The organism is Pedobacter borealis DSM 19626, assembly GCF_000708285.2.
GTDB lineage: Bacteria > Bacteroidota > Bacteroidia > Sphingobacteriales > Sphingobacteriaceae > Pedobacter > Pedobacter borealis.
In genome coordinates this window covers 1-43,105 of sequence record NZ_JAUG01000035.1, presented here as the reverse complement: position 1 = coordinate 43,105, position 43,105 = coordinate 1, and the positions used below count along the sequence as shown (strand labels likewise).

Below are 43,105 nucleotides of genomic sequence, written 5' to 3'. Positions count from 1 at the left end.
GCGCAGGCCCAGTGAATTGTACCTTGAAATCATCAGGTCAACCGCATCACTATACACCTGTGGTAAATTTGTAACCGAAATGGTAATCACACGTGGTAGTGCATTAACAAGATTTGTTGTACGGTACTGCTCGGTTTCAGCAATATTTAAATTAGGACTTAATGACTTTTCATTTAAGTTGGCATCTGTTAGCACGATGTCGCCCTCAACCAGGTAACCGTTATCTACTTTACGTGCATTCTCTACGCTAAATCCTAAGCTTTTTATTTGTTGTAAAGTACTTGCTGATATTTCGGCTTTGTTGTCAGTTTGTTCAGAAGTTTTGTTTTTCTTACAAGAAGATATGCAGAAAAATAAAGCGCATACCATGGTTAGTGATAAAAATTTTGTGTTTTTCATGTTTAAGTTAGTTTAGGTTAATTGTATTGATCAGATGAATCTAATATATAAACAAATTCTATGTAATCAAATAGTTGCAATATTTTTTTCTGAGTATTTATGTTTTACTACTACAAAGCGGGTTGCATTAAACCTTAAGTCTTCACTTAACATCCAATACTATTTGTACCGTCACTTATTTAAAAACTAACACCCACCTGTAAACCCGTGGATAGTGATGCTGGTAAATTGTTGCCGAATCTCACAGGGAAAGGCAATGCAAGATACAGGCTCACATCTTTTCCTTTTTTTACAACCTGGTTCAAAACCGGTGTAAAGCCATAACGGCCATTGGTTTCAAATGCTGCACGACCTATAAAAGTAAAGCCATGTTTGAACCTGAACATTGCCCCCGGATGAAATAATACTGAACTTACCTTAGAAATATTATGTTCGGTACGGAAACTCGGGGCAATCTCGAAACTGACCCCGAATTTATCACGCTTTAAAATGTTTATTCCAAATGGAAATATAAGCGTATATACATCCGAAAAGTTATCGTGAAATCCATTTTTATCCCAGGAACCGATGGGGTGAAGCAAGCTGAAATAACCGGTTATCTTTGGATAAGCCTGGTTTTGACCTGTTTGTTGCGCTTTTGTTGATAAATTTAGTAACGTAGTGAAAACAAGTAGAAATATACTGTGCTTAATTGGCGGTTTTGTAGGAATTTTATGCATAATGAGAAGTTAGAAGAATTTAATGAGTAGTCCTATCGCAGCCGCTACACCAATGATGTAGGGCTCTTGTAATTTTTTGATGTAGATAAGTGAAAGTATAGCTGCTACTGCGATTAATGCTGCTGGAATGTCTTTTATAGAACGCATACCGATCACAATTACTGAACCAACGAGCGCACCAATCACAGCGGCAGTAATTCCTTCAACGAATGTTTTAACGCTATTATTTTTTGCAACCTTTTTGAAAGAGGGTGCTAAAGCTACCGTGAAAATGTAGCAGGGCAGAAAAGTAGCTAACGCCGCAACACAGGCCCCTGGAAACCCTGCGACAAGATAACCGATAAATCCTACTGTAATTACTACGGGCCCAGGAGTGATCATGGCAACTGCCACCGAATCTACGAACTGAGCCTCCGTTAACCAACCAAATTCCTTTACTACGCCTCCATGCAGGAAAGGTACAATGGCCAGTCCGCTACCAAATACAAATGCTCCTGCCTTCACGAAAAACCAGCCAATATCTTGTAAGGTCTTGCTGTCATAGTGCCAAAAACCAGTACTGAACAATATTCCTGCGTGGAGAGTTGAAGGCTTTTTAATCCATTGAGGTGGGGCCTTAATGAGCATATACAGGATGCCGCAAGCAAGAAAAAGTAAAATTTCCTCTTTTTCGGTAACAACGGTGATCACGATTCCAATGATATAGAACACCCATAAAAGCCATTTGGATTTGATGGCAGCAAGTTCCAATTTGCTGATTGATTTAATGGTAAGTTTATAAGCACTCATGGTAATGATACCGATTACGGCAGCACCTACACCATAAAATACTGCTTGCATCCATGCCAGCCCACCATATTGCTGGTAGGCCATACCAAGCAAAACCACCATGATGAAGGATGGCAGTACAAAGGCTAAACCTGTTAAAGTAGCGCCAATTAAGCCATAGTGTACAAAGCCGATATAGATACCTAACTGCGCAGCAAGGGGCCCGGGCGCCAGTTGCGCAAGCGCTAGCCCTTCTTTATATTCTTCCTCGCTCAGCCAGCCTTTCTGCTCAACCAGATCACGCTGCATATAACCTACCAGCGCAACAGGACCGCCAAAGCCCCAAGTACCCAATTTTAGGAAATACGTTGCGATTTCGGCAAGTGAGTATAGCGGTTTGGCTTTATCTGTTTGTTCTTTCATCAGCAAATTGTATTTTATTACAATAATGCTTATTCGTAAGGCACTATAATTGTACGGATTTAACTATTTGTATCCGTTTTACCTTTTTGGTGTTTTTTTCTGTAAAACGACGGGTTTTCTCCGGTCTGTTTCTTAAAGATTCTATTAAAGTGGCTCTGGTCTGAAAATCCGGTAAGATAGGCAATCTCGGTTAATGAGTATGTTGTTGTTTCTATCAATAGCATAGCCTTTTCAATCCTCATCTTCCGTATATAATCTCCAAAAGACAGATTATCAAAATACTTGGAAAACTCGCGGGATAAATAGGCTGGATTAATTTCCAATTCATCTGAGGCCTGCTGGAGACTCAAAGACATATTCGTATCCATCTGATCCTGTATCATTTCCCGTAATTCATTCGCCCAGGCCGGTGCTTTCTTTCCTTTATTTTCCCGAAGGTACCTGGTGTATATGTCCAGTAACATTTGTTCAACTGGTCCGGCCTGTGTATGTGTTTTGTGGTAAAGGTGTTTTGCCCAACTATACAGGCCATCATAAATCTGCATACCTAAAGCCAGTAACTCCTGATCATTTGGACTGTGGTAAGCTAAACCCGAAAATACAGCTTCTAGCCCTGCTGCCTGTGGTGCGAAGTCATGGCGATCAGTATCTGCTCCGCGAACGATAGCCGCAATGCGGTCAAGAGCGGTATCCTTTAACTGGTGTTTTTTGATGAAATAATCAAAAGTGCATTGATCATTGTAATGCGTATATTCTACATCTGGCATGTCGAATGGTATGGCCCCTAATTCCCTGGCTTTAATCATCACCTGATCTGAGGGGACATAAATAATTTCTGCATCGGGATCGATAAAACGCCTGATTAGCCAAGGGCAGGCAATCCGGTCAATTTTTGGATGTTCACGGGTAATCCATTTTGTCATTTTTAATAGGGGAGTAGTATGCAAAGTTAACTATCGTACCTGATTTTAATAACAATAATTCGGGGAAGTGAAACTTTTGTTTATTACATCAAAAAAATGGTTAGTTCACCTGGAATAAACAGCTAAGTTTTTAAGTGACCATATAGTGTGGTGCAGGATAAGTTAGGCCGTAAAGCCCCTTCAATATTGTCGCATATCACCACTGGGAAACTCGAATTTACATGCCATCTTTGTATAGTCAGGAATTAATATTAAAAAAAGACAAATTAATGGAGCAGCTACCATTCCAAAAACGGGCGAAACCGAAAAGCCTTAAGAGTAGGAAATTAAAAAATGATTTTATGTCGAACAACACCGTTTCATTGCACAGAGTTTTAAAAGCATCGCCAGAAAAAGTATATCGTGCATTCACCGAACCTTTGGCAATCGCTTCATGGTTACCTCCATACGGCTTTCTTTGTACTGTTCACGAAATGACAGTAGCCTTAGGAGGCTCTTTTAAAATGTCGTTTCATAATTTTTCTACCTCCAATGGTCATTCATTCGGCGGAAAATACCTTGAAGTAACACCAAATGAGTTTTTAAAGTATACCGATCAGTTTGATGATCCAAACCTGCCTGGTGAAATGATTACTTCAGTTTGGTTGAAAAAGACTTTAGTGGGTACCGAAATTAAAATTACTCAGGAAGGAATTCCCTCAGCTATCCCTGTAGAGATGTGCTACCTGGGTTGGCAGGAATCGCTCGAAAAGTTAGCTAAGCTGGTCGAACCAGAAATACCAGATGCTTAATTAAAGGAATTATATTTTTTTTGAAAGACATAACTCCAACTAATCTCATGGCTTAAACCCCTCTAAAGTAATTTGGAGGGGTTTTTATTGTCTGGTAGTATAAGATAATTAAATTCGTATTCTTTTAAACAAATTTAGAATAAGATTTGTTTTATATAAATAAACATCTGACTGGGCTCCCTTAAATGATTTTCGATCACTAAAATAAGGAGATAGGATCATGAAAGAATTTTCTGTCAAATTCAGAACAGATATTTTGGATTTGAATGCCAGGGTTATCCCAAACCATAGGCATGGCCAATTTAAAGTTGAACTGGCAGGACAAGATACTGAACCGGTCATATTAACACAACTCGTAAACGGAGATTGGGAAATAACTGAACGTGGTACAAATGATTTATCCGATCAGGAGTTAAAGGGCCTCGGGCATGCCATCGACCTTAAGATTAAAGAAATCTATCAGATAAAAAATATTCTTGTGACAACAGATTTTTCTGATGCCTCCATCAACGCGGCCAAGTATGCAGCTGCTTTATCCAATCAGCTAAGGATTAATAACCTGGCATTATATCATTCATATGCAGCACTTGATATACCCTCTACACCATATGCACCGGTACCATGGCAATATGATGAGCATCCTGAAGAAAGTTTAGAAAAAACCAGAAAAATTAAAAAAGAGCTCGAAAATATTATATCAACGCACACCATAATAGAAATCTACAACGATGAAAGTCCACTAATAGCTGCGGTAGACGAAATGGGCGTTAAGCTTAATATCGGTTTGGTTATAACCAGTACTACAGGAAAAAATAATCTGGAACGAATTTTAGTGGGTAGCAATACACTTAGTTTAGCGAAACATTGTAAGGTACCATTGCTTATGGTTCCTCCACAAATTACTTTTAAGCCTATCAAACAGATTGTTTTCGCTTGCGACCTGAAAAATATCTCAGAATCCACCCCGATTTATGCCATAAGAACCTTTGTTAACGCCATCGGTGCAAAATTACTCATTTTAAATGTCGATCAGGATGAGACGCATTTCAATCCCGATAGAATTAAAGAAATGACGGCACTGCATCAGCTTTGGGACAGAGAAGAACCTGAATATCACTATATAGATGATGAAAATACCGCACATGGTATTGTGATGTTTGCAGAAAAATATCAAGCCGATCTGATTGTTACCGTTCCAAAAGTATATGGTTTTTTTGAAAGTATATTTCACTCCAGCATTACGAAGAAGCTCACTTATACTACCCATTTACCTTTATTACTGTTTAAAGACGATTAGTAAAGCCAACAAGGCCCTGGATAATTTATGCGCTTTACTATACAGGTCTACGTTCCATCTAAATATTTAAAATATGTTATGTGACAGGTTATTTGGAACGCTACGTGATAAAACACATTTATTGTAAACCTTAAACAAAAATTTTATGAAAACGACAGAACAAACCAATATAGATATGAAAGGGGCAGCAACTATAGATTCGGAGATGAAAACTATACTTGTGCTAACCGACTTCTCAGCAGCCGCATCAGATGCCGCTGATTATGCGCTAGGATTGGCCGGACAAATCAATGCCTTACGCATTATCTTATGTTATTCTGATTATATTCCTGCAGCAGCAGATATTCCAATGGAAAGTGCAATACAGGCAGCGCATGAAGAGCAGGAACATGCAAGAAAGCTGGCATTACTTAAAGAACAGTTCAGTGCCGAGGTTTCTCAGGCACTTGTTGAGATTTTTGTAGACAAGCGTTCGTTAGCTACCATAGTTAATGATTTTGATGAAGAACATGCGGTTGATCTGGTTGTAATGGGGATGACCGGTAAAAGCAGATTAGAACAGGCCTTAATAGGTAGCAATACCGTTAATGTAGCCAAAGCAATAAAAGTTCCTTTATTGATTGTTCCGGAAGGAGCAAGATTCCATAAAATTGAAAGGATTCTTTTGGCCTGTGATTTAAAAGAAACAACAAGTGCTTTACCTATTGGTGCAATTAAAAGCTTTGCAGGTACAATCCAGCCCAGGTTGTTTGTCTTAAATGTAGAAAGAGATGATGAACACAGCACTGAACTCAATATCGAGGAAAATAGTCTAAGAGCCCACCTTGGAACAGAAAATATAACCTATCATCGAATTCGGCATCACAATATAGCAGATGGTATTGCTTTGTTCGCAGCCGAAAACAGATTACAACTGATAATTGCCGTTCCGAAGCATCATAGTTTTTTTGAAAGCCTGTTTCACCAAAGCCTCACTAAAAGACTGGCCTATCATACACATATTCCCTTGTTATTGTTTAAAGAAACACATTGATAACTGCATAGCTGATAATGTAGTGTATAGCAATAATGTAGCTTTATAAGCTGTTCAAGGTAAGAAGCTATTTTTTGCCTAACCTTTTTCGTAAGCTTTCTTCTGCCTCTTTTAGCTCATCTTTTTCAGCAAGTGGTTCCTGCGTCTTTGGGTTTTTAAAATTTACGCTAGCTACCTTGGCCAATGCCTTATCGATATCGCTATTGTGCGGTTTCTTAACTTTCTTTTCCATGGTGACTGAGATTTTATTTAATTTTCTTAAAACCTATGTATCCTCATTTTTGGCGAAATTATTTATTTAAAGTTGTTTTCAATTGATTTTTAAAACAGTTCGGTTTTCTATTTTGTTTTATTAAAATCATACATCTCCGCCTAACCAGAATATCTTGGTTATCCAATTACGCTTTCAGAATATATGGTCTTTATAGGCGTAATACCTCATCTCAGGCCTTAAATTATTTGAAAGGAATAAAACTTATCTAAAAAATGTAATCGTTTAAAAATAAAAACAGTGCCATGGAAACGAATAATATAAAACAACTGCGTGAATTTGGCCAAAGTATCTGGCTGGATTTTCTAGACCGTAAGCTTATCACTTCAGGTGGTTTAGCAAAACTGATTGAGCAAGATGGTCTTCAGGGGATGACTTCCAATCCCGCCATTTTCGAAAAAGCAATCAGCAGCAGTTCAGACTATGATGAGCAGATTAAAACACTTGCCTATAATTACCCAGATAACGAAGCAATCTTCTATTGGTTAGCCATTAGCGATATCCAAAATGCAGCAGATCTGTTTAAACCTTTGTTTGACAGGGGCGAAGATGGATATGTTAGCCTTGAAGTTTCGCCCCGCCTGGCCCACGATACCAATGGAACGATTAAGCAGGCGGTAGAATTGTGGAGAAGAGTAGATAGGAAAAATGTAATGATCAAAATACCGGCAACAGTTGAAGGCCTACTCGCAATCCGCAGAGCTATTAGTGAAGGATTAAACATTAATATTACATTGCTTTTTGCATTAGATAGGTATGAACAGGTGGCAGAAGCTTACCTTTCTGGTTTGGAAGACCGCGTAGCAGCAGGTCAGCCCATTGATCATATTGCCTCTGTAGCCAGCTTTTTTCTCAGTAGGATAGATGTACTCGTTGATCCAATATTGGAGACCAAAGGCCTAACGCAAATGAAGGGTAAGGTTGCTATTGCCTGTGCCAAAAAAGCCTACCAGATTTATAAACGTATTTTCGCTGGAGAACGCTTTCAGAAACTTCAGGCTATGGGCGCAAAACCACAACGGCTTTTATGGGCAAGTACAGCAACGAAAGATCCTTCATTTCCAGATACCAAATATATAGAGGCACTGATTGGAAAGGATACGATCAATACCGTTCCAACAGAAACATTGGAGGCCTATCGTGATCATGGTCGACCTGAAAACCGTTTGGAACGTGATATAGACAAAGCAGAGCAGGTTCTGGAACAGCTTAAAGAGATTGGAATAGATTTAAACAGCTTAGCTAATCAATTAGAAAAGGAAGGCATCGAGAAATTTAATAAACCTTATGATCAATTACTTCTGGCCATAGAAGAGAAAAAACAGCAGATTAACTAAAAAAAAGCGGCCTGTATTATCGCAGGCCGTTTGTATGCTCACTTCCATTTCAATATATTAAACTTATGCCCATCTGGGTCGGCAAATGCGCAGCCATACATGCCTTGAAACTCTTCTGGTGGTGAGAATACAGAACCGCCCGCATCTTTTACTTTTACCGCCCACTCATCTACTTCCGCTTTTGTTTCAGCCGAAATGGTAAATATAACTTCATTGCCCTTGCTCAAATCGGCTAACTCGCCTTTCATGCCCTTTTTTAAACTATCTTCTTTGAAAAAGTGTATCACAAAATTATCTTCTCCAAATAAAAAGCTGGCCAGTTCATCGCTCTCGCGTCCTGCATTTTTTTCGAAACCGAGTTTGGTGTAAAATGCTCTGCTTTTCTCTACATTTTCAACGCCTAAATTGGCCCAGATTTTTGTTTTCATCATTATAGTATTTAGGTATTGATTCTTAATTATAGGCCTCATAACTCAATAATACGGTGCCACTTTTAAAGCTTCGGGTATCAGTTAATTTCAAATTTAACTGTCTTTGCATACCGCTAAAAACGGAAGTTCCCTTGCCAATGGCTACAGGATCGATCATTAATTGATAGGTGTCAATTAAACCTGCTTCGGCCAGTTGTGTACTCAGATTTCCGCTGCCTAAAATGGTAATGTCTTTTGGCAATGTTTTCTTCAGCTCAGTTATTTGAGTCAATATATCTCCGCTCATTATCCGAGTATTTTGCCAGGTGGTATGCTGCAAAGTATTGCTACACACAATCTTTTCAGCCTGGTTCATGCCCTTTGCTACTTCGGGCATTGCTTCAATAGCATTTTGCGATGGCCACCACGATGCCATCATTTCATAAGTTATCCGGCCGAAGAGCAGAATGCTATCGTGCTCCAGGTTTTTTGCGCTGAACTCGCCCTCTTCCTGGCCATGTTGATGCCAGTCGATACCATTGTTGGCATCTTTATAATAGCCATCCAGACTGATAAAATTGAATACATTTAATTTGCCCATTGTTTCTGTTACTTTAGCTGTTTACAAATCTCTGTAGATTATCGATATCATTTAGGTGGCATAAATGACAACTTAAGGGTATGAAAGTGACAAATAAAATACCTAATTTAGTTATATTAAAATAACTATTAAGCATGTTAAATGTTTGCCTTTATATTTTCGACGAGGCTGTTCCTTCCTCGGTTACCGGAGTAGTAGATTTATTGAGTGGCGCCAACCGTTATATGGAGCGTGCTGGTAAAAAGCCTGTATTTGCGCTAAGTTTGGTTGCAGAGAAAGATCACGAAATTCCCTTTCACTTTAACAACGCCAATATTCAGCAGTTAAATTATAAAGATGTACAACAAACTGATCTGATTATTATTCCATCATTTAGTGTTGGTAACGAGGGCGTGTTGGGCCGAAACCAAGCGGCTATCAAATGGATTAAAGAAATGTACGCCAGTCGGACAGAAGTGGCCAGTTTGTGCGTAGGTAGCTATTTTTTGGCTGAGGCGGGTTTGCTTGATGGTAAAGAAGTAACCTCACACTGGGCTGTAGCAGCCGATATGCAAAAACGTTACCCTAAAATAAGAATGAAAAGCGATTTGGTAACCACCGATCAGGACGGGGTTTATACCAGTGGCGGAGCATTCTCTTCTCTTAAACTAATTCTGTACCTGATCGAGAAATTTTGCGGTCGAGAAGCTGCTTTATGGATCAGTAAAATGTTTGCCATTGAAATGGACAGAACCAGCCAGGCGCATTTTAAGGTATTTACAGGCCAGCATCAGCATGATGATAAAGACATTTTGAAAGCCCAGCAGTATATTGAAGAAAACTACCAGAACGAAATCACGATGGACGAGGTATCCAGTCTGGTTAATATGAGTAAGCGTAATTTTATCCGTCGGTTTAAGGCCGCTACCCATAATAGACCATTCGAATATCTGCAAAGGGTACGAATAGAATCAGCAAAAAAAGCCATCGAAATGAACCATAAAGATCTGCCATTTATTATGGAAGATACAGGCTATAACGATTTGAAAGCATTCAGGAAAATCTTTAAACGCATTACGGGGCTATCGCCTATGGAATACAAACGAAAATATGCGAGGGCTTAAATCATCAATTAGCGAGGAATGTAGGGGAGAACAATAAAAACAATAAAACCATAATCAACAATAAGAGTCCATTAACCCAATAACGGTTTTTCCAGGGCTTTAAATCAACAACCTGTTTGTTCTGGGCTACATAGGCAGTTTCTAATGGGTATAATCTTCCAATAATGAGCATAATGGCGGTGGTAACAACAAAAAGAATAGCCAGTACATGCAGGAAGTGGATGCCGGTATCAAATACCATTTGCGTAAGTATGTAGGCTACAAAGCAAAATCCCAAGCCTATTTTTGCCGCAATTGGCGGAGCTTTTTTGGTTGCAAAGCCAACAAACATAATGGTAAAGATGGGGATACTGAATGCTGCATTTATCTTTTGCATGAAGGTATAAAAGCTATCATTAGAAAATATAAATAAGGGCGCAATGAACATGGCCAATAAAGAAGCAAACATTTCAAATCTTTTCGAGCTTTTTAACATCTTGGCCTCGGTAACCACAATACCTTTCTTTTCTTTGGCTGGCTTATAAATATTGAGGATAAACAAGGTGCTTGCGCTGTTCAGTCCAGGAGAAAATGAGGTAATAGCCGCACCAAAAATAACAGCAGCAATAAAACCGCTGAGTACGGGAGGTGATACATCGCTTACCACCCTCGAAAAAACTTCAGTGGTATTCTGCATATTGCTGTACATATGAACAGCAATAATCCCTGGTAACATAAATAATAAGGGCCCAAGAAGTTTGCCCGCACAGGCCAGTGCAATTCCCTTCTGGCTGGTTTTAAGATCAGAAGAAGCCAATGCCTGTTGCACAATTACCTGTTCCGTACCCCAATAAAAGAGGTTCATTAAAATCATACCGGTAAAAATGGTCGAAAATGGAATGGCATCACCTGTTTTTCCTATTGAATTAAAGTGTTCGGTTTTTGAGGTAAGAATAGTATGCATACCCTGTTGCAGATCTCCATTTCCTACATGCCTCACCCCAAAATAAGCAAGTAACAATGCACCGGTAAACATACAGGCACCCAATACAAGATCAGAAATAACAATGGCTTTTAAGCCGCCCAATATAGAATATAAACTGCCCACAAGCCCGATGCACCAAACCAAAATCCAGATGCTGCTGCCATAACTGATGTTCCAGCTATCAGAAAAATGAAACAGGCCATTTAGCGCAACTGCACCACTATACAATACAATTGGCAAGAGGTTAACGAGGTAGCTGATCAGAAAAAGTAAGGATACGAGTTTTTTGGTTTGCGGATCGTACCGGCTTTCCAGAAAATCGGGGGTGGTAGACATGGCGCCCTTTAAATAAACCGGGATTACAAATTCTGAAACCAACAACATGGCAAATACAGAACTTACGCCCCAGGCCATTACCGTCATATTGTTGATGTATACCGATTCGCTGCTGCCTACAAATTCGGCGGCGCTGATGTTGGTAAAAAATAATGCACTGCCCACAGCAGTAAAACTTAAGGTGCGATTGGCCAGAAAAAGCCCGGCCGAAGTCGTGATTTTATGCTTTCGGGTTTTGATCCAGGAAATCAATGCAACCAGAAAGGTTACCACTATAAAAGTAATGATAGCCGTAGTATTCATGTGCTTTAGCTTATAAAGAATTTCTTCTGATGAGTACCGTTGGAATAATTTCCTGGATTTTTTCTTTTTTCAGCACCGCCTGTGCAACTTTTTTGCCCATTAACGAAAAATCGGCCGAATAAGTGGTAATGCCTCCACCTATAAGTTCTTTTACAACCTCATCGTTATGCGAAAGGATTCCGATATCTTTTCCTACCTGAAGTTGCTTTGCTTCGCAGTCCTTCAGGATTTTCCAGATTTCGGAATTGTTGAGTGTAAAGTAAACCTTGCCTTTTTCTACACTTCCAGGCTCATATTCATTTATTATACGGGTATTTACGGCAAAATCTTTTGTAAACTTTTTAAAGGCCCTGATAATTTCGACAGGATCTAACGAACCGGGAACATGAAAGAAAATCATTTCATCGAACTTTTTTATGGTATCGGCAAGTTCGGCCAAAACCTGGTAGGTAGATTGCTCAAATTCCTGCGTTACATAATTAAATTCACCTTTTAAGGCTTCGTATCGGTCGAACATGATGAGTTTGTTGCTCGGCAGGCTATCTAACAGGTGTTTAGTTTTAGGGTGTGGAATTGGCGAAATTACATAAACCCCATACTTTCCTTTGATCATATCCAGCATCGTTTCGAAGATGGTGATATTGCCGTGATGAAAAAAAACATCGATATGCACATTTGGGCCAAGCTCATTCCTGAAATTACGGTAAAACTGCTCCTGGAAAGAGTCGATCAAATACATGAGCAATGCCACTTTTAAGGTTTGTTCGGTATCGTCGTTAGCCACAAAATACCCTAAACGCTTTTTCGATTCCACTATGCCACGGCTAATCAACTCACGATAACCTTTCATTACCGTTTCGCGGGCAAAACCAAGTTCTTTAATCAACACATTGATAGAAGGAAGCGCTTCTCCTTTAGAAATAATCCTTTGATCAATAGCATTAATAAAGCCCTGAACAAACTGCTCATGTTTTGAATAGGAGGGTATTTCTTCTAGTTCCCGTATTTTTTCGAAAATAGTTATCATAAAGTAGATTGGGCTACACTAGTCTATAGGTTTGGAATTCTTGTTCGCCTTTCGATTACAAGGTAATAAAATTCAGTTAATCAACAATCGAAAAAAATATTCCGTATCTCATTTTGGCTCCTGTTGAATTGTAAAGACAGGTTATGTAACAATAAAGGCACAAAATTGCTTGTTTTTTGTTAGGGCAGCCAAGTGCTGAACATGTTTTTTTACAAAAGACGAAAATAAGTTTTGCAATTCTAATAAAAGATCGTTTATATTTACATCAATAATAGAACAGAATAGACTAGATTAACTAATTTATCTTTTTATTTCCAACCAAAATAAACCAAATATGAACTTAAAACTTACTTTTCAAAAGTTAGGCTATCCCGATCTGCTCTGGAAAAAGCTTATTTTATTACTGCTCTTTTTTGCAGTTTGTGTCCCCTCGTTTGCTCAGCAAATGGTTTCGGGTAGGGTAACAGACAATGGACTGGGATTGCCGGGGGCTTCGGTTAGGGTAAAAGGGACCCAGCAAGGCACAAAAACAGATACCGATGGACGATTTAAATTAAGCGTTCCATCTCATGCCATTTTAATATTTAGTTATGTGGGTTATACCGATCAGGAAATTACTGTAGGTGATAAAACCAACATTGAGGTACAGCTGGCAGAAACAGCAGGTTCTGGCTTAAATGACGTAGTGGTGGTAGGTTATGGTACCAAGAAGCGGGCAAATTTAACAGGTGCAGTTGCCACAATCAGTGGCGCTGAACTGGCAAAATCTCCTTCAACCAATCTTACCAATTCTATTGCCGGCCAGGTTCCTGGCCTTATTGTAAATACCAGAAGCGGTGAGCCAGGCAATGATAATGCCGATGTATTTGTTCGTGGAAAAAGTACTTTAGGGAGTACGGGCGCCCTGGTCGTAATTGATGGGATTCCAGACAGATCAGGCGGTTTTGCCAGGTTAAATCCAGCTGATATCGAATCTTTTACGGTGATCAAAGATGCAAGTGCTGCAATTTATGGTGCACGATCGGCAAATGGTGTTATCCTCATTACCACAAAAAGAGGTAAATCTGGTCAGCCAGTATTTTCGCTTGGAACCAACTGGGCTACAACCCAGTCTACGCGTGTACCAGAAATGTTGAATTCTTATCAGTATGCACAGGCTACAAATGAATACGATGATTTAGTTGGTCAGCAATTAACATGGAAAGCAGAAGATATTGAAAAATTCCGAAACGGATCTGACCCGCTCGGGTATCCAAGCAGCAACTGGTGGGATGCGATAATGAAAAAACGTGCATTACAGCAAAACCACATTCTTTCGCTTAGCGGCGGAACGGATAAAGTGAGTTATTTCTTCTCAGGTCAGCACCAGAAACAAGATGGTATCTATAAACGCGATGCCGCTTATTATACACAAGACCAGGCGAGGGCAAATGTAGATGTGAATGTGACCGATAATTTTAAAATGGGTGTAGATGTGAGTTATCGCAACGAATTTCGCAATGCAGCCAAACGTGGCTATGATGCTGGTGGAATTTTTAGAGAGTTGTGGCTAGCTTATCCTTACCTTACCCCAATATACGACAATGATCTTGTTGGTGTGGGTATTGGAGGCGGTCCGGATAACAGTATGGTTTATATTACTTCCGGAGAGGCTGGGTACCAAAAATTCACCACTGATTATCTGCAAACTAAGGCATCTTTTAGCTGGAAGCTGGATAAGGTGACCAAAGGACTTTTCGTGGATGGATATTACGCGTTTGACAAAACTATATCGAAAACAAAATCGTTTACCAAGACTCCACCTCCAGCATACCGTTATAATCCTGCAACAAAGGGATACACCCAGGTGGTTTCTTCGATTACGCCTTCATTATTTGAGCAACGCGGCGATATTAATCAAGGTTTATTAAACCTAAAACTAGGGTACTCAAAAACAATCAGCGATCATACTTTTGATACCTTTGTTGCTTTCGAAAGCTTTAAAGGAAATACTGATATCATTAATGCGAACAGGTCAAATTTCCTGAGCAATAGTTTAGATCAGCTTTTTGCAGGTAGCCTCATCGGTCAGCAGAACAATTCGAGTGCTGCAAAGGCCGCACGTGTGAATTACATCAGCCGTTTTTCTTACAATTATAAAGGTAAGTACCTGTTAGATTATACCATGCGTTATGATGGCTCTCAGAATTTTCCACAAGGAAAACGTTATGGTTTTTTCCCGGGAGTATCTGCAGGATGGCGTATTTCGCAGGAAGATTTCTTCAAATCGGATGTGATCAACGAGTTGAAATTGAGGGTATCATGGGGTAAGACTGGTAATGATGCTGTTTCTGCATTCAATTACCTGCAAACTTATTTGCTTGGTAGCGGCTATGGCTATTCTTTGGGTTCTGGCGCCTCGCAGGTTTCTTCGCTGGTATTAGGGCCAACCCCAAATCCAAACATTACCTGGGAGCTGGCCAATACTACCGATATTGGTTTGGAAACGCAGTTTTTTAAAGGAAAGTTAGGTGTTAATATCGATGTATTCAGATCGCTGCGCTCTAATATTCTAATCACCAGAAGTGAATCTGTTCCCGGATATACTGGCTTAACGCTGCCAAACGAAAACCTTGGGAAAGTATTAAACCGTGGTATAGAAATGGAGGTTTTATACCACAACACTATTGGCGATTCTTTTAAATACAACGTTAGGGGCAATATCACTTTCGCAAGGAACAAGGTAATCTTTATGGATGAAGCCGCGAATATTCCAGATTATCAACGCAAAACCAATATCCCGATTGATTCGTGGTTCCTGTACCAGAGTGATGGTATTTATCAAAATCAACAGGAAATTAACAATACGCCGCATCCGGCCGGTACGGGTATTGGCGATATCAGGTATAAGGATATAAACAATGATGGTGCAATTAATGATTTGGATAAAGTGAGAACACCACTTACCCGTACACCAGAAATTATGTTTGGTACTTCTCTTGGCGCAAGCTGGAAAAACATAGATTTTACGGTTTTCTTTCAGGGACAGGCAAGGGCCAAATCTTACCTGGCGCCAGCGGGTTTAAATATGGTTCAGGAATTTTTTGAAGAAAGATGGCAAAACCCAGGCGATAATAAATACCCAAGAAACTTTAGCGGACCAACAGGCAGAACATTCGGCGTAAATACCCTTGAATCGGATCTGTGGTTGCGGAATGCGGCTTTTGTAAGGTTAAAGAACATGGAGCTGGGTTATACCTTTTCAAAAACATGGATTGAAAAGATAAAAATGCAAAATGTAAGACTTTATATCAGCGGAACAAACCTATTTTCTATCGATCGCTTCGGGCCATCCTTTGATCCAGAAACCCCAAGTAATTCAGGACAGTATTATCCACAACAGCGTGTGATCAATGTTGGCGCAAACATTACCTTCTAAAAAAGTATATCATGAAATTGAACATAAATAATTTAAAAATAAACAGCACGGTTTTACTCATCTGTACACTGCTGTTAATCGGGGGATGTAAAAAGGCACTCGAGCTGCAGCCTTTAAATGCTTACTCAGAAAAGGATGTATGGACCGATCCAAAACTGGTTCAGGTTTTTGTAAACAGTATTTACGATCAAACTGTACTGGCTTACCAGGATAGTGGGCTAGGCTGGGGCGCGCAAACCGATGAGCTTTATGGAAACTTTAACTGGACAAATGAAAACCTGTATGTACGGGGCGAGGCCACACCTGATAACCAAAGTTCAGGATCGTTGAACCATTGGAACAAAATGTATGCTTCTATCCGCTACAGCAATATATTCTTCGCAAATATTGACCAGGTAACAGGAGGAGGCGATGCGGTTAAAACGATGAAAGGTGAGGTACATTTTTTACGCGCTTTGGCTTATTTCGAACTGCTAAAAAGGTTTGGTGGCGTACCGCTTATTGTTAAGGTTTACGATGTGAACGACAAAAGCTTTAACGAGAAAAGAGCCACATGGACCGAAACAAAAGATTTTATACTTGCCGAGATCACAGAGGCTTTAAAAACCCTGCCAACAGTTTATGCAAATGCTAATGATAAAGGCCGCGCCACCACAGGTGCAGCTTTAGCCTTAAAATCGAGACTTTTACTATATGCAGCGAGTCCTTATTTTAACAAAAGCAACGATAAGAAGCTTTGGGAAGATGCAAAATTAGCAGCCAAGGCCGTAATTGACTTTGCTACGCCTAAATATGCTTTATATGGCAATGCGGCTAACGGTACTTATAACAAAACTTACCTCGATTTTTTCAATTCAGAAATTATTTTTTCGAGGGTATACAGCGGCTTGGTAAGAGCAGATCGTTATAATACCGTGAGCAGAGATTTAAGCCCAAATGGTTATAATGGTTATAGCGCTTACAATGTTGTTCAACAAATGGTTGATGATTTTGAAATGGCCGATGGTACTAAATTTAGCTGGAGCAATCCTGTACAGGCAAAAGATCCGTATCTGAACAGAGAACCAAGATTTTATGCGACAATTTTGGCCAATAACCAGCAGTTTAAAGGACGTTTAACCAGCTTTTACGAAGGTGGAGACGACTCTCCGCAAAGTCCTTATTCTCCGTGGAATGCTTCGAAAACCAGATACTGTGTGAAAAAAATGGTAAATGAGGCTTTCGATTGGAATGTTCAGGACTACGATGCTACGCAGTGGGTGGTTTTCAGGTTATCAGAAATCTATCTAAATTATGCCGAAGCCTGTGCTGCACTTGGTGAAGACGGCGAAGCCTTAAATTACCTGAATAAAATAAGGATCGAAAAAGCAGGTATGCCAGCGGTAAGTGGCTCTGGATCAGTATTAATGGATAAGATAAGACATGAGCGAAGAATCGAACTTTGCTTTGAAGGACACCGTTATTTTGATATCAGGAGATGGGGGATAGGGGAAACAGGTTCGGAAGATGCAAAAGGGGTAACGATTACCAAACAGGCAAACGGTACTTTTACCTATGCATTAATGACCGTTCAGGAGCGTACTTGGGTACCAGGTTTTTATTTTTACCCAATCCCGAGAAGCGAAATACAAAAGAACCCTGCCATTGTGCAAAACCCAAATTATTAATTAAATGCTATTTTTAATGAAGATTGTCTCATAAATATAAAATTTGTCATCCTGTCCAAAGGACTCCTTCGGAGAGCTTGTCGAAGGACCTTGTCGAAAGATTTTAAGGCGTTTCGACAGGCTCAACGTGATAGATTTGAAGAAAAATCGTATTTATGAGCAAGCCTATTCATTTTTCCCTTTTTGATATGAAATCTTTACCAATAAAATGTATACCGTTCATCTTAATTTTGCTGCATTGTTTTGATGTAAACGCTCAGAATTTACGCTGGCACCTGCAGAAGAACGGGGGCATCGAATGGACCGTTAAAAAAAATGCCAAACATACCGATCAGATAGAAATGAGCGGGAAACAAATTTCCGCAATAATTACCTATGGGGTAAACGATAAAAATAACCTGATCTTAAAAAGAAAACTCGTGTTCCCGATGCTGCGGACAATCCCAAACGATACCCGGGGTAGTCTGATTAGGGATTTTGACCAGTTAATACCTCCGGTTTTGATCGACGGAACAGCTTTGGACGAACAGCCAGTGGCTTTTTCAATCAATGGTTCGGTGAAGGTCAGGTCTGAAATAGGAAATGTGAGCATATTGCGCGAGTTATTCCCATCAACCGATAAACCAGCATTTATTGAACACACGATATTTAAAAATAATGGATTGAAACCAGTCGAAATTGTTGTTCCGGAGTTTGATCAAACAGATAGTACCGCACGCAGTAAAGGCGTTTATGGTACTTACCTGCTCAATACAAAAATATATGGGACCGGTAAGTTTATTTTAAAAGCAGGAGAAGAGCAAACCTATGCAATTGTTTATTCGGCACGGAAAACAGCCGACCAGCCTTATACTTTTTCTTCAGTATACGAATCGTTAAAACGACGGAATTTCGTAAGCGAAATTACACAGCAACTGGTACTGAAAACACCAAATGATACCCTGAACCAGATGTTTGCTTTTGCCAAAATCAGAGCTTCTGAAAGTATTTTTGATACAAAAAATGGTTTGATGCATGGTCCGGGTGGTGGATCTTATTACGCTGCGATCTGGGCAAACGATCAGGCAGAATACATGGACCCGTTTTTTCCTTTTTTGGGCAATGCTGCAGGGAATGAAAGTGCTAAAAACAGTTTCCGCCTGTTTGCCAAATACATGAATCCCGAATACAAACCGATTCCTAGTTCGATTATAGCAGAAGGAACTGATAAATGGAATGGAGCGGGCGACCGTGGCGATATGGCTATGATTGCTTATGGTGCATCGAGGTTTGCTCTGGCTTATGCAGATACAGCCGAGGCCCGACAATTGTGGCCACTGATAACATGGTGCCTGGAATTTTCAAGAAGGAAAAAAAGTGCAGATGGGGTAATTGCTTCCGATTCGGATGAGCTGGAAGGCAGGTTTCCGGCTGGTAAAATTAACCTATCAACCAACGCGCTGGTTTACGGTGCATTGATCAGTGCTGCAGATCTGTCAGCAAGTCTTGGCGATAAAACAACTTCAACAAATTTGCTTAAAGAAGCATCTGTACTAAAAATAGCAATAGAGAAATATTTTGGGGCAAAGGTGCAGGGATTCGATACTTACCGTTACTACGATGGAAACGATAAGCTTAGATCATGGATTGGAATGCCTTTGGTGATGGGGATTTACGACAGAAAGGAGCAGACCGCCAAGGCGCTTTTGTCTGATTACCTGTGGACAAAGGACGGGATGTTGAGCGAATCAGGATCAAAAGTATTCTGGGACCGTTCACTTTTGTACGCTGTGCGTGGCTTGTTCAATGCAGGTATGACCGATACCACCATGAAATATCTGAAATATTATACCGCCAAACGTTTGCTGGGCGAACATGTGCCTTATGCTGTTGAAGCCTGGCCAGAAGGAGATCAGCGCCATCTTTCGGCTGAGAGTGGATTATATTGTCGTGCCATAACCGAAGGATTGTTTGGGATACAACCTACTGGTTTTAAATCATTCCGGTTGTGCCCTTATCTTCCTGCAGGCTGGAAACAAATGTCGCTTAAACACATAAGGGCATTTAATAGCGATTTTGATATTACGGTTTTCAAGATTGGAGGAAAGATCAAAATTTTGGTAGAACAGGAAAGTGGCAAAAAACAAGAAATCAACTGGAACGGAAAACAGGCTGTAGAAATTAACTTATATTAAACACATGAAAAGAATCCTTTTTGTATACATTTTTCTTTGCCTATGCTACGGCGTTTATGCCCAGGGCGGAGTAACTTTCAAATCAACCGATGCCGCTTTGCAAACCGCATTTGTTAGGGCCAAAGAAATGGCATTAAGTTATAAAGGCAAGCCTTCTGATCCGGTTGGCCCTTGGTACGAATCTGCTTTACCGCCAAGATCGGCATTCTGTATGCGCGATGTAGCCCACCAGAGCATTGGTGGCGAGATATTAGGCTTGAATAAGGAAAATAAAAATATGTTCAGGCTATTTGTTAACAATATATCCGAATCTAAAGACTGGTGTTCTTATTGGGAAATTAACCATTTAGGTAAACCTGCTAAAGAAGATTATCGCAATGATACAGCATTTTGGTATAACCTGAATGCGAATTTTGATGTGCTTAATGCCAGTTGGAAATTATATTTATGGACCGGCGACCTTGAATATATCAACGGCGCAGGTTTTAAAAACTTTCACGAAAAATCGGTAACTGAATATATTAACCGCTGGGTATTGCAGGCCGATTCTTTGCTGAAAAGACCAACGCATCCAAATGCGCCAGTGCCATTCAATGATAACGATTCTTTTCATAGGTGCCGTGGTTTACCTTCTTATTCGGAGGGAGTGCCCAATATTAAAATGGGGGTCGATCTTGTGGGCGCAATCTACAGGGGACTAATGTCGTATGCAGCTATGCTCGACCTAAAAGGACAGCACAATAAAGCAAAACAGTTTAAAGAAAAGGCTGTAGCTTATCAGAAAAGTATCGATGCTTTGTGGTGGAACGACAGCGCTTCGCAATACCATACTTTTTATTCGAACGACCATAAATTTGGTATGGATGAAGGGGAAACTTTTTTACTCTGGTTCGATGCTTTAAAAGCTGGTGAACGCAAAGAAAAAACCATTCAACATCTATTATCGAAAAACTGGAATGTAGAAAACCTGTCGTATTTTCCTTTAATTATGTACCAAAACGGGCAGACAGAAAAAGCCTACGGTTATTTGTTGCATTTAACCGATCCTGCAACAGCCAGGAGGGAGTACCCTGAAGTTTCTTTCGGTGTTATTAAAGGTTTTACAGAAGGATTAATGGGAATAGAAGCCGATGCACGGTTTGATCAGATCACAACATTGTACCGTGGTAAAAAAACAACAAGTTCCGAATTAAAAGATTTACCTGTATTAATGACTTCCGTTACAGTAAAACATAATGGTAATGTTGCTACAACACTAACCAATAATGGCCAAAAGAAAATTCTCTGGCAGCCCAAATTTTTAGATGATAAAGGGAAAACCATTGTGAAGAAAGCAGTTTGGGTAAAACCAGGAAGCTCAGTTAAATTTAAAAGAGCCTAACTACATCTAGCTTTTTTCACCGTAAGTTTAATTTATTTTTTTAATGGCATAGGGCAATGTGATTAAGTTAAGTACTATGCCGTTGTCAGTCTGAGCTTGTCGAAGACCTTTCTATGGTCGAAAATGAAAAAACATTTGTCCTTCGACAGGCTCTCCGTAGGAGTCCTTTGGACAGGATGACAATGTTTTTTGTTTTGTCCTTAAAAAATAAATGACATTGGGCGTAGGGGTAAATCCAAATGTTGTTGTCATACTTTCAAAAACACAATAAATATTTAATTATTTAAAAAACAAAAAGTATGAAAATGAACAAGTTTTATTTATTAGTTGCTGTTATGGTTATTACAGCGGGAGTGGCAAAAGCACAAGACGCTGATCTTGTATTTGGTGTAAAAGCTGGTGTAAACTATGGAACATTGCCAACAAGTTTAAAGACCATAACGGATAAAAAAGGAAAGGTAGGTTATAATTTTGGGGTATTCGCCCGGGTTGGTAAATCATTATACTTTCAACCAGAATTGAACTATGTTAGTTTTAAGAGTTCATATGTTTATGCAGCTAACACTTATACACCAAAATTTAACCAACTTAATTTACCACTTATGGTTGGATATAAGCTTATCGATACCGAAGCCTTAAATTTCAGGGTTTCTGCGGGGCCTGATGTTAATTATACTCTTAACGAAGCAAAAGGACCAGCTGGCTTTGATTATAAAAAGCTTAATTTCGGTGGAGTGATCAATGCCGGGGTAGATGTTGGCAACATCAGTATCGACGCGAGATACAGTAGAGGCCTTACAAAAATTAACAAGGGCCTGAATGAAAAAAGTGGTTTGTTTAATCTATCTGTAGGATTTAAATTGTTTTAGGCACATCTAAACTTATTATTTTAACTTAATAAGTTTGAATATTTGAAGAACATAAGAGGTTGATCATTTTTATTAATGATGCAACCTCTTTTTGTGTTTAACAGTGCTTTGTTTTTTCGATTATTTTATAAATGAAACCACCTTTTGATATAAACTAAATTCTTTAAAAACTAAAAATGTGTAACTTGAATCCGTAATATATATATCAAATGAAATATAACCGACGCAATTTTATAGGCGGTAGCATGGCACTCACATCAGCTTTATTTTTAACACCAATGGAAACATTTAGTGCACCTTCTTTAGGATCTGAAAAATGGACAAATGGTTTCGCCCTAAAAATCATGGCACCTTATTGGGGCTTTAATGGCTCGGTAACCGATTTTTGCAAAAAGGCAAAAGATTCAGGCTATGATGGAATAGAAATCCTCTGGATGCCGGAAATTGCAGAAGAGTTATTCAAAGCGTTAAAAAAATATCAATTAGAAGTTGGTTTTCTTTGTCGTGGAGACGAAGCCCTACCGGTACCACACTTTGCAACTTTTAAAAAAGTACTTAAAGAAGCCATTGAACATCGATATCAAAAACCGTTGTATATAAATGTTCACTCGGGAAAAGATTTTTTTCAATACCAGGACAACAAAAAATTCATTGATTTTACTGTTCAGTATGCCAAAGAAACAGGAGTTCCAATTTATCATGAAACCCATCGGTCGCGTATGCTTTATTCAGCCCCGGCATCACTACAATATTTAGAGAAAAACCCTGATTTAAGGCTAACCCTCGATATTTCTCATTGGTGCAATGTGAGCGAAAGTTTACTCGAAGATCAACCAGAAACCGTGGCACTTGCCATTTCACGTACCGATCATGTTCACTCCAGGGTAGGCCATGCAGAAGGACCACAGGTAAGCGATCCAAGAGCTCCGGAATGGAAGCAAGCAGTTGAAGCTCATTTTGCCTGGTGGGACAAAGTTGTTGCCATAAAAAAACAACAAGGTAAAGTCCTGACCATGTTAACCGAATTTGGGCCGCCCAGTTATATGCCAACCATTCCGTTTACCAACCTTCCAGTTGCCGATCAATGGGAAATAAATGTATATATGATGCAGGTTTGGAGAAAAAGATATTTGTAGTTTTTCTAAAAAAGGAGACTGCTATATAGCTAGCTTTTTGGGTTGTTTTTTTAAGCAAAATAGGTAATACAGTAGGTGGAAAACTGCTTAGTGATGAAGATTTAGTAGCCGCGTGCCCCAAACTGCATAAGGGTCGAGCTATTCACTGCATTCCTCATGCTTAAAAGCATTAAGTTTATGGCTGTGTTGCCTAAAATGATTACTGTTAAGTGTTTATTTCTCTTTTTAATCAATATTTAAAGGCTTTGGACTGAAATCTAACGGGTAGAGCTTATCGAATTCTATTTTTAGCCTATATTAGATTCGAATAATAAAATGTTATTGAAAAACATGTCCAATAAAGCAATGCAAATGAGATTTAAAGTAGGTTCGGTATATGATTACTTTAAATAATTTCAACATGGAACAATCGTATGCCATCGGAATTGATGTGGGTGGATCTTCACTCAAATGTGGAGTAGTAAATCAAAATGGCGAAATTTTATATTCCATTATTGTATCGCTAAAAAATGCGAAAACACAAGGTGCAATTATTGCGCTCATTGTAGAAGCGATCAATACCTGTGCTAAAAAAATTAAAAACCCTATTCTTGGCGTGGGCATTGGTTTTCCGGGGATTATTTACAACAATAAGATTATTGCGGGTGCTGATAATTTACCCGGCTTTAAACAATTGGCTTTAGGTGAAATCCTGCAAGAAGTAACACGTTATAATATTGTAATGGATAATGATGCCAATTTAATGGGACTTGGAGAAATGACTTATGGGGCGGCCAAAGATTGTAGTGATGTGGTTTTCCTTACCGTAGGTACGGGAATAGGTGGTGCTGTGATGATTGATAATAAGCTTTATGGAGGATTTAGAAATAGAGGTACAGAATTAGGGCATATTGTTGTACAACACTGTGGGGTTGCCTGTGCCTGCGGAGGTCGCGGTTGTTTAGAAGCTTATGCGTCAGTATCTGCCCTGCTTAACCATTATCAGTCTATCCACCCCAATTCACCAGAAGAGATTGATGGTAAATATATGGTAGAGAAATATCTGGCTAGAGAAGAATATGCCGTTGAAGCTATGGAATCGCATTTCGATTATCTGGCTACTGGCATTATTAGTTTTATAAATGTATTTAGTCCGCAAAAAATTGTAATTGGTGGAGGCATAAGCGAATCTGGTGCCTTCTATGTTCGCGAGATAGAAAGAAGAATTAAAACTTTAGCAGTGCCTATTGTACCCGGTAATGAATTGGTAGTTGCTGCTAAGTTGGGCAATAAAGCAGGTTTACTGGGCTGTGCAGCAAATGTTTTTCAAAAGTTTAAGGCTTTTGATTATGCAGTAAAATAGTTCGTCAGAAAAAGAATAGTACTGATTTGAATCTGAATCCCTTGCGGCAAATAAGCAAGAACAAAAAGTATTTAATTTTAAAAAAGAGGTTGTATCATAAATATAGATTTGTCATCCTGTCCAAAGGACTCCTGTGGAGAGCCTGTCGAAGGACTCGTTTAAATACTCTTGAAGGTGTTTCGACAGGCTCAACATGACAGCATGTGAGTTGAAATCGATTTTTAATCAAAAAAAGGGAGGCGATAAGCCACCCTTAATATCTAGAGCTTATGTTTTTAAACAGTTTATATCGCCTGTATCTTTAAAACCACGCTGGTTCTATAAGCATTGGCTTCCGGATTAAAGCCTACCTTCATTAAAAAGTCGCCAGAGTAAACTTTAGTACTGTCAATTGGCGATTTAGCACCTGGGTATAGATTAATTTCTTCTATTTTATATCTTTTAACGGGGTCTAACCCTTTAAGTTTAATTGGTAATATCACACCATTAGTAAAAAGGGTGGCCACATGATAGTTAAAAACAATAGCCTGGTCTTTTGCTTCGTTTACGTAAGCAATTGAAGCTATTTTGTTTTCGTAAGGATCCTGTAAGCGGTATTGCTGACCATGCCAGATAATATCTTTAAAGCCATTATAGGTTTTAACGGCATTCTGACTAAAAAGCAAATCATTTTTACTGAGCTCATTTACACGTACATCATAACCAAGTTTTCCCATCATGGCCACATCTGTTTTAAATTTAATAGGCTGTTTACCCATATCGGTAATGTGGTTATCTACAGCAATAGAAGGGAAATAATACGAATATTCCCATTGAATAAAGATGCGGTCGTATGGATTGGTATTGTCGCTGGGCCAAAATTCGGTGAAATGCTGTAATGCAGCATAATCTACCCTCGAACCGCCTCCAGCACACAGCATCATTGGTGTTTTAGGGTATTTTTTTCTAATCCTATCCAATACGCTGTTTAATCCCCTGATATATTCAAGATAAAAATGATCCTGGTTTTTTAAGGTAGGAGAGTTGGCGTTGTATATTAAGGAGTTACAATCCCATTTAATGAAGGCTATTTCTGGCACTTCCTTAAAAAGATCATCTACTGTTTTATATACAAAATCTTGAACCTTAGGGTTGGTTAAATCCAACACCAACTGGTTGCGCATGTAATATTCTTTTCTTTCAGGCTGTCTGATAATCCAATCGGGATGGTTCTCATAAAGTTCGCTTTTAGGGTTAACCATTTCGGGTTCTATCCAGATACCAAATTTTACACCACTTGCTGTGGCTTCTTTACCCAAAGCGCTGATGCCATTTTTTAATTTTTGTTTGTTATACTGCCAATCTCCCAGGCCAGAAGTAGATCCATTGCGTGGGTATTTATTTCCAAACCAGCCATCGTCTAATAAAAAAACATCAACCCCTAACTTTTTGGTATCTTTTGTTAATTCGTTTAATTTCTCGTCATTAAAATCGAAATAAGTGGTTTCCCAGTTGTTTAAGATGGTAGATCTTTCGCCCTTTCCATCTAATATTTGATAATTTCTGGCCCAATCATGCAAATTTCTGCTGGCTAAACCTTTTCCTGCCGATGAATAGGTATAAATAAAGCGGGGAGTAATGAAGTTTTCGCCAGCCTTTAAAGTATAGTTCGACGAAAAATTATTAATCCCGGCAGTTACGCGGAGGTAATATTCATCGAAAGTTTCAAAATCCAGCTTAAAGTTTCCTGTCCATGCTAATGATCCGGCAATTACTTCGCCCGTATCCTCAGTCGCAGGCTGATCTATCGAAACCATAAACGAAGAAGAATGAAGCAGGTTTGTTCTGGTTCCTAGTTTCGAATCGATGGTTTTTATGCCATGCAGCAATTGCTGTTCTTCCGATCGCATTTCGCGTGTAGCACCACTATACTGGTTTTTAAGGAAGAATTTTTTTCCACTCAGAGTAATATTTGCCGAAGCATACTTGTTTAGTACTATTGTGCCTTTTTCTTTATGTTCAATTTCGGCCCATTGCTCAATTACGTTTTCATTAAAATAGGCCAGGTATTTTAAAGTAACCTGAAAGTTGTATTTTAAATCTTTAAGGATTATGCTGGTTAATTTTCTGTTCTGATCCAGTTGTTCGGTTTTTACATCCGAAAATGTTAATACAGTAGATTTGTTCCCATCAGCATGGGTTACGGTTAATGCCGGTTCTAATAAATTAAGCGAGCCGGAAGCAATGTATGCTTCACGTTTATTTAAAAGGTCATCAGAGCCGGGTTTGTATTTATCTAATGCTTGTATACTTGGGTATTCGCTCGCATTGTCTAGTTTTTTGCCAAGGTAAGTCGATAATAAAGTGTTATCACGATCTGTTTCTAAGATCAGTACATTGTTTTTTGTAGCAATTTCTATCGTTTTCTGCGCTAAGCTGTTTAAGCCGATTGCCATTGAGAGTAAAAAAAAAGTAGTTTTTCTTTTCATTATTTATTCGGGAAAAGTTTGGATACTGTATAGTGTTTTGTATCTTTTATATTTGGTTTTGTAAAATTCGAGGCCAGTTTTTAGAATAAGCAAACCAACTTGTAAGCGCTAAAATGTATTAACAATTATAAATACCATAATTGCTATCATTCAGGTTTAGGTTATTAATGCCAACTCAAAATACTATTGTTTATCAACTACAAGCTAATAAGTGCAAATTAGAATTTTCTGAAGCTAATGAATGTGCTATTTATATCAAATTATAATCTTTTTTTAACAAGAAATAACCTAGTTGCAGGAGATTATAGTGCTAAACTCGATCATTTCTAAATCTAATTGTAAAATAAACAAGGCATTATTATTGTTAAGAGGAGATCAGCATTGTTTTTAAAAAATTAGCGTAATTTTATAATCATAAAAAAAAATATACAGTTTTCAGCTTAAACATTTTCAAGAAATGCATTTCCATCGTCATATTAAATTACCGCAACCCCGAATACACTCATGAACTATAAAAAATTGCAGGAAGATGTAGAAAAGCACGTTGGCGATTACTTCCATACCCATAACGATCCCCGTCTGGTTTATCATAACCTCGGACATACGCAAGAAGTGGTAAATGCTGCACAGCAAATCGCCAATCATTACCAGCTTAATGAACAGGATTTTTTCTCTGTAACCGTTGCGGCCTATTTTCACGATACGGGATATTTTGAAGATGCATTAAACCACGAAGCAAAAGGAGCAGAACTGGCTGATCATTTTTTAGCGAAACATCAGGTCAATCAAGAAATCCGTGACCATGTTAAAAGTGCAATATTGGCCACTAAAATTCCTCAGAACCCTAAAAATGAAATTGATAAAATCATTTGCGATGCAGATCTGTTCCATTTAGGTTTGCCCGATTTCCGCGCAAAAGGGAAATTGATGCACAAGGAAAATGAACTGATCTATAAAAAAGATATCAGTAAATTAGATTGGCGTAAAAAAGATATCCAGTTTATGGAATCACATCATTACCATACCGATTATGCCAATCTGTTGTTGAGCGATCAGAAACAGAAGAATATCGATAAACTGAAAAGTAAATTAACATCGCAGGAAGAAATTAGTACCGAATTGGCAGAACCTGTAAATTTTGCCCCTGTCATTGTGAAAGAGAAGGATAAAAAAAAGAAAGACAAAGACGATCGGCCCGATAAAGGTATCGAAACCATGTTTAGGATTACCTCAGCCAATAACCAACGCCTGAGTGATATGGCCGATAATAAAGCGCATATCCTGATCACCGTAAATTCGATCATGCTTTCCTTGATCGTGAGTTTGTTGCTTAGGCGATTGGAAGACCATGGCAACTTGATTATCCCCACATTTATTTTGTTAATAGTGAGTTTAACCTGTGTGGTGGTTTCTATTTTATCAACACGCCCGTCTATCCCCAAGGGAGAGTTTACGCAAGAAGATATGGATAAGAAAAAAGTAAACTTATTGTTTTTCGGTAACTTTTATAAAATGAGCTTACCCAGTTATACCGATGGTATGATTAAGGTGATGAACGATAAAGACTTTTTATATGGTACCTTAATCACCGACGTATACTCGCAAGGCGTAGTTTTGGGCAGAAAGTATAAACTGATCCGCCTGGCTTACAATATTTTCATGTTTGGTTTAATTGCAGCAGTATTTGCATTTGTAATTGCTTACGCAGCTTACGGTAAACTTTAATGGAACAGATAGTAGAAACCTCTTTTTTTAATAGAGATTTAAGCTGGTTAAAGTTTAACGAGCGTATTTTGATGGAAGCCGAGCGAAGTACCGTTCCACTTTTAGAACGCATTAAGTTTTTGTCGATATTTTCTTCCAATCTCGACGAGTTTTATCGTGTAAGGATGCCCGTGTTACTCGCTTTAGAGAAATTGAGCAATAAGGAAGACACCGATATCCAGATTGACGATAATTTGCTCAATACGGCCAATTTGCTTATTTCAGAACAGCAGCAGCGTTACGGTAAGGTACTTAAATCAGACCTTATTCCCTTGCTTAAAGAGAATAAGATAAACTTAATTTATGGACAACCATTCCCTGTAGAAATTCAGAAAAATATAACCCGGTATTTTTTGAGTCAGGTAATGGCCTTTTTGCAGCCTGTTTACATTAATGCTGATACCAATTTCTTTCCTTCAAATAATGAACTGTACTTTCTGATTACGCTAAAAAAGAAAGAAGATGCTGAAGTTGTTATTTTAAATATTCCTTCCAACCAGTTACCCCGTTTTTATAAGGTCGAATCAGGTAATGAAACTTTTATTGTTTTTCTGGATGATATAGTACGATTTCATTTAGGCCGTATTTTTCCTGAAAATAAAGTTACGGGCTGTTATAGTTTTAAAATTACCAGAGATGCCGAAATTGACCTGAAAGACGAATATTCGGGCAGTTTATCCGAACAATTGGAGAAGCAGTTGCTTAAACGCGATTCGGGTTTGGCTACACGTTTTCTTCACCAGCCAGGTATACCGGCCAACGTTTTCGAATTGCTCAAAAAGCTTTTCAATTTAAAAAAAGCCAATAGGATGGAAGGCGGACAGTACCATAACCTGAAAGATTTTATGGGTTTTCCGGTTAATTCGCCAAAATTATCCAACCAAAACTGGCCAAAAATCTGCAATACCGACCTCATAGATGGATCTTTAACCGAGGCCATTTATAAAAACGACATCATTGTACACACGCCTTACCAGAGTTATGATAGTGTATTGCGTTTTTTTAACGAAGCGGCTATTGATGCTGAGGTTCGGGAAATCTATGTTACGCTTTATCGTGTAGCCAGCGATTCGAAAATTGTTAACGCTTTAATCAGCGCTGCAAAAAACGGCAAAAAAGTGACCGTTTTGGTCGAGCTCAAAGCTCGTTTTGATGAGGCCAACAACATCAAGTGGGCTAAGAAAATGAAGGAGGTAGGTGTTGATATTATTTATAGTGTAACCGCTTTAAAAGTTCATGCCAAAGTTGCTTTAGTGAAACGCCAAACAGGTAACAGAATGCGTTATTCTGGTCTGTTTGCTACCGGAAACTTTAACGAAAGCACGGCAGCTTTTTATACCGATCATATTTTAATGACGGCCAATAAAGAAATGCTGCGTGAGGTAGAGCTGCTTTTTATTTTTCTAGCCAAAAGGGTTAAACCTACTTCTGCCGATCTGATTAAATTTAACCATTTATTGGTAGCACAGTTTAATCTGCAGCAAGTTTTTCTTGATTTGATAGATCGCGAAATTGAACATGCCAAACAAGGTAAACCATCAGGTATTACCATTAAAATGAATAATCTCGAAGAAAAGGTTTTAATCGACAAACTTTACGAAGCATCATCGGCAGGCGTAAAGATCGAACTGATTGTACGGAGCATTTGTCGCTTAATTCCAGGTGTACCAGGAATGAGCGAAAACATTAAGGTTACCCGTATTGTAGATCGTTATTTAGAGCACGGACGTGTTTTTATTTTTAATAATTTAGGTAAAAACGATGTATACCTCGGCTCTGCCGATTGGATGAACCGGAATATTTATAGAAGAATTGAAGTTTGCTTTCCGATTCATAACGAGCAGATTAAGCAAGAAATGATAGATATTATCGAAATCCAAAAACAAGATAATGTGCAGGCGGTTTGTATAGATGAAAACATGGATAATATCCCTGTTAAAAGTAGCAGGACTTCTGTAGAGTCTCAACATGATATTTATCAATTATTAAAAAATAAATAACGCCGTGGTCTGTGGGGACACAGACCATGGACATTTAAATTTTATCCTTATGAAATACAATAAAACTTTCCTCGCCTCTAGCTTGCTAATTTCAGTTGCCTTTTTAGGTATATCATGTGTGAATGCGAACCGTGATGATAAAAAAAGTGATTCTACAGAAACCGTTTCGGCAGGTGGAGAAGAAAAATCAAACTTTCCTTACGATTTAGCAAATCCTGTAAAATATAATATGCCGCAAAATTTATTCGAAATTTCTGGAATTGTATTTCATAACGGTGATCCTAAAGAAGTATTTGCGATTCAGGACGAAGACGGCGATTTGTTTCATCTGGGCTTGACCGATAAAGAATCGAAATTTACCAAATTTGGTGGCAAAGGCGATTATGAAGATCTGGCTATCTTAAATAACACTGTAATTGTGTTAAAAAGTAATGGCGAACTGCATAGCTTTCCCATTAGCGAGATCAATAAACCAGAAGTTGCAGATGTGGTTAAAATCAAAAATTTGGTTCCCAAAGCCGAATATGAAGGTTTGGCCGCTGATGAAAAAAACAGTATGATTTACGTCCTCACCAAAGATAGCAAACCTGATTCTAAAGCAAAAGCTTCGAGTATTTATGGCTTTAAATTTGGTGCTGATGCGGCATTAACACCGGCTGGGGAATTTAGTCTATCACACAAAGAAATCGAAAAATTATCCGGAAGTTCAAAATCAAGGTTCCGTCCATCGGCATTGGCGAAAAATCAAAAAACCAACGAGTGGTATGTACTTTCTTCAGTAAATAAGGTACTTGTTGTTACCGATACTGATTTCAAAGTTAAAGCGACTTATTCTTTAGATCCTAGCTTGTTTAACCAACCAGAAGGTATTGCATTTGATCGCGATAGCAACCTTTACATCTCTAACGAAGGTGGTACTTTATCGGCAGGAAACATTTTATTGTTTAAATTGAAAAAATAGGTTTTGGTAGTGGTGTCCTAATACGATCGTCCTTCAATAAATTAATAGTCATCTCCTGAAGCGTAGCGAAATGGAGAGATCTATAATAAATTTCTCAACTGTGTTGCAATCCGTTCGAAATGACGACTTATGATAAAAACTTAATGTACTTAACTTCTTAATGGTGAGAAGCTCACTTCTTAAGTATTAGTTTACGATTAAGGATATAACGTTTAACGATGCTTAACTGAATAACACCCAAGAAACAAAATAAATTTTAAAATAACTACCTTTATACAAACGCTGAGTCTATGATTAAAAGATTTACCCTTTTTACCATCTTATTTTTAATCAACTTCATTGCGTTTGCGCAGGATGATGTAAAATATCGTGTAATTCTTTTTGGCGATGCAGGCGAGATGAATCCTGCACAGATGCAGGATTTAAAAAACGCAGCCAAGCAAATTCTTCCCAAAAAAACAACCGTTGTATATTTGGGTGATAATATTTATCCAACAGGAATGGGCCTGCCAGGTAGTGTTGAAGAGGAAGAAACCAAGAAAATCCTCCGTTCCCAATTCGAGCCTATGCGTAAAATGGGTGCTGCGGTTTATTTTGTTCCCGGCAACCACGATTGGGATAAATCTGGCCCCAAAGGTTTGGCCAAAATCAAAGCGCAAGATGATTTCCTTAAAGCACAGAACGATCCATTACTGAGGCTAATACCAGAAAACGGATGCCCTGATCCTGTGGCCATTAAATTAACTGATAAATTAACCATCATTGCTTACGATAGTGAATGGTGGGTTTTTCCATACAATAAATCAAACCCTAACGGCGAATGCGAATGCCGTACCAAAGATGAGGTTTTGGTCAAAATGGAACAGTTACTCGAAGAGAACAAAGACAAGGTTATTCTTTTAGCCTCACATCATCCATTTCAGAGTTACGGCCCACATGGCGGTTATTTCAATTTGAGGAACCACATTTTTCCACTCACATCGCTGGATAAAAATCTATATATCCCATTGCCTGTTTTGGGTTCTATTTATCCGATGTTGCGTTCCACTTTATTAAGCCCTGAAGATTTAAATCACCCTGCTTATAAGGATATGATTAAATCAGTAACCGGTGTATTTGGCGACTACCCAAATGTGACCTATGTGGCGGGGCATGAGCATGGTTTACAGTTAATTAAAGGGAAACAATTGCAGGTGATCAGCGGTTCGGGTTCAAAGGTGTCGCCAAATAAGGGGGGTAAAACTTCTTTGTTTCATGAAATGCAACAGGGCTACGTGGTTGCCGATCAGTTGAAAAACAACGATATGCGCTACGAATATTACATTTATTCAGATACGAGCGTTAAAAGAGTTTACAGTTACATTAAAAAGTTCGAAACCATCCCTCAAAAAGTAAGAAATAGAGATAAACCAATTACCGCTGATAGTATTTTCGTACGTATTAAGCCGGAATATGATAGCGTTGGCCGCTTTCACCGTGCTATTTTTGGCGAAAATTACCGTAAAGAATATGCTGCAAAAACAAAGGTTCCTGTATTACGGGTTTCTCAAATGATGGGTGGTTTAAAAGCGACTCAGCGCGGTGGAGGCAATCAATCGCGTTCTTTACGATTAGAAGATAAAAACGGTAAAGAATATGTATTGCGTAGCGTAGAGAAATATCCTGAAGTGTTATTGCCTGCCGCACTACGCGAAACTTTTGCTAAAGATATTATAAAGGATAATATGTCGGCGCAGCATCCGTTTTCGGCACTGGTAGTTCCCGAACTTGCCAAGGCTGGCGGTATCCCGCATAGCAACCCGATTATTGGCTGGGTTTCTCCTGATAACAATTTAGGCGAATTTGAATCGGCATTCGCCAATACTTTGTGTTTGTTCGAAGAAAGAGAACCCACTGGAGAATCAGACAGTTCTCCTAAAATGGATAAAAAACTAACGGACGATAACGATAATAGATTAGATGGACCAGCCTGGGTAAAAGCAAGGGCATTTGATGTGTTATTGGGCGATTGGGACAGGCATGAAGACCAGTGGCGCTGGAAAGAAACCAAAACTAAAGATGGTTCGCTTTATTCGCCGGTACCAAGAGATCGCGATCAGGTATTTTTCAGATCTGACGGCCTTTTACAGCGATACACACAATCTTCGTCATTATTACCCATGATGCAAGGTTATGAACGTGGTATAAAAGATATCAATTGGTTTTTATGGGAAGGAAGAGAAATCAGCAGCCGTTGGACCGCCAATATTGACGAGGAGGAATTCGATAAAATTGTGAAAGATTTCTGCGCAAATTATAACGATGCCGTTTTTGAGAAAGTGCTAAAAAAACTCCCTGAACCAAGTTACTCATTACATCACGATGCCTTTTTGGCACAGATGCGTAACCGGATAGCCACTTTGCCAAAGTTAATGAACCAGTATTATCATTTCTTTAACCGCATTGTAGATATCGAGGTAACCAATAAAAATGAACTGATTCAGATTACCGATGCTGAAAACGATGGGTTACGCGTAAAAATCAATAAAATTTCTAAAGAGGGTAATATCAAAGACGAACTCTTCGATCGGAAATTCGATCCCAAAGTAACCAAAGAAATCAGGGTGTACATGCACAATGGTAACGACAGCTTGATTCTGAACAATAAAAATTCTAATATTAAATTGCGGATTATCGGTGGCAAGGGTACTAAAGTTTACGATTTTGCAAACAGCAACGGATCTGTAAAGTTATACGGAAGAACGGATAAGGCAACTTATCACGGAGAGGATGCCAGTAAAATCAGAAAAATAATCTCTAACGATACTTCTAACTTCAGCTACATCCCAAAAGACATGTACCGCCGTAATTCGTGGTTGTTAAACGCCGGTTACAATCAAGATGATGGTGTTTTATTGGGATTGATCTACAAACAAACTAATCCTGGTTTCAGGAAACAGCCTTATGGCAATTCGCAGACCATTTCCTTTTTGCATTCGTTTTCGACCAAGGCTTTTAGGTTTAATTATAAAGGTGAATGGTTAAAAGCTTTAGGTAAGGCTGATTTTGTGTTAAAAGCCGATGCTTACGCCCCAAATAACACACAAAATTTCTTTGGTTTAGGAAATGAAACAAGTTTTGAGGAGCATGGCGATGATGATGATAACATCAGGTATTACCGCGCACGTTTCAACCTTTACCAGGTTGATGCTTCAATTAGGTGGCGCCGCCCTAAATCTACTTTTAGCGTTGGACCGTCGTGGCAATACTATAAATATAATCAGGAAGATAACCAAGGGCGTTTTATCGAAAATCCATCACAATTGCATTCGTCCGATTCGCTTACCGTTCGAAACGAAAAGATGTTTGCAGGTGCATTTGTAAATTTCACCAACAATACCCGCGATAATGATCTGTTACCAACCCTGGGCAGTTATGTTGATTTTAAACTTTTGGGCTACAAAGGCGTTAACAAATACTCAAATTCTTACGGACAGTTTACGGCCAGTATAGCTTTGTACAAAAACCTCGATGGCAGAAAAAACTTCATTTTGGCAGATCGTTTTGGTGGAGGGGTAACCATTGGTAAACCAGCTTTTTATCAGGCCTTATATCTGGGCGGACAAGGAAATCTCTTAGGTTACCGCCAGTTTAGGTTTGCCGGTGAACATACTTTTTATAACAACTTAGAGCTTAGGGCCAAACTTGGCGATCTGGTTAGTTATGTTTTACCCGGACAAGTTGGCTTATTGGGTTTTTATGATGTAGGCAGGGTGTGGAAACGTGACGAAACTTCTACATTATGGCACCACGGTATAGGAGGGGGCGTTTATTTCGCTCCGGCATCACTTACAGTTGTGCGATTTGTGATGGGACACTCGTCAGATGGCTGGTATCCATACGTATCGCTTAATTTTAGGTACTAAATTTGTGTAACATATTAATAGATGTAATATCCAAGTATTACGTTCAGCAGACGAACATTGCTTTAACGAGTATGTATCTTTGCAATCGATTAGTAATTAAATAGATAACTATAAAATTTACACTATAGCAAAACTTATACAATGAATACCAATGTAATACAGATACATAAAAACGAATGTATACATTGCCAGGTAGAATCATCCCTGTCTTTCCGCCCACTTGTGGAATATTTAAAAGGCAGATTGAAAACAGAAAAATCGGTAAAATCTGAATTTTACAGGTTTTTACTTCAAAAAATTGAAAAAGACGATGTGCTGCTTGGCAACATCAGTGCTGAAGATTTATCTCAATATAAAGATACCTTAGAATTAATTTTTACCATTCTAACTCCTTTAATGGATAATGAAGATGATTTGTTTTGGGCTCTAAGTACCCCAATTCCAGATCAGATTTTCTTTAGCACCAATGCATTCTATAAATTTTTTAAGGATCATGATCCTAAAAATAAGGTAACGAAAGACAACGAGCCTATTGAGAAAAAACAACTTAAGTTTATTTACAATGTTATTTTAGGCCGTTTTTATAACTTTACTTCGGTGCTGAAAAATGAGATCATTTATGCTCATATTAATCAGGAAACAAAACTGACACAATACTACAATATCCAAACCGATACGAAGTTTGTAGATATTATGCATAAGGGCAATTTACCTGAACTTAATTTTGAAGAACTGGGCAAGCATTTTCAGGACGAAACCGAACTGGAATATCTGGTAAAGCACCTGCCTTTACAAGATTTTCACTTTGAAGGATTCAGCATCATCTCAATAACAGATGTGACCTTGCAACATGCTATAGATGGTATCCGCGATGCGCTTGTTAATCACAATTATCAAACCGAAGCCTATACACATGTAATCCATGCCTTAAAAACCCTTAGTGGAAACGGAAAACTCGAATTTGGTTTAATGCCTTTTTTAACCGTTAACAATAAGTTGGTTTTCGATAATCAGGAGTTTTCACAAAGTATGCTGATTAATTCGGCAAAATCATCCAATCTGGAAGAAGAAGTTTTCTATTCGTTGGTTGATAAGTATAAAGAAAACCCAAGGGCCATTTTTGTAAGCTCAATTAACGACGATCAGATCGATAAAGATCCTTTTTTGAGGGTTTTAAAAGCTGCCGGTGTTTGCTCTTATTCAGTACTGCCTGTATACTACAATACGCAGTTGGCTGGTGTTTTAGAAGTTTATTCGAGCGAGGAAGTACTGGTTGACGATAAACTTTTATCGAGGTTACGCCCAGCGATGCCTTTAATCGGTCAGCTTTTCCAATACAGTATCGAAGAATTTGATGCTAAAATGGATGAAGTGTTGATGGATAAGTTTACCGCCTTACAACCATCGGTGCAGTGGAAGTTTAACGAAGCTGTTTGGCATTTTCTTCAGCAGAATAACAGTTACCATAAATTAAAGGAAATCGAAACGATCACCTTTAAACATATGTATCCACTGTTTGGCGCAATTGATATCCGTAATTCTACCATAGAGCGGAATAAAGCTTTAAAAGATGATATGGAAGTACAGTTAAACAGTTTAATTGATACTTTAAAGGCTGTCCGCAAACATGTTTCTTTAGAACTTACCGATAAACTATTGTTCAATTGTAAAGATTGGATTAAACGCATCGGCGATTTTGCTTCATCAAACGAAGAAAATAAGCTGAACGAGTTTTTAGAAATCGAAGTTTACCCTTTCTTATCAATTATAAAAGGAAACTACCCGATAACAGCTGAGTTTGTAGATCGTTATTTCGAAGTTATTGTTCCAGAAACCGGTGCTGCTTTTGCAAATCGCAGGCAGTTGGAAATTTCGATGCAGCTGATCAATACCGAAGTGAGTCAGTACCTCGAAAAATCGCAGGCTAATTTACAGGCTTCATATCCTTGTTATTTTGCCAAATTCAGAACTGATGGAGTGGAATACGATATTTACATCGGACAGGAAATTGCACCAGATCGCCCATTTGATTTGTTGTATCTTAAAAATATCCGTCTTTGGCAGTTAACTTCAATGGTCGATATCGCACGTTTATCGAAAGGCTTAATTGGTGAAATGCCCCGTGCATTAGAAACCACACAGCTGATCTTTATCCATTCAAATGCAATTGATATTAGCTTTAGGAACGATGAACGCCGTTTTGATGTAGAAGGTGCTTACAACATCCGTTACGAAGTAGTTAAAAAACGTATTGATAAAGTATTGGTTAAAGGTACAACCGAACGTTTAACGCAGCCCCATAAAATTGCAATGGTTTATTTCAACCCTGAAGAAGCCAAAGAATATATGGAGTACATTAAATATATGCAGGTTCAAGGGTATTTAAAGGACGATTTAGAGCAGCTTGAACTAGATGAACTTCAAGGTGTTTCTGGCTTAAAAGCTTTAAGGGTAGGCGTAAAATATCTGGAAAGTAAAGTAGCAGGTAAAACAGATGCTGCTAAAAAACTTAAACCTAAAGAGATCAAGTCCATCGAGAAGGAAATCGCGAAGGTACTGCAGCACTAATAACTATAGGTCAGTGACGCTACAAGTTAAAGGTTGTATCATAAGTTTTGATTCCCATTCGAACTTGTCACGTTGTCCAAAGGACTCCTACGGAGAGCTTGTCGAAACGCTTTGTGGAGCATTTGAACAAGTCCTTCGACAGGCTACCATTGACAGGCTCCAATAGGATGGTCGTCATCTCGACTGTAGTGCAACGAAATGGAGAGATCTTTGTAACAAGTTATTGAATCAAGGTTAAAAGATTTCTCCTCCAAAGGAGTTCCTTTGGAACACTGCGGTCGAAATGGCGATATTTCAAGACCATTCACATGCTTTATCCATCTGTCATTCATAGTGATTTTTGTGAAATAAATTATCCCTCAGGATGACAACTATGTGTATGATACAGCCTCCTTAGAAGTTTGTATTATATTTAAAAAACATAAGGCTTTCTGATCACAGGCATTAATTCAAGACGAAAACTTGAAACTTTTACCAAGCATTTGTAAAATATTTTAAGATATTTTATTGATATCGTCTTTTTATTTATATTTAATGAGAATTTTAGTCTGTTTATTATGAAGAAAAAGGTTGTGCTTGTTCAGGATAATAAAGATATCCTTGATATAATGGACCATGTATTGGAAGAGGAGGGATTTGATGTTACGGCATCATTGACAACCGAGCCTATAGATAAAATAGACCAAATTGAACCCGATGTCGTGATTGTGGATGATCACATTAAGGGAAAAAAGAGAGGATCACAGGTGATTAAAGAACTTAAATCTGATCCTGAAACAGAAGATGTATCAGCTGTGTTAACTTCCACATCAAATAACTTACCTCAACAGGCAGAAGAATGCAAAGCTGATGATTATATCGAAAAACCGTTTGATATCGATCACATGATTGAAGTGGTAAAGAAAAATACTTAAAATTTCTTATTCAATTGAACAGTCGTCATTTCGACTGGAGTGCAACGAAATGGATAGATCTTTGTAACAAGTTATTGAATCAAGGTTAAAAGATTTCTCCTCCAAAGGAGTTCCTTTGGAACACTGCGGTCGAAATGACGATATTTCAAGACCATTCACATGCTTTATCCATCTGTCATTCATATTGATTTTTATACAATAAATTACCCCTCGAAATGACGGATCTTTATTGATTGATCGTTTCTCCGCAACATTATAGATGAAATCTTAATGTTCTTAATTTCTTAATGGTCAGTATTGATCACGCAATGAGGAACCAATATTCAAGTAACTTATAGATTATTTCTCTGTGCTGTAGAAATGATGTGTTTACACATTGATATTAGGCTTAAATGTATCTGTTTTAACCGTTGCTTTTAATTCATGTAATATCGTATACAGCCCAAAATTAGTCCGGTTAACATAAATAAAATGTTTTACGCCGCGAGCCTGTTTAAATTCTGGCATTTTAGAAATTTTTTCGCCATAGATATATAGTTGCTCAAAAAAATCAGGTTTACTAAAATCGAAAGATTTACTGGTATAGGGTTTGGCAAACAGACTGATCATCTCCCTATACGATTTATGGTAAAACTCAATCTGCTCAGGAGAATCGTCGGCATGGATCATATCCAGTTTTCTAAATGCATCTATCGTTTTATTTTTATCATTAATTACATCAGTAGAAATTAAGGCGAAAAACGGGTAATAGAAATCATCAGGCATTTCTTTTATACATCCAAAATCAATTACTCCAAGGTTTTCATCCGGCGTAATCATAAAATTTCCAGGATGTGGATCCGCATGCACAGCCCTTAGCCATGCTGTTGGAAATTATAGAAATCCCACAGCGCCTGTCCGATTTTATTACGTAATTCCTGAGAAGGATTCGTTTGTAAAAATTCTTTTAAATGCAAACCATCAATCCAGTCCATAGTAATGATCCGCTTTCCGGATAATTCTGGATAGTACTTTGGAAATACAACATGATCGAGGTTTTTACAGGCTTCTGAAAATTCGATAGAACGTTTAACTTCCAGTTCGTAATCTGTTTCTTCGAGCAAACGTTCTTCAACTTCTTTAATATAGATATTCAATTCCCTTTCCGACATGCCCAATAAACGGAAAGCGAAAGGTTTTACCAGCTTCAGATCAGAAGAAATACTGTCTCCAACACCAGGGTATTGAATTTTAATGGCGAGTTTTTTACCATTAAGCATCGCTTGATGCACCTGTCCAATAGAAGCTGCATTGCTGGAGCTTAAGTTAAAACTATTAAAAATGTTTTCAGGTGTTTTCCCGAAATTTTTGGTGAAAGTTCTAACAATTAACGGACCTGAAAGGGGTGGAGCATTGTATTGCGATTGGGTAAATTTATCGACGTAAGATTTCGGCAGGATATTCTTATCCATACTCAACATCTGTGCGATTTTTAAGGCACTGCCCTTTAATTCGCTCAGCGATTTATATATGTCGGTTGCATTGTCCTCGTTAAGCTGTTCTCGGTCCATTTCAGGATTAAACAGTTTTTTCGAATAATGTTTAATGTAATTGCCCCCGATCTGAATACCTGTCTTAACAAATTTTGCCGAACGTTCTACCTTTGTAGTTGGAATACTTTTTTGTGTCTTCATCTGGTATTTAAAACCTCATCTTATCTGCAAACTTCCCGTTCCTGGATAAAAACTTCCCATATTCCAATAAATTATCAATTGGCGAATGCTGAAAAAGATCGAAAGTTACATTAATGCCTTTTTCGATTGCCTCATCGCTTTTTTCGAAACCTTCACTATCATCGTTGATCCAAAAATTAACAATAAATGCAAACTGGATCCATAAGGCATCTTTGTACCTTTTACTTAGAAAACGGCGCTCGGCAAGTTCACCACTATCTAAACCTTCTTCAATAATTTCTTGTGCAAAGTTTTCAAAAATAGGTTTTACGCCAGCCAATACATCAGGGGTAGAAAATTTACCATGGTGATTCTTTAAGCTGTAAATTACAAAACTGCGTTCATTCTTCAGATTTTCAAGATAACTGTAAAAGAAAGAAAGCATTTTTTCTCTGGCTGTATATTGGGGCCAAACTTCCTGCTCTTTGATTTTGTTAATGGTTTCGAAAGTAAGTTCAAACCAGATTGTTTTTTCAATGCTTTCAAAAGAAGAGAAAAACTGATAAAAATCAGCCTCGGTGATTTTAAGCTTTTTCACAAAAACGTAAACCGATTTTGGTTTTTCATTGTTTGTTAAAACATAATCTAAATATGCATTTCTAATTTGCTGAGCAGTTGCCATATACCTGTTTTTTACAAGTATAACGTTTAATTTATTGAGCTTGTTTTTGCAGTTGGTTTTTTGTTGATCATGAAATTGTAATAATAGCTTTCAAAATATTTGAATTTGGTTTTTTAACTATTTATTTTAGTTTTAAGAAGTTTTAATGTTGATAATTTTTTACGATAAAGCTAAAATATTTAGTATTTTTGTTGTCGATATTTCTTTTAATTAAAGCACAGCAATATGATCGAGGTGAATGATTTTTTATACGGCAAAATGGAACTGCCGATGGTATTTTCTGATCTGTTAAATACTGATGCTTTAAAAAGGTTAGGTGGAATTCATCAAAGCGGTGCTATATTTTTGGTTAATCCGGATATCTGCCATTCGCGGCTGGAGCATGCCATAGGAGTTACCATGTTGATCAGGATGCTTGGTGGTTCGGAACTGGAACAAATTGCGGGGTTGCTACACGATATTTCGCATACCGCTTTTTCTCATGTGGGCGATTATGTTTTCGACAATACAGACGAAGACTATCATGAAAAGGTTTTCGCCGAAGTTTTATGCAGATCGGAAGTGCCTGATGTGCTGTTAAATTATGGATACAATGTTAACCAGATTCTGTATGGTACGTTTGATATTTTAGAACAGCCATTGCCAGCGCTCTGTGCAGATCGTTTGGACTACACTTTGCGTGACGGTATTCATGGTGGGGTAATTTCCCGTCAGCGTGCCCGCGAATTTTTGACTTCCATTGTGTTGAAGGATGGGAAAATAGCGGTGAATGCAGAAACTGAGGTGGCTTGGATTAATGAAGCTTTTGAAAAACTGAATAATGAAGTGTTTAAACTGCCGCTTCACCTTTACGCCAACGGCAAAATGGCCGAATTAATTAAGAAATTTCTGAATAAGGGGGGCTTGGTTGAAAGTGATATGTTTAAAACAGATACCATGTTGCTAAACAAAATCAGAACTTCTTATGAAGGATATGAAGCCATTAAATCAATCAAACAGTTAAAAGGTTTCGCTGAATTTATGCGCCATGGAGCGGTACCAAAGATAAAAAAAAGAACTTTGAATGCTTTGATGGTTTAGTGTTTAGGAGTTGATGTTTTACGTCGATTACCCTCTTCGTTTCGTCCTCCTGAACTTGTTTCAGGATCTTTCTTGTAACTTATAGATCAATGGTTATAAACCAATGAACAAGTTTGGCACGGATACGCAATAACAAAGCTTATCCCTCGCTTAGTCATCCTGAGAGATAATTTATTGTCTAAAAATCAATATAAATAATATAGAAATTCAAAGAGATAGCTCCTCCAAGATTTCATCATTTCGAGCGGAGTGCAACGCAGTCGAGAACCACGAAGTGCTCAGCGAAGCTAAATCTGACAAGATAGATCTCTCCATTTCGCTGCGCTCCAGGAGATGACGATGCTTTTTATTGAAAGTCTGTCAATGGTAACTTGTTTCAGGATCTTTTCTAATGTAATGAGAATAAAAACCAGTGACTA

At 38.4% G+C, this 43,105-nt stretch carries 32 protein-coding genes; 19 read left to right on the top strand and 13 right to left on the bottom strand.

Translation table 11 applies throughout. The annotated features are described in order from the left end of the window. The 4 genes from AW17_RS11690 to AW17_RS11675 all read right to left on the bottom strand — a co-directional run. Window positions 1-399: M57 family metalloprotease (locus tag AW17_RS11690; RefSeq protein WP_029276557.1), on the bottom strand; the 399-nt coding region annotated here is incomplete at its 3' end. A 179-nt stretch (window positions 400-578) separates the two neighbouring features. Next, window positions 579-1,118: a hypothetical protein gene (locus AW17_RS11685; protein WP_051691785.1), complete on the bottom strand. Its 540-nt coding sequence runs from the start codon at window positions 1,116-1,118 to the stop codon at window positions 579-581. A gap of 9 nt (window positions 1,119-1,127) precedes the next feature. After that, on the bottom strand, window positions 1,128-2,309 hold the full coding sequence (locus AW17_RS11680; RefSeq protein WP_029276553.1) for a chromate transporter: 1,182 nt from the start codon (window positions 2,307-2,309) through the stop codon (window positions 1,128-1,130). 59 nt (window positions 2,310-2,368) lie between these two features. Next, window positions 2,369-3,232, bottom strand: coding sequence for a chromate resistance protein ChrB domain-containing protein (locus AW17_RS11675; protein ID WP_029276552.1), 864 nt, complete (start codon window positions 3,230-3,232; stop codon window positions 2,369-2,371). Window positions 3,233-3,573: 341 nt separating this feature from the next. Between AW17_RS11675 and AW17_RS11670 the strand changes: the two genes are divergently transcribed. From AW17_RS11670 to AW17_RS11660, 3 genes are all read left to right on the top strand, one after another. Further along, window positions 3,574-4,023: an SRPBCC family protein gene (locus AW17_RS11670; protein WP_029276549.1), complete on the top strand. Its 450-nt coding sequence runs from the start codon at window positions 3,574-3,576 to the stop codon at window positions 4,021-4,023. A 220-nt stretch (window positions 4,024-4,243) separates the two neighbouring features. After that, on the top strand, window positions 4,244-5,320 hold the full coding sequence (locus tag AW17_RS11665; protein ID WP_029276547.1) for a universal stress protein: 1,077 nt from the start codon (window positions 4,244-4,246) through the stop codon (window positions 5,318-5,320). 145 nt (window positions 5,321-5,465) lie between these two features. Continuing rightward, window positions 5,466-6,353, top strand: coding sequence for a universal stress protein (locus tag AW17_RS11660; protein ID WP_029276545.1), 888 nt, complete (start codon window positions 5,466-5,468; stop codon window positions 6,351-6,353). A gap of 67 nt (window positions 6,354-6,420) precedes the next feature. On the opposite strand, the gene AW17_RS24185 is transcribed toward AW17_RS11660, so the two are convergent. Then, entirely contained in the window at window positions 6,421-6,585 is a 165-nt protein-coding gene (locus tag AW17_RS24185) for a hypothetical protein (protein ID WP_157280273.1), read from the bottom strand. Between the two features lie 284 nt (window positions 6,586-6,869). Between AW17_RS24185 and tal the strand changes: the two genes are divergently transcribed. Continuing rightward, a complete protein-coding gene (tal, locus tag AW17_RS11655; RefSeq protein WP_029276542.1) occupies window positions 6,870-7,961 on the top strand; it encodes a transaldolase in 1,092 nt (363 codons plus the stop codon). 38 nt (window positions 7,962-7,999) lie between these two features. Here the strand turns inward: tal and AW17_RS11650 are convergent, their stop codons facing one another. Further along, on the bottom strand, window positions 8,000-8,389 hold the full coding sequence (locus AW17_RS11650) for a VOC family protein (RefSeq protein ID WP_157280272.1): 390 nt from the start codon (window positions 8,387-8,389) through the stop codon (window positions 8,000-8,002). Window positions 8,390-8,414: 25 nt separating this feature from the next. Next, window positions 8,415-8,972 (bottom strand): dihydrofolate reductase family protein, encoded by a 558-nt coding sequence (locus AW17_RS11645; protein ID WP_029276540.1) that lies wholly within the window; start codon window positions 8,970-8,972, stop codon window positions 8,415-8,417. Window positions 8,973-9,106: 134 nt separating this feature from the next. Between AW17_RS11645 and AW17_RS11640 the strand changes: the two genes are divergently transcribed. Further along, complete coding sequence (locus AW17_RS11640; protein WP_029276539.1) at window positions 9,107-10,075, top strand: GlxA family transcriptional regulator; 969 nt, start codon at window positions 9,107-9,109, stop codon at window positions 10,073-10,075. A gap of 4 nt (window positions 10,076-10,079) precedes the next feature. Here AW17_RS11640 and AW17_RS11635 read toward each other — a convergent pair whose 3' ends face one another. Together AW17_RS11635 and AW17_RS11630 are read right to left on the bottom strand one after the other, a co-directional pair. Continuing rightward, window positions 10,080-11,678, bottom strand: coding sequence for a solute:sodium symporter family transporter (locus tag AW17_RS11635; protein WP_029276538.1), 1,599 nt, complete (start codon window positions 11,676-11,678; stop codon window positions 10,080-10,082). Between the two features lie 10 nt (window positions 11,679-11,688). Then, a complete protein-coding gene (locus AW17_RS11630) occupies window positions 11,689-12,705 on the bottom strand; it encodes a GntR family transcriptional regulator (RefSeq protein WP_029276536.1) in 1,017 nt (338 codons plus the stop codon). A gap of 334 nt (window positions 12,706-13,039) precedes the next feature. Here AW17_RS11630 and AW17_RS11625 point away from each other — a divergent pair, with 334 nt between their 5' ends. The 7 genes from AW17_RS11625 to AW17_RS11595 all read left to right on the top strand — a co-directional run bounded on the left by AW17_RS11625 (window position 13,040) and on the right by AW17_RS11595 (window position 24,692). Then, window positions 13,040-16,123 (top strand): SusC/RagA family TonB-linked outer membrane protein, encoded by a 3,084-nt coding sequence (locus AW17_RS11625; protein ID WP_051691784.1) that lies wholly within the window; start codon window positions 13,040-13,042, stop codon window positions 16,121-16,123. 11 nt (window positions 16,124-16,134) lie between these two features. Beyond that, window positions 16,135-17,790 carry a RagB/SusD family nutrient uptake outer membrane protein gene (locus AW17_RS11620; RefSeq protein ID WP_051691783.1) on the top strand — a complete coding sequence of 552 codons (1,656 nt, stop codon included), beginning with the start codon at window positions 16,135-16,137 and terminating at the stop codon, window positions 17,788-17,790. Between the two features lie 155 nt (window positions 17,791-17,945). Next, window positions 17,946-19,964 (top strand): glucosidase family protein, encoded by a 2,019-nt coding sequence (locus AW17_RS11615; RefSeq protein ID WP_209444242.1) that lies wholly within the window; start codon window positions 17,946-17,948, stop codon window positions 19,962-19,964. A 4-nt stretch (window positions 19,965-19,968) separates the two neighbouring features. Beyond that, on the top strand, window positions 19,969-21,345 hold the full coding sequence (locus AW17_RS11610; protein WP_051691782.1) for a hypothetical protein: 1,377 nt from the start codon (window positions 19,969-19,971) through the stop codon (window positions 21,343-21,345). 305 nt (window positions 21,346-21,650) lie between these two features. Then, on the top strand, window positions 21,651-22,214 hold the full coding sequence (locus tag AW17_RS11605) for a porin family protein (RefSeq protein ID WP_029276527.1): 564 nt from the start codon (window positions 21,651-21,653) through the stop codon (window positions 22,212-22,214). A 209-nt stretch (window positions 22,215-22,423) separates the two neighbouring features. Then, window positions 22,424-23,350: a sugar phosphate isomerase/epimerase family protein gene (locus tag AW17_RS11600; RefSeq protein WP_029276525.1), complete on the top strand. Its 927-nt coding sequence runs from the start codon at window positions 22,424-22,426 to the stop codon at window positions 23,348-23,350. 400 nt (window positions 23,351-23,750) lie between these two features. Further along, window positions 23,751-24,692 (top strand): ROK family protein, encoded by a 942-nt coding sequence (locus AW17_RS11595; protein ID WP_036669721.1) that lies wholly within the window; start codon window positions 23,751-23,753, stop codon window positions 24,690-24,692. A 284-nt stretch (window positions 24,693-24,976) separates the two neighbouring features. Here the strand turns inward: AW17_RS11595 and AW17_RS11590 are convergent, their stop codons facing one another. Beyond that, a complete protein-coding gene (locus tag AW17_RS11590) occupies window positions 24,977-27,160 on the bottom strand; it encodes an alpha-galactosidase (protein ID WP_029276521.1) in 2,184 nt (727 codons plus the stop codon). Window positions 27,161-27,664: 504 nt separating this feature from the next. Between AW17_RS11590 and AW17_RS11585 the strand changes: the two genes are divergently transcribed. From AW17_RS11585 to AW17_RS11560, 6 genes are all read left to right on the top strand, one after another. After that, window positions 27,665-28,885, top strand: a complete 1,221-nt coding sequence (locus AW17_RS11585) for a Pycsar system effector family protein (protein WP_029276520.1) — start codon at window positions 27,665-27,667, stop codon at window positions 28,883-28,885. Beyond that, the gene (ppk1, locus tag AW17_RS11580; protein WP_029276518.1) at window positions 28,885-30,924 is read left to right on the top strand and encodes a polyphosphate kinase 1; all 2,040 of its coding nucleotides are present in this window, start codon (window positions 28,885-28,887) and stop codon (window positions 30,922-30,924) included. Before AW17_RS11585 ends, ppk1 begins: the two co-directional genes overlap by 1 nt. A gap of 49 nt (window positions 30,925-30,973) precedes the next feature. After that, window positions 30,974-31,885, top strand: a complete 912-nt coding sequence (locus tag AW17_RS11575; RefSeq protein ID WP_051691780.1) for an SdiA-regulated domain-containing protein — start codon at window positions 30,974-30,976, stop codon at window positions 31,883-31,885. Window positions 31,886-32,175: 290 nt separating this feature from the next. After that, the gene (locus tag AW17_RS11570) at window positions 32,176-35,790 is read left to right on the top strand and encodes a BamA/TamA family outer membrane protein (protein ID WP_029276514.1); all 3,615 of its coding nucleotides are present in this window, start codon (window positions 32,176-32,178) and stop codon (window positions 35,788-35,790) included. Between the two features lie 141 nt (window positions 35,791-35,931). Next, window positions 35,932-38,358 carry a GAF domain-containing protein gene (locus tag AW17_RS11565; RefSeq protein WP_051691779.1) on the top strand — a complete coding sequence of 809 codons (2,427 nt, stop codon included), beginning with the start codon at window positions 35,932-35,934 and terminating at the stop codon, window positions 38,356-38,358. A gap of 557 nt (window positions 38,359-38,915) precedes the next feature. Continuing rightward, a complete protein-coding gene (locus tag AW17_RS11560; protein WP_029276511.1) occupies window positions 38,916-39,272 on the top strand; it encodes a response regulator in 357 nt (118 codons plus the stop codon). 369 nt (window positions 39,273-39,641) lie between these two features. Here AW17_RS11560 and AW17_RS25145 read toward each other — a convergent pair whose 3' ends face one another. Genes AW17_RS25145 through AW17_RS11550 form a run of 3 tightly spaced genes read right to left on the bottom strand, consistent with a single transcriptional unit; the run spans window position 39,642 to window position 41,606 of the window. Next, complete coding sequence (locus tag AW17_RS25145) at window positions 39,642-40,091, bottom strand: AarF/ABC1/UbiB kinase family protein (protein ID WP_280739978.1); 450 nt, start codon at window positions 40,089-40,091, stop codon at window positions 39,642-39,644. Between the two features lie 35 nt (window positions 40,092-40,126). Further along, window positions 40,127-40,945 (bottom strand): ABC1 kinase family protein, encoded by an 819-nt coding sequence (locus AW17_RS25140; protein WP_280739977.1) that lies wholly within the window; start codon window positions 40,943-40,945, stop codon window positions 40,127-40,129. A 7-nt stretch (window positions 40,946-40,952) separates the two neighbouring features. Further along, a complete protein-coding gene (locus AW17_RS11550; protein ID WP_029276510.1) occupies window positions 40,953-41,606 on the bottom strand; it encodes a TetR family transcriptional regulator C-terminal domain-containing protein in 654 nt (217 codons plus the stop codon). Window positions 41,607-41,831: 225 nt separating this feature from the next. On the opposite strand from AW17_RS11550, the gene AW17_RS11545 reads away from it, so the two are divergent. After that, window positions 41,832-42,686 carry an HD domain-containing protein gene (locus AW17_RS11545; RefSeq protein WP_051691778.1) on the top strand — a complete coding sequence of 285 codons (855 nt, stop codon included), beginning with the start codon at window positions 41,832-41,834 and terminating at the stop codon, window positions 42,684-42,686. Window positions 42,687-43,105 lie beyond the last annotated feature (419 nt).

Bases quoted from the DNA above. Each gene is read 5' to 3' on its own strand.
- AW17_RS11685 (WP_051691785.1), bottom strand. From the start codon at position 1,118: ATGCATAAAATTCCTACAAAACCGCCAATTAAGCACAGTATATTTCTA.
- AW17_RS11680 (WP_029276553.1), bottom strand. From the start codon at position 2,309: ATGAAAGAACAAACAGATAAAGCCAAACCGCTATACTCACTTGCCGAA.
- AW17_RS11675 (WP_029276552.1), bottom strand. From the start codon at position 3,232: ATGACAAAATGGATTACCCGTGAACATCCAAAAATTGACCGGATTGCC.
- AW17_RS11670 (WP_029276549.1), top strand. From the start codon at position 3,574: ATGTCGAACAACACCGTTTCATTGCACAGAGTTTTAAAAGCATCGCCA.
- AW17_RS11665 (WP_029276547.1), top strand. From the start codon at position 4,244: ATGAAAGAATTTTCTGTCAAATTCAGAACAGATATTTTGGATTTGAAT.
- AW17_RS11660 (WP_029276545.1), top strand. From the start codon at position 5,466: ATGAAAACGACAGAACAAACCAATATAGATATGAAAGGGGCAGCAACT.
- AW17_RS24185 (WP_157280273.1), bottom strand. From the start codon at position 6,585: ATGGAAAAGAAAGTTAAGAAACCGCACAATAGCGATATCGATAAGGCA.
- tal (WP_029276542.1), top strand. From the start codon at position 6,870: ATGGAAACGAATAATATAAAACAACTGCGTGAATTTGGCCAAAGTATC.
- AW17_RS11650 (WP_157280272.1), bottom strand. From the start codon at position 8,389: ATGAAAACAAAAATCTGGGCCAATTTAGGCGTTGAAAATGTAGAGAAA.
- AW17_RS11645 (WP_029276540.1), bottom strand. From the start codon at position 8,972: ATGGGCAAATTAAATGTATTCAATTTTATCAGTCTGGATGGCTATTAT.
- AW17_RS11640 (WP_029276539.1), top strand. From the start codon at position 9,107: ATGTTAAATGTTTGCCTTTATATTTTCGACGAGGCTGTTCCTTCCTCG.
- AW17_RS11635 (WP_029276538.1), bottom strand. From the start codon at position 11,678: ATGAATACTACGGCTATCATTACTTTTATAGTGGTAACCTTTCTGGTT.
- AW17_RS11630 (WP_029276536.1), bottom strand. From the start codon at position 12,705: ATGATAACTATTTTCGAAAAAATACGGGAACTAGAAGAAATACCCTCC.
- AW17_RS11625 (WP_051691784.1), top strand. From the start codon at position 13,040: ATGAACTTAAAACTTACTTTTCAAAAGTTAGGCTATCCCGATCTGCTC.
- AW17_RS11620 (WP_051691783.1), top strand. From the start codon at position 16,135: ATGAAATTGAACATAAATAATTTAAAAATAAACAGCACGGTTTTACTC.
- AW17_RS11615 (WP_209444242.1), top strand. From the start codon at position 17,946: ATGAGCAAGCCTATTCATTTTTCCCTTTTTGATATGAAATCTTTACCA.
- AW17_RS11610 (WP_051691782.1), top strand. From the start codon at position 19,969: ATGAAAAGAATCCTTTTTGTATACATTTTTCTTTGCCTATGCTACGGC.
- AW17_RS11605 (WP_029276527.1), top strand. From the start codon at position 21,651: ATGAACAAGTTTTATTTATTAGTTGCTGTTATGGTTATTACAGCGGGA.
- AW17_RS11600 (WP_029276525.1), top strand. From the start codon at position 22,424: ATGAAATATAACCGACGCAATTTTATAGGCGGTAGCATGGCACTCACA.
- AW17_RS11595 (WP_036669721.1), top strand. From the start codon at position 23,751: ATGGAACAATCGTATGCCATCGGAATTGATGTGGGTGGATCTTCACTC.
- AW17_RS11590 (WP_029276521.1), bottom strand. From the start codon at position 27,160: ATGAAAAGAAAAACTACTTTTTTTTTACTCTCAATGGCAATCGGCTTA.
- AW17_RS11585 (WP_029276520.1), top strand. From the start codon at position 27,665: ATGAACTATAAAAAATTGCAGGAAGATGTAGAAAAGCACGTTGGCGAT.
- ppk1 (WP_029276518.1), top strand. From the start codon at position 28,885: ATGGAACAGATAGTAGAAACCTCTTTTTTTAATAGAGATTTAAGCTGG.
- AW17_RS11575 (WP_051691780.1), top strand. From the start codon at position 30,974: ATGAAATACAATAAAACTTTCCTCGCCTCTAGCTTGCTAATTTCAGTT.
- AW17_RS11570 (WP_029276514.1), top strand. From the start codon at position 32,176: ATGATTAAAAGATTTACCCTTTTTACCATCTTATTTTTAATCAACTTC.
- AW17_RS11565 (WP_051691779.1), top strand. From the start codon at position 35,932: ATGAATACCAATGTAATACAGATACATAAAAACGAATGTATACATTGC.
- AW17_RS11560 (WP_029276511.1), top strand. From the start codon at position 38,916: ATGAAGAAAAAGGTTGTGCTTGTTCAGGATAATAAAGATATCCTTGAT.
- AW17_RS25145 (WP_280739978.1), bottom strand. From the start codon at position 40,091: ATGATTACGCCGGATGAAAACCTTGGAGTAATTGATTTTGGATGTATA.
- AW17_RS25140 (WP_280739977.1), bottom strand. From the start codon at position 40,945: ATGAAGACACAAAAAAGTATTCCAACTACAAAGGTAGAACGTTCGGCA.
- AW17_RS11550 (WP_029276510.1), bottom strand. From the start codon at position 41,606: ATGGCAACTGCTCAGCAAATTAGAAATGCATATTTAGATTATGTTTTA.
- AW17_RS11545 (WP_051691778.1), top strand. From the start codon at position 41,832: ATGATCGAGGTGAATGATTTTTTATACGGCAAAATGGAACTGCCGATG.